This window comes from Acinetobacter sp. SwsAc2 (genome assembly GCF_013391465.1).
GTDB classification, from domain to species: domain Bacteria; phylum Pseudomonadota; class Gammaproteobacteria; order Pseudomonadales; family Moraxellaceae; genus Acinetobacter; species Acinetobacter johnsonii.
The window spans coordinates 1-57,671 of the sequence record NZ_JACBEZ010000016.1; the positions used below are offsets into that span (position 1 = coordinate 1).

At 41.3% G+C, this 57,671-nt stretch carries 50 protein-coding genes, 10 tRNA genes and 1 pseudogene (1 of these 61 running past the window's edge); 22 read left to right on the top strand and 39 right to left on the bottom strand.

What is annotated here, in order from left to right; genetic code table 11:
- Positions 1-150 precede the first annotated feature (150 nt).
- Positions 151-1,962: an ATP-dependent endonuclease gene (locus tag HYI04_RS08715; RefSeq protein ID WP_058952106.1), complete on the top strand. Its 1,812-nt coding sequence runs from the start codon at positions 151-153 to the stop codon at positions 1,960-1,962.
- 92 nt (positions 1,963-2,054) lie between these two features.
- Here HYI04_RS08715 and HYI04_RS08720 read toward each other — a convergent pair whose 3' ends face one another.
- On the bottom strand, positions 2,055-2,438 hold the full coding sequence (locus HYI04_RS08720) for an endonuclease domain-containing protein (RefSeq protein ID WP_058952528.1): 384 nt from the start codon (positions 2,436-2,438) through the stop codon (positions 2,055-2,057).
- 82 nt (positions 2,439-2,520) lie between these two features.
- Between HYI04_RS08720 and HYI04_RS16925 the strand changes: the two are divergent.
- Positions 2,521-2,723 (top strand): annotated as a pseudogene (locus HYI04_RS16925) (amino acid transport protein).
- On the opposite strand, the gene HYI04_RS08725 reads toward HYI04_RS16925, so the two are convergent.
- Positions 2,720-3,190, bottom strand: a complete 471-nt coding sequence (locus tag HYI04_RS08725) for a hypothetical protein (protein WP_058952107.1) — start codon at positions 3,188-3,190, stop codon at positions 2,720-2,722. The pseudogene HYI04_RS16925 and the gene HYI04_RS08725 overlap by 4 nt on opposite strands.
- A gap of 136 nt (positions 3,191-3,326) precedes the next feature.
- Positions 3,327-4,547, bottom strand: a complete 1,221-nt coding sequence (locus HYI04_RS08730) for an MFS transporter (RefSeq protein WP_058952108.1) — start codon at positions 4,545-4,547, stop codon at positions 3,327-3,329.
- A gap of 104 nt (positions 4,548-4,651) precedes the next feature.
- Between HYI04_RS08730 and HYI04_RS08735 the strand changes: the two genes are divergently transcribed.
- Positions 4,652-5,434 carry a helix-turn-helix domain-containing protein gene (locus HYI04_RS08735; RefSeq protein WP_058952109.1) on the top strand — a complete coding sequence of 261 codons (783 nt, stop codon included), beginning with the start codon at positions 4,652-4,654 and terminating at the stop codon, positions 5,432-5,434.
- Positions 5,435-5,448: 14 nt separating this feature from the next.
- Here HYI04_RS08735 and def read toward each other — a convergent pair whose 3' ends face one another.
- Entirely contained in the window at positions 5,449-5,934 is a 486-nt protein-coding gene (def, locus tag HYI04_RS08740) for a peptide deformylase (RefSeq protein ID WP_004694417.1), read from the bottom strand.
- A 214-nt stretch (positions 5,935-6,148) separates the two neighbouring features.
- On the opposite strand from def, the gene HYI04_RS08745 reads away from it, so the two are divergent.
- Positions 6,149-7,426: an MFS transporter gene (locus tag HYI04_RS08745; RefSeq protein ID WP_094148896.1), complete on the top strand. Its 1,278-nt coding sequence runs from the start codon at positions 6,149-6,151 to the stop codon at positions 7,424-7,426.
- 67 nt (positions 7,427-7,493) lie between these two features.
- Here the strand turns inward: HYI04_RS08745 and HYI04_RS08750 are convergent, their stop codons facing one another.
- From HYI04_RS08750 to pnuC, 3 genes are all read right to left on the bottom strand, one after another.
- Positions 7,494-8,003, bottom strand: coding sequence for a DUF2505 family protein (locus HYI04_RS08750; protein ID WP_058869189.1), 510 nt, complete (start codon positions 8,001-8,003; stop codon positions 7,494-7,496).
- Between the two features lie 133 nt (positions 8,004-8,136).
- A complete protein-coding gene (locus tag HYI04_RS08755) occupies positions 8,137-8,406 on the bottom strand; it encodes a hypothetical protein (protein WP_058952111.1) in 270 nt (89 codons plus the stop codon).
- 7 nt (positions 8,407-8,413) lie between these two features.
- Positions 8,414-8,989, bottom strand: a complete 576-nt coding sequence (gene pnuC / locus HYI04_RS08760) for a nicotinamide riboside transporter PnuC (protein WP_058952112.1) — start codon at positions 8,987-8,989, stop codon at positions 8,414-8,416.
- Between the two features lie 199 nt (positions 8,990-9,188).
- Between pnuC and HYI04_RS08765 the strand changes: the two genes are divergently transcribed.
- The 3 genes from HYI04_RS08765 to HYI04_RS08775 all read left to right on the top strand — a co-directional run bounded on the left by HYI04_RS08765 (position 9,189) and on the right by HYI04_RS08775 (position 11,552).
- On the top strand, positions 9,189-9,986 hold the full coding sequence (locus tag HYI04_RS08765; RefSeq protein ID WP_058952113.1) for a crotonase/enoyl-CoA hydratase family protein: 798 nt from the start codon (positions 9,189-9,191) through the stop codon (positions 9,984-9,986).
- Between the two features lie 66 nt (positions 9,987-10,052).
- Positions 10,053-10,961 carry an alpha/beta fold hydrolase gene (locus HYI04_RS08770; RefSeq protein ID WP_159153542.1) on the top strand — a complete coding sequence of 303 codons (909 nt, stop codon included), beginning with the start codon at positions 10,053-10,055 and terminating at the stop codon, positions 10,959-10,961.
- Between the two features lie 6 nt (positions 10,962-10,967).
- Positions 10,968-11,552 (top strand): TetR/AcrR family transcriptional regulator, encoded by a 585-nt coding sequence (locus tag HYI04_RS08775; protein WP_159153514.1) that lies wholly within the window; start codon positions 10,968-10,970, stop codon positions 11,550-11,552.
- Positions 11,553-11,560: 8 nt separating this feature from the next.
- Here HYI04_RS08775 and HYI04_RS08780 read toward each other — a convergent pair whose 3' ends face one another.
- Positions 11,561-12,037: a hypothetical protein gene (locus HYI04_RS08780; protein ID WP_228276916.1), complete on the bottom strand. Its 477-nt coding sequence runs from the start codon at positions 12,035-12,037 to the stop codon at positions 11,561-11,563.
- 337 nt (positions 12,038-12,374) lie between these two features.
- Between HYI04_RS08780 and HYI04_RS08785 the strand changes: the two genes are divergently transcribed.
- Positions 12,375-12,821: a GNAT family N-acetyltransferase gene (locus tag HYI04_RS08785; protein WP_078388431.1), complete on the top strand. Its 447-nt coding sequence runs from the start codon at positions 12,375-12,377 to the stop codon at positions 12,819-12,821.
- Positions 12,822-12,853: 32 nt separating this feature from the next.
- Here the strand turns inward: HYI04_RS08785 and HYI04_RS08790 are convergent, their stop codons facing one another.
- The 4 genes from HYI04_RS08790 to HYI04_RS08805 all read right to left on the bottom strand — a co-directional run bounded on the left by HYI04_RS08790 (position 12,854) and on the right by HYI04_RS08805 (position 16,850).
- Complete coding sequence (locus HYI04_RS08790; protein WP_372239165.1) at positions 12,854-14,701, bottom strand: diguanylate cyclase domain-containing protein; 1,848 nt, start codon at positions 14,699-14,701, stop codon at positions 12,854-12,856.
- Between the two features lie 158 nt (positions 14,702-14,859).
- The gene (locus tag HYI04_RS08795) at positions 14,860-15,198 is read right to left on the bottom strand and encodes an FKBP-type peptidyl-prolyl cis-trans isomerase (RefSeq protein WP_004981094.1); all 339 of its coding nucleotides are present in this window, start codon (positions 15,196-15,198) and stop codon (positions 14,860-14,862) included.
- A gap of 48 nt (positions 15,199-15,246) precedes the next feature.
- A complete protein-coding gene (locus HYI04_RS08800; RefSeq protein ID WP_087010480.1) occupies positions 15,247-15,777 on the bottom strand; it encodes a YaeQ family protein in 531 nt (176 codons plus the stop codon).
- Between the two features lie 68 nt (positions 15,778-15,845).
- Positions 15,846-16,850 carry a GTP-binding protein gene (locus HYI04_RS08805; RefSeq protein ID WP_216070665.1) on the bottom strand — a complete coding sequence of 335 codons (1,005 nt, stop codon included), beginning with the start codon at positions 16,848-16,850 and terminating at the stop codon, positions 15,846-15,848.
- A gap of 475 nt (positions 16,851-17,325) precedes the next feature.
- On the opposite strand from HYI04_RS08805, the gene HYI04_RS08810 reads away from it, so the two are divergent.
- Complete coding sequence (locus HYI04_RS08810; RefSeq protein WP_004694446.1) at positions 17,326-17,529, top strand: hypothetical protein; 204 nt, start codon at positions 17,326-17,328, stop codon at positions 17,527-17,529.
- 246 nt (positions 17,530-17,775) lie between these two features.
- On the opposite strand, the gene HYI04_RS08815 is transcribed toward HYI04_RS08810, so the two are convergent.
- The gene (locus tag HYI04_RS08815) at positions 17,776-18,297 is read right to left on the bottom strand and encodes an acyl-CoA thioesterase (RefSeq protein ID WP_058869179.1); all 522 of its coding nucleotides are present in this window, start codon (positions 18,295-18,297) and stop codon (positions 17,776-17,778) included.
- Between the two features lie 302 nt (positions 18,298-18,599).
- Positions 18,600-19,598, bottom strand: a complete 999-nt coding sequence (locus HYI04_RS08820; RefSeq protein WP_159153517.1) for a patatin-like phospholipase family protein — start codon at positions 19,596-19,598, stop codon at positions 18,600-18,602.
- Positions 19,599-19,736: 138 nt separating this feature from the next.
- On the opposite strand from HYI04_RS08820, the gene chrA reads away from it, so the two are divergent.
- Positions 19,737-20,924 (top strand): chromate efflux transporter, encoded by a 1,188-nt coding sequence (gene chrA, locus HYI04_RS08825; protein ID WP_062034325.1) that lies wholly within the window; start codon positions 19,737-19,739, stop codon positions 20,922-20,924.
- A gap of 54 nt (positions 20,925-20,978) precedes the next feature.
- On the opposite strand, the gene HYI04_RS08830 is transcribed toward chrA, so the two are convergent.
- The 3 genes from HYI04_RS08830 to HYI04_RS08840 all read right to left on the bottom strand — a co-directional run bounded on the left by HYI04_RS08830 (position 20,979) and on the right by HYI04_RS08840 (position 25,556).
- Positions 20,979-22,454: a sodium:alanine symporter family protein gene (locus HYI04_RS08830; protein WP_078388425.1), complete on the bottom strand. Its 1,476-nt coding sequence runs from the start codon at positions 22,452-22,454 to the stop codon at positions 20,979-20,981.
- 74 nt (positions 22,455-22,528) lie between these two features.
- Positions 22,529-23,770, bottom strand: a complete 1,242-nt coding sequence (gene gltS / locus HYI04_RS08835) for a sodium/glutamate symporter (RefSeq protein ID WP_078388424.1) — start codon at positions 23,768-23,770, stop codon at positions 22,529-22,531.
- A 514-nt stretch (positions 23,771-24,284) separates the two neighbouring features.
- Positions 24,285-25,556 (bottom strand): DcaP family trimeric outer membrane transporter, encoded by a 1,272-nt coding sequence (locus tag HYI04_RS08840; RefSeq protein ID WP_178896071.1) that lies wholly within the window; start codon positions 25,554-25,556, stop codon positions 24,285-24,287.
- A gap of 667 nt (positions 25,557-26,223) precedes the next feature.
- Between HYI04_RS08840 and HYI04_RS08845 the strand changes: the two genes are divergently transcribed.
- Positions 26,224-26,406, top strand: coding sequence for a hypothetical protein (locus HYI04_RS08845; RefSeq protein WP_372239166.1), 183 nt, complete (start codon positions 26,224-26,226; stop codon positions 26,404-26,406).
- A 45-nt stretch (positions 26,407-26,451) separates the two neighbouring features.
- On the opposite strand, the gene HYI04_RS08850 is transcribed toward HYI04_RS08845, so the two are convergent.
- The gene (locus HYI04_RS08850; RefSeq protein ID WP_178896072.1) at positions 26,452-27,651 is read right to left on the bottom strand and encodes a multidrug effflux MFS transporter; all 1,200 of its coding nucleotides are present in this window, start codon (positions 27,649-27,651) and stop codon (positions 26,452-26,454) included.
- 141 nt (positions 27,652-27,792) lie between these two features.
- Here HYI04_RS08850 and yccS point away from each other — a divergent pair, with 141 nt between their 5' ends.
- From yccS to HYI04_RS08870, 4 genes are all read left to right on the top strand, one after another.
- Complete coding sequence (yccS, locus tag HYI04_RS08855; RefSeq protein WP_178896073.1) at positions 27,793-29,967, top strand: YccS family putative transporter; 2,175 nt, start codon at positions 27,793-27,795, stop codon at positions 29,965-29,967.
- Positions 29,968-30,052: 85 nt separating this feature from the next.
- Positions 30,053-30,613, top strand: coding sequence for a YcxB family protein (locus HYI04_RS08860; RefSeq protein WP_125280405.1), 561 nt, complete (start codon positions 30,053-30,055; stop codon positions 30,611-30,613).
- A 175-nt stretch (positions 30,614-30,788) separates the two neighbouring features.
- Positions 30,789-33,455 (top strand): sulfite reductase flavoprotein subunit alpha, encoded by a 2,667-nt coding sequence (locus HYI04_RS08865; RefSeq protein WP_178896074.1) that lies wholly within the window; start codon positions 30,789-30,791, stop codon positions 33,453-33,455.
- Between the two features lie 94 nt (positions 33,456-33,549).
- Complete coding sequence (locus HYI04_RS08870; RefSeq protein ID WP_178896075.1) at positions 33,550-34,329, top strand: YdcF family protein; 780 nt, start codon at positions 33,550-33,552, stop codon at positions 34,327-34,329.
- 17 nt (positions 34,330-34,346) lie between these two features.
- On the opposite strand, the gene HYI04_RS08875 is transcribed toward HYI04_RS08870, so the two are convergent.
- From HYI04_RS08875 to HYI04_RS08935, 13 genes are all read right to left on the bottom strand, one after another.
- A complete protein-coding gene (locus tag HYI04_RS08875) occupies positions 34,347-34,808 on the bottom strand; it encodes a DUF2750 domain-containing protein (RefSeq protein ID WP_004694470.1) in 462 nt (153 codons plus the stop codon).
- Positions 34,809-34,893: 85 nt separating this feature from the next.
- A tRNA-Val gene (locus HYI04_RS08880) sits at positions 34,894-34,969 on the bottom strand.
- An 88-nt stretch (positions 34,970-35,057) separates the two neighbouring features.
- Positions 35,058-35,134, bottom strand: a tRNA-Asp gene (locus tag HYI04_RS08885).
- A gap of 50 nt (positions 35,135-35,184) precedes the next feature.
- Positions 35,185-35,260: transfer RNA gene (locus HYI04_RS08890), tRNA-Val, on the bottom strand.
- Between the two features lie 64 nt (positions 35,261-35,324).
- A tRNA-Asp gene (locus tag HYI04_RS08895) sits at positions 35,325-35,401 on the bottom strand.
- A gap of 11 nt (positions 35,402-35,412) precedes the next feature.
- Positions 35,413-35,488: transfer RNA gene (locus HYI04_RS08900), tRNA-Val, on the bottom strand.
- A 68-nt stretch (positions 35,489-35,556) separates the two neighbouring features.
- Positions 35,557-35,633, bottom strand: a tRNA-Asp gene (locus HYI04_RS08905).
- 13 nt (positions 35,634-35,646) lie between these two features.
- Positions 35,647-35,722, bottom strand: a tRNA-Val gene (locus HYI04_RS08910).
- Between the two features lie 21 nt (positions 35,723-35,743).
- A tRNA-Asp gene (locus tag HYI04_RS08915) sits at positions 35,744-35,820 on the bottom strand.
- 49 nt (positions 35,821-35,869) lie between these two features.
- A tRNA-Asp gene (locus HYI04_RS08920) sits at positions 35,870-35,946 on the bottom strand.
- 25 nt (positions 35,947-35,971) lie between these two features.
- A tRNA-Val gene (locus HYI04_RS08925) sits at positions 35,972-36,047 on the bottom strand.
- A 306-nt stretch (positions 36,048-36,353) separates the two neighbouring features.
- Complete coding sequence (gene elsL, locus HYI04_RS08930) at positions 36,354-36,857, bottom strand: cell wall-recycling L,D-carboxypeptidase ElsL (RefSeq protein ID WP_178896076.1); 504 nt, start codon at positions 36,855-36,857, stop codon at positions 36,354-36,356.
- Positions 36,857-37,249 (bottom strand): YbaN family protein, encoded by a 393-nt coding sequence (locus HYI04_RS08935; protein WP_062034333.1) that lies wholly within the window; start codon positions 37,247-37,249, stop codon positions 36,857-36,859. Before HYI04_RS08935 ends, elsL begins: the two co-directional genes overlap by 1 nt.
- Before the next feature lie 97 nt (positions 37,250-37,346).
- Here HYI04_RS08935 and HYI04_RS08940 point away from each other — a divergent pair, with 97 nt between their 5' ends.
- From HYI04_RS08940 to dapE, 3 genes are all read left to right on the top strand, one after another.
- Positions 37,347-38,225 carry a DUF1853 family protein gene (locus tag HYI04_RS08940; protein WP_178896077.1) on the top strand — a complete coding sequence of 293 codons (879 nt, stop codon included), beginning with the start codon at positions 37,347-37,349 and terminating at the stop codon, positions 38,223-38,225.
- A 157-nt stretch (positions 38,226-38,382) separates the two neighbouring features.
- Positions 38,383-38,529: an entericidin A/B family lipoprotein gene (locus tag HYI04_RS08945; protein ID WP_058952131.1), complete on the top strand. Its 147-nt coding sequence runs from the start codon at positions 38,383-38,385 to the stop codon at positions 38,527-38,529.
- Positions 38,530-38,647: 118 nt separating this feature from the next.
- Positions 38,648-39,781 carry a succinyl-diaminopimelate desuccinylase gene (dapE, locus tag HYI04_RS08950; protein WP_178896078.1) on the top strand — a complete coding sequence of 378 codons (1,134 nt, stop codon included), beginning with the start codon at positions 38,648-38,650 and terminating at the stop codon, positions 39,779-39,781.
- Positions 39,782-39,840: 59 nt separating this feature from the next.
- Here the strand turns inward: dapE and HYI04_RS08955 are convergent, their stop codons facing one another.
- The 6 genes from HYI04_RS08955 to pilG all read right to left on the bottom strand — a co-directional run bounded on the left by HYI04_RS08955 (position 39,841) and on the right by pilG (position 48,394).
- Positions 39,841-40,302, bottom strand: a complete 462-nt coding sequence (locus HYI04_RS08955; protein WP_178896079.1) for a hypothetical protein — start codon at positions 40,300-40,302, stop codon at positions 39,841-39,843.
- Positions 40,303-40,306: 4 nt separating this feature from the next.
- Positions 40,307-44,785, bottom strand: a complete 4,479-nt coding sequence (locus tag HYI04_RS08960) for an Hpt domain-containing protein (protein WP_178896080.1) — start codon at positions 44,783-44,785, stop codon at positions 40,307-40,309.
- A 164-nt stretch (positions 44,786-44,949) separates the two neighbouring features.
- Positions 44,950-47,022 carry a methyl-accepting chemotaxis protein gene (locus HYI04_RS08965; RefSeq protein WP_178896081.1) on the bottom strand — a complete coding sequence of 691 codons (2,073 nt, stop codon included), beginning with the start codon at positions 47,020-47,022 and terminating at the stop codon, positions 44,950-44,952.
- A 50-nt stretch (positions 47,023-47,072) separates the two neighbouring features.
- Positions 47,073-47,609 (bottom strand): chemotaxis protein CheW, encoded by a 537-nt coding sequence (locus HYI04_RS08970; protein ID WP_004694490.1) that lies wholly within the window; start codon positions 47,607-47,609, stop codon positions 47,073-47,075.
- Between the two features lie 5 nt (positions 47,610-47,614).
- The gene (locus HYI04_RS08975) at positions 47,615-47,983 is read right to left on the bottom strand and encodes a response regulator (protein WP_004694491.1); all 369 of its coding nucleotides are present in this window, start codon (positions 47,981-47,983) and stop codon (positions 47,615-47,617) included.
- A gap of 27 nt (positions 47,984-48,010) precedes the next feature.
- On the bottom strand, positions 48,011-48,394 hold the full coding sequence (gene pilG / locus HYI04_RS08980; RefSeq protein ID WP_004694493.1) for a twitching motility response regulator PilG: 384 nt from the start codon (positions 48,392-48,394) through the stop codon (positions 48,011-48,013).
- Between the two features lie 280 nt (positions 48,395-48,674).
- On the opposite strand from pilG, the gene HYI04_RS08985 reads away from it, so the two are divergent.
- The 4 genes from HYI04_RS08985 (at position 48,675) to HYI04_RS09000 (ending at position 55,437) form a co-directional block, all read left to right on the top strand.
- Complete coding sequence (locus tag HYI04_RS08985; protein ID WP_087010454.1) at positions 48,675-49,313, top strand: hypothetical protein; 639 nt, start codon at positions 48,675-48,677, stop codon at positions 49,311-49,313.
- Positions 49,314-49,370: 57 nt separating this feature from the next.
- A complete protein-coding gene (locus tag HYI04_RS08990) occupies positions 49,371-50,498 on the top strand; it encodes an efflux RND transporter periplasmic adaptor subunit (protein ID WP_178896082.1) in 1,128 nt (375 codons plus the stop codon).
- A gap of 20 nt (positions 50,499-50,518) precedes the next feature.
- Positions 50,519-53,623, top strand: a complete 3,105-nt coding sequence (locus HYI04_RS08995; protein ID WP_178896083.1) for an efflux RND transporter permease subunit — start codon at positions 50,519-50,521, stop codon at positions 53,621-53,623.
- Between the two features lie 95 nt (positions 53,624-53,718).
- Positions 53,719-55,437: a proline--tRNA ligase gene (locus HYI04_RS09000; protein WP_178896084.1), complete on the top strand. Its 1,719-nt coding sequence runs from the start codon at positions 53,719-53,721 to the stop codon at positions 55,435-55,437.
- Between the two features lie 58 nt (positions 55,438-55,495).
- Here HYI04_RS09000 and HYI04_RS09005 read toward each other — a convergent pair whose 3' ends face one another.
- Positions 55,496-56,848 carry a hypothetical protein gene (locus tag HYI04_RS09005; protein WP_078425394.1) on the bottom strand — a complete coding sequence of 451 codons (1,353 nt, stop codon included), beginning with the start codon at positions 56,846-56,848 and terminating at the stop codon, positions 55,496-55,498.
- 24 nt (positions 56,849-56,872) lie between these two features.
- A protein-coding gene (locus tag HYI04_RS09010) for a DUF6160 family protein (RefSeq protein WP_178896085.1) crosses the window boundary here: on the bottom strand, positions 56,873-57,671 show its final stretch. It continues 1,487 nt past the right edge of the window; 799 of the gene's 2,286 nt are visible here — the last part of the coding sequence; the start codon falls outside the window, past its right edge; the stop codon is at positions 56,873-56,875.

Sequence of the window (57,671 nt, forward strand, 5' to 3'; positions counted from 1 at the left end):
ACTTTCAACTTTTGCCAGTGTTGATCTGTCAGCATGGTACGAGGCATAGCGAATAGTAAAATTGGGTTTGGCGATTTGATTTTACTACTTCGCTATTTTTTTAAGCTAAAAGTGTCAACACCCCCTAAATTGCTTTGAGCATGGGGAAATATGTCTATTCCAAAGATTAAAAAATTAATCATTAAAAACTTTGGTTGTATTGGGTCAAATTCCATTGAATTAGAAATTGATAAAATTGTAATTTTAGTTGGAGCAAATAATGCTGGTAAGAGTACAATTTTAAGAGCCTTTGAGGTTGTTACAGACAATTTACAATTAGAAGAGTCTGACTTTCATAATAATCAAGTTTCTCCAGATTGTTTACCTGAAATCGAAGTACACTCAATTACGACAAATGATACAAAACCTGGTAATGAATGGTGTTTACCATTAGATGATGGAACTTTTCTAGTTAAAGAAAAATGGACATGGGCGGGTACAAAGAAAGAACCTATACGAGTTGGATTCAATATACATGAACAAAGATTTGCTATACAAACTGATGCTGAAAAAATGCCTTGGGGAGTCAATAGTGTAGCAAAAGCTAGAAGACCCAAACCACACCGAGTTAGTACTTTTGATGAACCTGAAATTCAAGCAAGAGCTATTAAATCTCTACTAAAAAATTTATTAGATGAGGCAATTAAAACGCATAAAAGCTCAGATGAAGATGATAAAACAATCTATGAGACCATTATTGAGTCATTAGATACCCTAAGAAAAACTACAAAAAGTCAACAAATACAAAATATTGAAGAACTTGAAACCTCTGCAAATGAAATAATTGGAAAAATTTTTCCAAATCATGAGCTTAAAATCTCTTCACCTGAAATAAATACTCCAATAGAAATAACTTTACTTGGTGATGAATTTGATGTTCATATGGGGACGATAAATGGAGAAAAATTCCCTTTGGAAAAACAAGGAAGTGGTAGTCGACGAACCGCCTTATGGACCATTTTAAAACTTCTAGCTGATAAAGGCATCAAAGCTAAAAATACAACTGCAAAAAATGCAAAATCTCAGCATGAAAATTTAGGCTCCAATACTTCACACATCTTACTTCTTGATGAACCTGAAGTAAGTTTACATCCTTTGGCTATCGCTAACGCCCGTGATGTTTTATATTCATTACCAGAAAATAATAATTGGCAAATAATGATTGCCACACATTCACCGAATTTTATTGATTTAAGTAAAGATCACACAACTGTTATTAGGGTAGAAAAAAGTCTTAATAATGACATTGAAGCTTCAACACTTTATAGACCTGAAAACGTACAGCTAGATGCTGACGATAAAGAAAATTTAAAATTAATGAATTTATTCGACTCACATATTTCACAAGCATTTTTTGGTGGAAAAATTCTCATTGTAGAGGGTGACACTGAATACTCGGCATTTAATTATATCCGTGAAAAAGAATCATTAAGCAATGAACACTACCATGATTTAAATATAATTAGAGCAAGAGGAAAAGTTACTGTTGCATCAATGATGAAAGTATTAAATCACTTTAAAAACAAATATTACGTACTTCACGACACTGATACACAACAATGTCTAAGTAAGAGAATAAATAAAGACTTAAGTTCAGATAAACATAAAGTTTATGACACAATTACTATCACAAATCCTGCATGGACTAACAACAATAAAATAAAAGCTCAAATGACAAATAAATCACGCGTAATAGCATCACTCATAAACTTTGAATCAGCATATTTTGCAGAGACAGTAGAATCAGATAAACCTGAAAACTGTATAAACAATATTAAAGAATGTGAAATTAAATACGCTACGATTAAACAACTTTTGGATGGAATTTTAGAAATTAACAATACGACTTTACCAAATGGCGCTATTTGCTGGAATGAATTAGCAGATCTTGAAGATTCAATCCCAACAATAACCTTAAAATAATCCCTCCTAACCTCCCTTTAAAAAAGGGAGGAACTCCGCGAAAAAATACCACCATCAAATTTGCGAGAAGTCCCCCTTTCTCAAAGGGGGATTTAGGGGGATTCTAATTTAATAAGTTCTAACCTTTGCTCAACAACACAATAAATCTGCTCCACCACCCCATCAATCTCAGTCAAAATCTGCCTGTTACTATACCTCACCACCACAAGCCCTAATTCACTTAAAGCTTGATCCCGAATTTGGTCAGCCGAACGACCATCTTCGGTGTAATGCTGCCCACCATCACATTCGATAATTAAATTCGCTGCAGGACAATAAAAATCGACGATAAAATTTAGAATCGGCTTCTGTCTATAAAACTGCAGCCCTAAAATCTGTTTACGTCTTAATCTCTGCCATAACAGTTGTTCAGCATCAGTCATACTATTACGTAAATCACGAGATGGAAGTTTTAAGTATTTGTTATAAGGTTGCATCACGGCACTCTTAATTTTCATATCTTCTTATAATAACCTTGGCATAATACTGCCAGAGAATAACAATGCACGAAACATCATCATGAACGCAAACCAACTTTTCCTCGGTGTGATCTTTAGCTCAATTGGTTTAGGCTATTTTTTCTATGGAAAAAGCAAAAAATGACCGTGCCCTTTGTTGCAGGTCTGGTTTTAATGGTTTTTCCTTATTTTATTGAAAGCAATGTTTTGCTTAGTAGCATTGGTATTTTACTGTCTGTCATTCCGTATTGTTTACGTTTTTAAAGCGACTTAGCCGTTTCAAGCGACTCGACGAACTTTATGTCGACCACATTCCAGTGATGCATCATCTCGCGTAGAAATATAAAGTAAACCAGACTGAATAGCCCTTGTTTGGTCACCTTCGCCAAATAATATTCCCGACACTCAAGAAATGCATTAAAGCCACTTTCAAGCTGTACACGACTTATACTGTGCTGATTTGGGAAAAATAAAGTCAAAACTTGCTGAAATAAAGCATCCGTACTGATTGCACTTTTGGATTGGGCATACTGGACGGGAACCGATTCTAATATTTCTTCAATCACATAAATCATCGACTCAATCGCAAGCTCATCCAACAACCCATGGCGCATACTGTTTGACTGTATAAAGCTTAAACCTTGATCTAGCTGGATATGCTGTCCATCCATTTCAAATGCCAGCTGATCTAGGCCGAATGAAAACTTGAGTACACCATTCAGATCCGTCATCGCTTCAATACTCCAAAGTCAAAGTACATACATTCAATGCCGTTATTACCGATCATAATCATCAAGCCGAAATGCAATCGCGCCATCTTCGTTTGATAAGATAGCGCGATTAAGACTGAAGGTCAGCCGTATTCCGTTAGTTTGCTTGAGTCTTCGGTAAAAAGAAGGTCGCCAAACCGAGTAAAGGCAATAACGAACACACACCAAACACCCATTCAATGCCTTTGACATCGGCTAAATATCCTAAACCTGCTGCGGCGATGCCACTCACACCGAACATTAAACCGAACATCAAACCTGCAATCATGCCCACTCGTCCCGGAACGGCTTCTTGTGCATAAACCACCATGGCTGCAAAGGCAGAGGACAGTACTAAACCTGTGATAATCGACAGTACAGTCGTCCAAAATAGATTGGCATGCGGCATCATCAACGCAAACGGTGCCATGCCAACAAAAGACACCCAAATCACCGCTTTACGCCCAATTCTGTCTCCAATCGGCCCACCTGCAAATGTACCCAGAGCCACAGCAGCCAAAAAGGCAAAGAGATGTAACTGCGCACTTTGCAAACTGAGGTGAAACTTGTGCATTAAATAAAAAGTGAAATAGTTACTGATGCTGGCGATGTAAGTAAATTTGGCAAACATCAACACGCAAATGGTCGACAGCGCGATGACGAGTTGACGCCCATGCAGTTTGCTTTGCACTTGATGCGCTTTGGCAGCCAATTGTTTTTTACTGTGACTGATGCTCCAACGGCTGACACCGAACAACACCCAAATCGCAAGTAAAGCAAATACAATCAACCATGCCACGGCGTGCTGTCCGAAAGGCACAATAATCAGCGCGGCCAATAAAGGCCCAATGGCTGTACCTGTATTGCCACCGACCTGAAAGGTCGATTGTGCTGTACCAAAGCGCCCACCCGAAGCCATACGTGCTACACGTGAGGCTTCAGGGTGAAAGGTCGAAGACCCTACACCAATTAATGCCGAGGCCATGAGCAGTACAATAAAATTCGGTGAAAAGGCCAACAGTAAAATGCCACTAAAAGTCACCACCATACCGAGTGGGAGCAGATAAGGTTTCGGATGTTTATCGGTATAGAGTCCAATCCAAGGTTGCAGTAGCGATGCCGTAATTTGATACACCAATGAAATCAGTCCGACTTGTGCAAAGCTGAGCGAGAAATTGGTTTTCAGCATCGGGTAAATGGCTGGCAAAACAGCTTGAATCAAGTCATTGAGCAGATGTGCAATAGCCACAGCCCCCACCACTTTTATGATCATGCCTTGCGGCTGCTCATTGATCGTAGCTTCGCCCATACCCTCTTTTATTTGAATTGAAGACGACATACCTCGCAAACTCCATGTATTTTTCATCAGGCATTGATTGTAAAATGTCATTCATAAGACTATCTTCCAATAATCATTGTATAACTGACAATTTTAAACTACACATGCCAAACTCTCTGATTCAAACCGAAATGTCCGAATTGGTGATTGGGCTTTCTTCTGAGCATACCTATCGAGAGATTACCCCTGCGCATACCCATTCGCGGGCACAGTTTCTGTATGCTTCGACAGGGATGATTCAAGTGTTCACCCCAAACCACGTTTGGATCGTGCCGCCGATGTGCGCACTATGGATTCCGACCCATGTTGAACACAGTGTGATTTCATTAAGTCGAGTTAAGCTCAATACCGCATTGGTTCAAGCCGATGCAGCTGCACTGCTGGGGCAACATTGTTTTATTATTCGGGTCAGTAAGTTATTGCATGAACTGCTCATTCGGCTCAATGCGATTGAACACATTCCACCCTCCGAACTGATCAGCTCTGATGAACTGTCACGATCTTTACAAATTTTAATTTTTGATGAAATTCATAAAGCCAATCTGTTGCCGATTCAGATTCCATGGCCGCAAGATCGACGCTTAATGAATATTTGCCAAGCGCTGTTAAGTACGCCCGATCAGTTAAAAGATTTAAGCACATGGGCAGATGAAATTGGCACCAGTTCCAGAACCTTGATGCGCATGTTCCAAAAGGAAACGGGGCTGTCTTATCGCGCATGGGTTCAGCAAATGCATATTGCCCATGCCTTAAGTAAAATTGCCAATGGTGAATCTGTCGCGCAGATTGCAAGATCTCTTGGTTATAGCAATCCGAGTGCATTTAGTACCATGTTTAAACGTCATTTAGGACAGACCCCGCAACAGTTTAAATATAAAGATGAATAGAACGATACTCGCACCTAAGCACTCAGACGATCGACAAATAAAATACCATTGAGATGATCGATTTCATGCTGCACTATTCGTGCAGGAAAACCTTCAAAAGTGCTTTCCATTACCTCACCTGTCAAAGTGTGATACAGCACCTTAATACTTTGCGCACGCTGTACCTGACCGCGTTCATTCGGCACACTTAAACAGCCTTCTTCACCTAAGGTCGTTGCTTGCGAAAACTCTAAAATTTCAGGATTGACCATCACCACGGCGTCCATTTCAGGTGCATCGGGATAGCGTAAATTTGGCCGTGAAGCCACAATAATGACCCGCTTTGAAATATAGACTTGTGGTGCAGCAATGCCTACACCGCTCCGCTCTAACATGGTCGCAATCATGGCAGAAGCCAACTGCATGAGCCAGTCACTATTAAATTCTGCATCTGCGACGCGAGCAGCTTTGAGTCTTAAAATATCTTCACCACGTTGTGCAACAGGTAAAATCACACTCATACACAAATCCTCATTTTTATACCTATTTATTCTTTTTTATATCATAAGCTTTTTATCTCGCCTGCGTTATATATTTACGTTGACTGTCAAATCAACGATATTGATTCATGTATAATTTTTAGTTCAGCCCCAGTAAAGAAAGATTGATTATTCATTCAAAAAAGACTTCTTTAAAATCAAATATAAACCTTTATTCAGCTTTGGAAATATACGCATGGATGCAACACCACGTTTGACCAGAGAAGACAAACGTACCCTTGGGCTGTCATCACTCGGTGGTGCACTTGAGTTCTATGACTTTGTTATTTATGTTTTTTACGCCAAAATTATTTCTGAGTTGTTCTTTCCCGCAGGGCTCAGTCCGTTTTGGGCCATGCTGAATACTTATGGTATTTTTGCCGCAGGTTACTTCTTCCGTCCACTTGGCGGTGTAGTCATGGCGCACTTTGGCGACCTCATTGGTCGTAAGCGACTCTTTAGTTTGTCTATTTTGCTCATGGCTTTACCTACCCTCATGATCGGGGTTATGCCGACCTTTGAAACGATCGGTTATGCTGCGCCGCTGCTTTTGCTCCTTATGCGGGTAATACAAGGCATTGCAATTGGTGGAGAAATTCCAGCGGCTTGGACCTTTGTTTCTGAGCATGTCCCCTCTGAAAAAATTGGTTTTGCCAATGGCTTACTTACGGCTGGTTTGTCACTCGGCATCTTGCTCGGTGCTTTAATGTCACTATTCATTTCTCTTCAGTTTAGTGAAGCAGCTATACATGATTGGGCATGGCGCATTCCCTTTATTGTGGGCGGTATTTTTGGCTTAGTGGCCTTGTATTTACGCAGTTATTTGAAAGAAACCCCAGTATTCAAAGCCATGCAAGCACGTAAAGAGCTTTCTAAAGAAATGCCGGTGAAACAAGTCTTAGCCCGTCATAAAACCGCCGTGGTGATTGGTATGCTCTTGACTTGGTTCTTAACTGCTTGTGTGGTGGTACTGATTTTAGCCATGCCAAACTTACTGACAGGTGCCTTTGGATTTGAACGTAGCGATGCTTTTCAAATGCAAAGTGCTGCGATCATCATGCAAATGCTGGGATGCATACTCGCTGGAATATTGGCTGATCGTTTTGGTGCAGCCAAGGTCTTGATTTTTGGCTCGCTCGGTGTCGCCGCTATCGCAACCATTTTCTATCACAGTTTAGGTGCGGTCAGTCCAACTACTGTGTTTGCACTGTATATGCTTTTGGGATTCTTTTCAGGCACGGTAGGGCTTGTGTCCTATAGCATGGTCAAAATGTTCCCTGCTCCGATCCGCTTTTCGGGCATTTCGTTTTCCTACAATGTCGCCTATGCCATTGCAGGAGGCATCACACTGCCTTTGGTTCAATGGCTCAGTCTCTATAGCAACATTGGCGCGATGTATTATATTTGGCTGGTCTGTTTGGTTTGCTTCTTCACAGCTTTGGTTTATCGAACTCAGTTTGAAACCAAGCCATAAAAAGAAACCCTTCAATCGAAGGGTTTCTTTTTATGCAAGCTACTTTGAAAACATGAGGTCAAAGCCTTTAGCTTAAAGTTTCTGCATGCAGATTTTGACGCAGTTCATCTTCCACAATATCCAGCTCGATTTGGCTAAACTTACGGATTTCACCTTCAGCATGTTTTTCTAACATACCGCCAATTAATGGCACTTTCACTTTTACCGTCCATTCCAGTTGAAAGTGAATCTGCTCATCATTACCCGATACACTACGTTGGCACACGGCTTCTAAAGGTAAGTTGGGGTCTAAACGGACTTCCGAGCTCAATACAACTAAATTGCTGACGTCGGTACGTTGTAAGCGAAAGGCATCTTTTAGAAATTTCTTCGCAATATCAGGAATATTGACATCCAAATTATACGCGCGCTTGAGGGTATAAATATCGCCGACTTTATTCGACTCCAAAATTTCCAACTTCTCACCGGGAATACGACGACAAACATTTTCATGTAAGCTAATATCGGCTGCGAGTCGACGGAAGTCATCCAATGAAACACCTTTGATGGTGGCATTGACTACAAACTGATGTGCCATAATATTAAATCCTTTATTTTTTGTTTTTGTAAACATCCATGCCCTGATCAGGACTGAAAACTGGATCTCGTCATCCTGTAGAAAGGTCAAATATAGACGATGTTCCAGCACCGACTATACCGTGATCTAGATTTCAATGTGCGCCATTCTGTATGACAATATCATCTGCAATATGAATAAAAACCACGCGCTCAAAACAGGCCAAGCGAATATCAAAATGCTCGGCCCCATCATCCAGTCCTGTAACCGCCCAACTTGCACTGCTGGGTAAGTCATCCAGCCAAGTGGCCTGATAAAAATCCGCAACCGAAGCAAAGTCCAAATATTGCTGTGGACTTCCCTTTAACCGCTCAATGACCGACTCAAATTGAGCCAATTGTGCGTGTTTAAAATCAATCAACATACCCAGCCTATACACTTTTTAGCTGTTGTTTATGTCGTACCTGAGTCCATTGCCACCAGCCAAAAGCCGCCAAGCCAACAAAGCCTGCATATAAAGCCGCGGTTAGGAACAAATCTTTATAGATAAACATACCGACATAAACAATATCGACAAATACCCACAGCACCCATGTCGCAATATGTTTACGACTGGTCCAATAAGTCGCCAACAGACTAAACGCTGCGAGCTGCGCATCCAATAGCGGTACAGCTGCATCGGTCAAATACTTTAAGCTCAAACCAAATACTGCACCAGCCGCAGCGGCAAGCAGTATTTGCAAAATCACTTGCCGAGCTGTAATCGGTTCAATCCGAATATCATGATCTTGTTGTTTACCTTTGAGCCAGTGATAAAAACCGTAAAAGTTCACCACTACAAAGAAAAACTGCAAAATGGTTTCGCCATATAGCTTATAGGTATAAAACAAATAGCCATATAAGAAGAAAGCAGCGAAGTTAAACCACCAACACCACATATTGCGCTTAATGGTCAACGTCACCCCGATTAAGCTAATGATGACTGCAAATATTTCAAGGCTAGACATGGTTCAACTGGTATTCAAAGAAGTGCTGCTATTATGAAAAAAAACTCAATAAAGGCAAGACAATTCGGCTCAATCTAAACGCCGCTCTTTTTTCGGGGAATCTGAGCAAACTGTCGAGTCACAGAATGCATACGCATAAGTTTTGACAGTTTTCTAACAATCGTTTAAAAACTTATAAAACGATGCAGGAATAATCAAAATGTCAGAACAACAAGGTCGTGTCAGTCGCGAAGTTCGCGGTTCGTTATTTTTAATTGGTTTAGACCGCGCAGCCAAGCGTAATGCTTTTGATAGTCATATGATTCATGACTTATCACTGGCCCTTACCGAATATGAGGATGATCCTTCACTGCGCTGTGCTGTAATTTTTGCGCACGGAGAACACTTTACTGCTGGGCTTGATTTGGTTGAGTTGCAACCCAAACTCACTGCAGGCGTTTTCGACTTTCCCGTGTCACAAATTAACCCTTGGGGCACCAACTCCAGACCCCGCACCAAACCCGTGGTTGTGGCAGTCCAAGGCTTTTGCTTCACCGCTGGAATTGAACTGATGCTCAATGCCGATGTGGTGATTGCGGATGCCAATACACAATTTGCCCAAATGGAAGTGCAACGCGGCATTTTACCTTTTGGCGGTGCAACGGTTCGCTTTGTACAAGCCGCAGGTTGGAACAAAGCCATGCGCTATCTACTCACAGGTGACAGCTTCAATGCGCAAGTAGCTCTCGATCTTAATTTAATTACCGAGGTCGTAGAAACGTCCTCGCCAAACACTACATTAGAGCGAGCATTGGCCCTTGCAGAATCGATTGCACAAGCAGCACCACTCGCCGTTCAAGCTACACTGGCTTCTGCACAACAAGCCGTACAGCACGGCGCAGACTATGCCTTTGCACATTTACAAGAGCACCTCAGCCCACTACTCAAAACCCAAGATGTCCAAGAAGGTGTCATGGCAATGCTACAACGCCGCCCTGCTCAGTTTAAGGGACAGTAAAGCAAGGGCAATAAAACTTAAAAGTCTGGAACCGACTTTAGTATTTAACAAAAAGAAGAAACGATGATGCAAGCCACCGCCCATTTAGATTCGACCCAAATTGAGAAACAAACTGTAAAATTTTCAGCAACCGATGGTTATGTACTCGTTGGTACACGTTATCGTTCATCTGAGCCGATCAAAGCCAACATTATTGTTGCCAGTGCAACAGGTGTACCACAGCAGTTTTATCGCCGCTTTGCCGAGTATGCAGTAGCTCTAGGTTATCAAGTCCTAACTTTTGATTATCGTGGTGTGGGGCTTTCTGCACCGAAGCAACTCAAAGGTTTCGGCATGTCCTATTTGGACTGGGGACAGCTAGACTTGTCGGCTGCTATTGACTCTATCCGCAAAGATGGCAAACCTATTTTTGTGGTTGGACACTCTTATGGAGGCCAAGCACTCGGTTTAACCCACAACCATGACCAAGTCACTGCGATGTATTGCTTTGGCACGGGTGCAGGCTGGCATGGCTATATGCCGTTTCGGGAGAAAATGAAAGTGCATGTGATGTGGAATATTATTTTCCCGCCGATGGTTGCACTAAAGGGCTATCTGCCTTGGAGCCTGCTGAAAATGGGTACCGATTTACCTGTGGATGTCTACACACAGTGGCGAAAATGGTGTAAAAATCCGACCTACTTTTTTGCAGATCCAGAGCAGCAACACTTACTGGAACAGTATGCACAGGTCAAAACTCCAATCTATGCTGTTTCAGCACTGGATGATGACTGGGCTTTACCGAACTCAAGGCATGCATTTATGCAGCATTATCGGCATGCGAACATGCATTATCTCAATATTGAAGCCAATGACTATGGCTTAAAAGAAATTGGACACATGGGATATTTCCGCCAAGGGGCCGAAGCCATCTGGGACGATATGCTGAACACTTTCGATGGCTATTTATCATCACCAACCACTACGGAACGTTAAAGCTCTATGCGCCCACAAAAACTGAGTAAAGAACAAATCCAGTTGCACTGCATGCAAACATTTAAAACCCATGGTTATGCAGGCACCAGTATGGATTTACTGGCAAAGTCTTGTGGGCTCAGTAAAGCAGCATTTTATTATTATTATCCCAATAAAGAAGCTTTGGTTTTAGATATTTTGCAAGTCAGCCAGCAATACTTAAACCATAAACTGTTCAGCATTTTGTGTGATACGCACTTAGAGTATTGCGTTCGCTTTGAACACTTGCACCAGCAAGCGGTCAACTTTTTTAGTGCGGGTGTTCAAGGCTGTTTAGTCGGGATGCTGTCTTTGGAAGTCCCACATTTATCCGAACAAATTCATCTCAAAATTCAATCGATTTTCCAAGATTGGGAGTTGGCGTTGTTACACTACTTTCAGCAAGTCATGCCTATTGCTCAAGCTGAGGTACTGGCCAAAATCAGTGTTGCCGATTATGAGGGGGCAATCTTAATGACACGCTTAAAACAGGATGACTTCTATCTAACTCATGTTGCAGAAAGAATTCTTAAGCAGTTATCCATAGCTGTGATGGACGCTGTGGAGGCTTAAGCAATAGATCAATCCCGAGTACGATAGCTTTTTTTATGCTCGCATCCACTGCGGTCAATATGCGTATAAAACATGCCATAACGACTTACATAATATTCAAGCGACTGATCATAAAAGCTCCAAAAAATAGACCATTCATTTAAATCCATTTTGCGGATTTGTGTCTGGGTTTTCGCAGGCATTTTGACCAATAATGTGCTTTGCATTAACGTTGCATCTTCTTCGACCGTGAGCAATATCGCTTGATCTAGAAATAAAGTCGCCACGTCATCGAACAGCTCTTGTTCATAAGCCTCAACTTCAATAACACGCTCAACCTGAGGTGCTATATTGGTATGCGTTGCCATTTGCACAGATGCTGCTTCCGATTCAACCGCTTTTTTTTGTCGCTTCAGAAAGCGGTGCTTTTTTTGAATTTTGATTACAATAATAGATGCCGCAACCAAAGCAATGAGTATGCAAATCATCAGTAAAAATGTCGCCATGCTCTGCTCTCGTAACAAATATTCCCTTTTAAAATACAGCATTATCGCTCAAATAAACACCAAATTAATTAAAACAGACTACGTATAAACTCAAATGCTCAATTCGATGACTTGTAATTGGGTGTTGATTCTCAGACCAATTCAAGTGATTCAACACATATTCGCACAAACGTGAAAGGCATCACAAAATGTGATTTTTCACTCACAAAATCACTATAAAAAATAATTAACTTAGTGCGATTGAACAACAAAGTTACATCCGTACTAACAGTAATTCAATTTAATAAATACAGTCCCTAGCATGAAATAGCTCTTTCTATAGCTCTAAGAAGAAAAGATGATACGGGCAGCCCAACTTCAGGACATTCCTGAAATTTTAAATGTCGTGCACGACAGTATTCGATCATGTATCAAAGACCACCATCGCCATGAAAGTACGATTCAAATTTGGCTAGAAAATAAAACCCAATCCAACCTGATTATGTGGATGCACTATAACGACAGCTGGGTTTATGTACTCAATCAGCACGTAGTAGGTTTTATTATGGTCAGTGATCAAGGTCGTATTTTACTCAATTATATTTCATCCGCTGAACAACAGCGCGGTATTGGGAAAGCCTTATTAGAAACCGTTATTGAACATCTTAAACGTAAAAAAATTCACCAAATTAGTTTAGAAAGCACCCAAACAGCATGCTCTTTTTATCAAAAACATGGCTTTCAAATCCATGTCCAAGACATTCCAAATCCCAAAATGGTGACCATGGTTAAACTCTTATCCTAAGGTTTATTAACAGAGGTATGACTCAACTAAATTCACTCATTTTCATAGGATTCATTGGGCATTTTCATCTGATCACGGCCCGCTTCTTTGGCTTGATAGAGTTTTAAATCAGCCGCTTTCATAAGGTCGTGAATATTGGCATAACTCGTTTCATGATCCATCCACGACACTCCCATACTCAAAGTCACATAATCTTTGCCATCTAGTCGGTTATGATGCTCAAAGCGCGCACTACGCACCGCATCTAAAACGGTTTGCATAATCTGGCTAATAATCACAATTGGGACATTATATAAAACAATAGCAAACTCTTCCCCACCATAGCGTGCTAAGTAGGCATTATGTGGCAGTACCGCACCAATCACTTTGACCAGATTTTGCAGGACTTCGTCGCCCTTTAAGTGCCCATAGTAATCATTATAATTTTTGAAATAATCGACATCCATCATGGCAAAAACCAAAGTTGCATGACTATCTTGTTGTGTTTCAATAAAGCGCTGCTGAATTTCTTGATTCAATGCACGCCGATTATAGGCGCCTGTTAAGGCATCAATTTGAATTTGATATTCGAGTTTTTCATTTAAGTCATGTAATTGAGAGGTGCGCTGTTGCACTTTTTGCTCTAAAGAATCATTCAATTCAATTAAATTATTATTTAAACGTTCGGTATGGTAAGTCTGATAAGCATAGTTACGTGATTGTCGGAACATCACCAAAAGTGCATACAGACTGGTAGAGATAAAAGATAGATGAATCGAATCAATCACATGTAGCGTTAGTAAAAAGTCATGAATGACCGATATACACAGCAATACCACGGCGTATAAATTGATTTTCGAATATTTTTGTTTGGTCTTTAAAGTAAGGTAAAAACCATAGGCAAAATTAAGCAAAATAACAATACTGAAAAATGCGCTATAAAAAGCCAGCTGCTCAAAAACAACTTGCTCGGATAACAAGGTAATGACGATATTCAAGGTCAAAACCAACATGGAAACGGTATAAATCCAACGCTGTAAATAGTACTGATTGAGCAAATACATATAGCTCAAAAAAAACATGACCGCTAAATAGATAAATAAATATTCTAAACGTATGCCCCACAACCAGTTGATATCTAGGAAGGTCGTATAAGCATATGGCGCAGTAAAAAGATTATGTAAGGCAAGAAATAAAATAAAAATACCAAAAACAAAAATACTTTTACTATTCCGTTCATCTGAACCACGGAACATCGAGAACATGGTGGTGAACATTCCTACACCAAACACCACGCCACAGATCATGGCGATACTCATCATCAGTTGCTGATAATGTCGATTAATCGTTTTAGCAATGCCAATATGCATGGGGCTTTCAAGGCCGCCGCGTAAATTGTTAAAGTTTGAGGCTTGTATACTTAAAGTAAAATAGGGGCTGTCAGGGACAAAATAAGCAATCCGCGGTGCATTTTCTGTTTGCTGTGCTCCCGCATTATCCGCGACATCCCCTAAACGAACTAAAAAATCGCCATTGAGATAAACCCGATAAGCACAATTTTGATTGGGGATATGAATGGCTAGCCTTCGGCCAATAAATTCATCCGGAATTTTGAAATGACCGACAAAAGTCCCATAACCCGTATTACTGCCTGTAAGTTCTTGAAATGAAATTGGAAATTCGGTAGTTTTAGAAGGGAGTTTACGATTAGGCTGAGAAATCAGCTCTTGGTCATAATAAGACCATGTACCTTTTAAATAACTGGTGGTTTGTTCGGTGAATTGAATGTCATTGACATTTTTTTGATGCAAATAATACTGCGTGGGCTCAGCTTCATATTGTGCCCACGTCGAAGGTATCAAACTTAAAACCAGCAAACAGCTTAAAACAAACCCAAACAAAGACCGTTTGCTCAATGAGCTATACAAAAGCGACTCTTCCCTTAAATACGCTCTGCCTAATAATTAATCTACAAATGTTTTTCTTAAAAACCAAGTGTTTTTACAAATGAATCAAATACATCCTTGTAATTGACTCTTTTAATTATCACTATTTTTGATTAATCACGTGTTTTTACATCATACAATTCAATTTCAAAAATCAAATTTGAATTGGCAGGAATAATATTGCCCATTTTACGCTCACCATAAGCCAAATGTGATGGCACGATGAGTTTACGTTTACCACCCACTTTCATGCCCATAATCCCTTGGTCCCAACCTTTAATGACACGGCCTGTCCCAATCACAGTTTCAAAGTAGTTCCCGCGGTCTAAAGATGAGTCAAATTTGGTTCCATCTTCTAACCAGCCCGTATAATGCGTAGTGATTAAAGCACCTTTGACTGCTTCTTTGCCTTCACCGACAACCAAATCAATAATTTCTAATTCTGCGCTCATGTTCTCGCTCCAACCTGTTCAATCAATAAATCTAGTTAAACTGCTTGTTTATTGCAATTGCGTCCACTCAATAATGGCTTGAGCATTGTCACCAATTAAGGTCCACTCACCATCCATTACATTTAACTGAAGTTGCATGGTCCGCTCACACAGGGCTTGAACCGCTTCAGTACTTGCAGTCGACAACTGCCAAATTTCAACATTGTTCAATGTCTTCAACTTACTGTTGCGCTTATACCATTCATCGACCGCTGTGCCATAAGTAACAATAGCCACTTGCTTACAACGTGCACTGGCTTTTTTCACTTTATCTTCGTCTGGGCTGCCCACTTCAATCCATTTCACCAACTGACCCGTTAGGTCTTTTTCCCACAGCGCAGGCTCATTGGTTTCAAATAAATCTTTGGTAAACTCTAAAGCTTCATCCGCAAAACGTGCAAATGCCAACAAACGCACCATCAAACGCTCAATGGTTTCTGAAGGATGCAATGCCAAAGTCAGTTGATAGTCCCCATATTGGTGGACATCCATATTGGCAATATTCAAATCTGCCTTATAAATTGTAGCTTTAAGCGCCATACATACCATCCTCAAATTTGCCGACTAGCATATAAGATTTCGGCTTTTTTTGCTTAAAACAATTTAAGTCATTGCTCTATGCGACATTCAAAAAGTGCGCTTTCAAAGTCCATCCAATCTCTTTCGTTTTGAACAATCAATTCAACTCGATTATCAATCCCTTCTTCGACATCTTGATAGTTAAATTGTTCAGGATTGAAATTAAATGCCTTCCACCCCTGATTGGTATGGAAAATTCCTTTAATCCGTCGCCAATCTTGCTGTTCACAAAGTAAATCGAGTAAATCGTAAAAGTTAAAAACCCAACGCTTCGGCATTTTCCAACCTGCAACACTATAACCTTGCGCTGTTTCTACATAGTGATACGGCAACTGTTTAATCTCGGGAAAATCTTGTTGAGTCGCTTTCAACTGTTGCTGAACGTTCAGTAAAGGCTGCTTGAATCGTTTTGTTCCGATGTACTCAAAATCGATTTGCGTAAGCTCAATCTTGCCCTGCTCTGCCATCAGCCACTGCTGAGCATAAGGCTGATATTCGGTTTGCAGTTTTTCAAGAGCATCTTGATCTGTTTTTTGCATTTGAGCTTGATGCGAAACCACCACAATCTGCGCCGCTTTTAATTGATCCTGATAGAGATTTTGTGCTGTCCATGCATGATCATGTAAACGCGAACCATCCAGCACCGTGATCGGCGCACGCATGTGCAGTGTCGAGTGCCAATGAGGCTCGGTCAGTTGCTCTAGTAACTGTGCTGGATGTCCCAAGCCTGTGGGTTCAATAAACAGCCGATCAGGCTTTTGTTCTGAGAGCAAACGAGACAGTGCTATTTGCATCGGTAGTTGGCTGCTACAACATAAACAACCACCGAGTAATTCTTTCACCGCATAGCCTTCCGTTTGTGGCATGAGCTGTTGATCTACGCCAATTTGCCCAAACTCATTCATCAGTACCGCCCAAACTTCATGTTCCGGTTTCTGACCTAACAAATGCATGAGCAAAGTGGTTTTACCTGCACCAAGAAAGCCCGAAATAATATGCGTATGAACCGCCTGCGGCATCGATATCAGTTTCAAAATTTTATACCTAGCATGGAATATGATAAAAACAGCACAATAAAATAAGCCATCATCTTAATTTAAATCACCAATTTTCTCATCTCAAATCCATGGCGTCGAACACTCAGCATTCAATTGGCTAACATTTCATTCTTTTATACCCCTATTGGACAAACTTCCTTACATTTTACTCAGTACTGAAATTAGGGTTTCGCACTTAATTCGCATGCTTTGTAGAGTTTATGTGAATTTTCAAACATCCATATTGATCATTAATTCTTCATTTCATCTCAATCTATTCACAAAAAACTTCTACTTGTTACTTAAAGCTTACTATTTTTTCATCATCTGTAGTTTTAGGTAATGTGCGCTTTTCACATTGTTGCATCGATTGAATCGCAGATATTCAGGCTATAGGATGAAGCTCAGTTCAAATTGATGTGATGATCAGTCTGAACTATTTTTATCTATAAAATATAAGGATGCCAAAACCATGAAACTTTCTCACTTAATTATTGCAACATCTTTAACAGCTGCGAGCTTTGCAACTTTTGCTGCACCTCAACAAGCGCCAGCTCAAGAAGACAAAGTTGTGGTATCAACCCAAGAAACAGCTGAAACTACAGACTTAAGTGCAAATGCACCAGCTTCGGAAGCATCAGCAGAGCAACCGAATCAAGAAAAAGCCGCTAAATAATTCAAATGTTGAGAGATCCAGTGGCTTTACTCTCCTGCTGGATCGCAACAACTTTTTAGCGTCACTTGAAACCAAGATATATCCTATCTTGGTTTCTTTTTATTTATGCACATGGACTATAGCAGTTCGAGATCAACAGGTGCAGAAAGCCAAATTTGCGTAGTTTGCCCATATGAGCTTCTATTCAAAACATCGACGTCAGACATAAAAAAAGATCCCCTATACAGGAGATCCTTTTTTAACAACTTAACTATGTGATGTTTTTTTATAAATACTGCACGAAGGATGATGGTTCTCTTGTAAGCGCGCGACCTTACGTTGTTCTGCCGCTTCAAAACGGCAACGCTTCCAGTCATTGTCCAAATTCAACGCAGGAATTTGTTTTGGCTTACCATTTTCATCTACTGCAACCATAGTGAAGTAACAACTATTAGTATGGCGCACGGTACGCTTTTGAATATTTTGTGCTTCAACACGAATACCTATTTCCATCGAAGTACGACCGACATGGTTCACGCTTGCCAAGAAAGTCACTAACTCGCCCACATGAATCGGCTCTTTAAAATTAACTTTATCAACCGATAAGGTCACCACATAACTTCCTGAAAAACGACTTGCACACGCATATGCCACTTGGTCTAACAGTTTCAAAATGGTGCCACCATGCACATTTCCTGAAAAATTCGCCATATCAGGTGTCATTAAGACCGACATAGTGAGTTCAGACTGGTCATCCGCAGCCGCAGCAATTTGATCTAATGGGGACATCGCGTTCTCTAATTGGTAAGATAATAGGATATGTGACATTTATTATATCGGTTTTGAACGCTAAATTTGGTAACAAAACCATCATTATTATTTATAGTGATTTGACTATCATTCAAAAAAATATATATAAAGAACACTAAGTTTTTGAATCTATAGGCCTTCTTTAAATTTTAATTTATTCAAAAACATTGTCGCTGTGATATTTTCACAGCATATAAATGGCTTTTGCCTGATTGACTGTTTTTCGAGTTATAGTGATGTATAAAAGCCCATTCAAGCATTTATTTCTACATAGCGCCAGATCAATGCGTTCGCGCTTGGATATTTTGAATATTCAATTTTTGCTTATAATTTTTCTGCGCAAAAACTTTTTGAATCTGTCCTAACTGTGCAACGGTTGCATCGACCCCAGCTTGCATGGTCAACTCACGTCCACTGACATCAAAAATATGTAGTTTCTCACGCAAGTCTGGCTGAATCACAATATCTGCATTTTTCAGCTCAATTTGCGCAAGGTTCTTTTGCATAATATTGATATTTTGGTTAAACAGCCCCCAAACATTTGAGGTTTCGGTATACATCGGCTGTGCCAAGATATCGACCGCGATAATAATATCTGCCCCTAACTTGCGTGCCACATCAACAGGTACGGGGCTGACTAAACCACCATCTACATATTCATCAGTACCAATCTTAGTTGGAATAAACATACTCGGGATCGATACCGATGCTCGAACTGCTTGACCAGTATTGCCATAGTTAAAGACGACTTTTTTACCTTCTTTTAACTGCGTCGCCACCACATACATCGGGATAGGTAAGCGCTGTAGTGGAACATCGCTTACTTGATCATTGACATAGTCTTCAACTTTTTGACCATCAAAGAAACCTTTCATGTCCAAACGAATATCGCGCACATCACTGGCTTTCATATTCAGCGCAATATCACGAATTTGGTTGGCATTTTTACCACTTGCATACAGCGATCCGACGATACTGCCAGCACTGGTTCCCACGATAAAGTCGGGACGAATCCCCGACTGCTCTAAAACTTGAATTGCGCCAATATGCGCATAACCACGTGCACCACCACTCCCCAACACCAAGGCAATAATTGGACGGTTCTGTTCTTTTTTGAGCTGTTTAAAATTGATCTGGTTGAGTCGCTCTTGAGCTTCCCCTGACTCAGTTTCGGCTAAAAACGCCTGATTTGGCGTTTCTTGAGCCACTTTGGGCATGCTTTGACAGCCTGCTAAAGCGAGCAATGTAAACGACATAAGGCTAAGTTTAATGTTTAACATGATTCACCGAGGTTGAGATAGAGCGAAGTTTTCCAGCAGCATAGTGTATGAAAATCAGCAGTCCAAGTACTGTTGTTTTTCGTAAAAGCGTCATATTTCTCTATTATAATCTGTTTCAATTTTTCAGCATAATTCAACATGCACACTCAGCAGCTCATTCGCATCTTTCTGCATTTTTTAAAATTGGGCTGCTTGTCTTTTGGTGGCCCTGCTGCTCATTTGGTGTTTTTTCACCGACATTTTGTACAACAACTTCGGTGGTTGAGTGATGCTGAATATGCCCAGTTGGTTGCTCTCGCACAATTGCTCCCAGGACCGACCAGCAGCCAAGTGGGTATTGCCATTGGTTATCAACTCCAAGGCTACCGCGGTGCGTGCGCGGCTTGGCTCGGTTTTACTTTGCCGTCTATGCTCCTCATGGCATGTTTCGCGGTACTGGGTCAGCAGTATTTCAATCAACTCAGTGCGATGACACTACATAGCATTCAGTTGATCGTTTTTGCTGTGGTGGTCTGGGCCTTTTGGCAAATGTTGACAAGTTTCTGCAAAACTATCTGGCAATATGTGCTGATGCTACTTAGCACCTTGTTTCTTTACTTTGTGCCATGGTCATTCAGCCAAGTTATCGTCATCTTTGTTGCTGCTCTCGTCGGTATTTATTTCGCATCAGATTCGACATCAAAGCTCCAAGACAGCAGCTTAAAATCAAAAGTCCAAGCAAAGCAGACTTATCTTTGGCTAATTGCCTTTGTTTTGCCTTTTGTAGTTTTTATGGTGTTGCATTCATCTTCTTCACTCTTCTCACAGAGCCTGTTCAGTTTTTACCAAGCAGCATCTTTGGTTTTTGGTGGTGGGCATATTATTTTGCCACTTTTACATCAGGACTTCGTCTCCAGCCATATTTTATCTGCCGAACAATTTGACTTGGGTTATGCGCTGGCTCAACTCATGCCCGGCCCCTTATTTAGTTTCGCAAGTTACTTAGGTGCTTTACTGCCTTTAACTCCGTTTGTTTGGCTGAATGTGGTTCTAGCCACTTTAGCAATCTTTCTGCCCTCATTCTTTTTAATCTTTGCAGCCTTGCCCTATTGGTCTTGGCTTATGCAGCAAGCTGCAATACGAAAAGCCGTGATTGGGATTAATGCGGCAGTGGTAAGTTTACTGCTGTGTTTAGTGATACAAATGGGACAAAGTTATTTCAAGCATTGGACTGACTTAGTTTTTGTAATCGCTGTAATTTTAATGCTTCGAACCAAACTCCCGATTTGGCTAAGCCTGATTTTAAGTTTTGCACTCTATCAGCTGTTCTTTTACTTTAGCGGTTAAATAGCCATAAAAAAGCCCCTATCAATGTAGAGGCTTTTTTAATGTGCTAAAAGATTACCAAATGTCTGATTTCACTTTGTCTTTAAATTTAGGATGGTTATCCAATTTAAACACTGGCTCTTTCACACCTTGTTTCAGCTGTGCCAAATAGTCTTTTAACAGCATCAATAAGAATGGTGTTAATAACAAAATGGCAAACAAGTTAATGGTGGCCATGATACCCATGAACAAATCCGCAGTGTTCCAAATGAGAGGCACGCTCATCACTGAACCGAGATATACCATAATCAAAACAAAGATACGGAAGACGAACATCACCTTGGCATTGTTATTGATAAATTGCACATTCCCTTCAGCATAGGCATAGTTACCAATGACCGATGAAAAGGCAAACATGAACAAAATCGTTGCAAGGAAGTCATCACCCCAAGAACCAATTTGGCTCTCTAAAGCCATTTGGGTGAGCGCTACGCCTTCAAAGCCCGCATCATGATAAAGTCCTGAGGCCAAAATAATAATCGCTGTACATGAACACACCACGAAGGTATCCACAAATACACCGAGCATTTGTACCAAACCTTGGTTTACAGGGTGCTTTACATCCGATGCAGCTGCCGCATTCGGTGCTGAACCCATACCTGCTTCATTAGAGAATAAACCACGTTTAATCCCCATCATCATTGCCATAGAAACCATCGCACCGAAGAAACCACCAGCAGCAGCTTCAAACTCAAAAGCTTTAGAGAAAATGAGCTGGAAGATATCAGGTAAAATAGCGTAATTAATTACGGCGATATATAAAGCAACAGCCAAATACAACAAAGCCATCAATGGCACAAAACTTTCTGCCACTTTGGCAATACGTTTGATCCCACCAAAGATAATCATTGCGGTAAGCAAGACTAGACCTAGTCCAACCCAAGACACCACAATATGAATGCCACCGAGTTCAAATGCTAGATTGGCTTTATCCCATCCCCATGCATGTGCTGTTGCACCTGTAATTGCATTGGCTTGTACTGCGTTAAACACAAAACCATAGGTTGAAATAAGCGCAACAGCAAAGACTACACCCAACCATTTTTGTTTCAGGCCTTGGGTAATATAGTAGGCAGGTCCACCACGGAACTGTTTATTTTCTTGGTCGCGCACCTTAAATAACTGCGCGAGAGATGACTCAACAAAAGCCGAACTCATACCCAAAAATGCAGTGACCCACATCCAAAATACTGCACCCGGTCCACCAATCGCAATTGCGATCGCAACACCCGCAACATTACCTACACCTACACGGCTTGCAAGCCCAGTGACAAAAGCCTGAAAAGGTGTAATGCCATGATCATCATCACATTCCTTACGGCTTGATTTCATGACCTTGATGCTGTGCAAAAATAAGCGAACCTGTACTGCACCCGTAATTAGGGTGTAAAACAAACCGACCGCAACAAGGAAAATCACCAAAAAGTCCCACAGAGGTCCATTCAGTGTATTCACCCACCCGAGTAATGTTTCATTTAATTGATCATTCATCTCGATATCCTAATTATTGTGAGAGACCTGAAAGCAAAAAAGCCCTAGTCTCCTAGGGCAAATTGCATTTCCAATTAGTTAAAATATTGCAAAATAGACTGAATGACAGCCACGTTAATCAAATCTACAAAGAATGCGCCACATAAAGGCACAATTAAGAATGCCTTATGTGAAGGACCATACATGTTGGTAATCGCCTGCATGTTTGCAACCGCAGTCGGTGTTGCACCCATACCAAATCCACAGTGACCCGCAGATAGCACCGCAGCATCGTAGTTTTTACCCATCACACGGAATGTCACAAATGCAGCATATAAGCCCATCGTAATTGTTTGTGCACCTAAAATTACCACAAGCGGACCAGCAAGGTCAGCCAATTGCCATAATTTCAACGAAAGCAAAGCCATCGCAAGGTACAACGACAATGATGCATTACCAAATACATCAATCGCACGGTCAAAGATTTGAACTTTGAAAATACCTTCCAACACATTACGTAAAATCACACCACCTGCAAGCGCCCAAACAAATGTCGGTAACTCAAGCATTGTACCTTTCATATGGCCGGTCATAAAGTCAGCAAAAGCCAAACAGCCTGCAAACAAACCTAATGTGGTAATCGCATTATCCGCAGTGATTAAACGCACACGATGTGGATATTCAAACGGTACATATTCTGTTGAATTAATATCAGTCAGTGGCGTGTTATCACTCTTTTCAATTTGTTCATTGGTACGTGGTGTCGCCAATTGATAGCGGTTAATAAGTAACTTCGCTAGAGGACCACCAATCAAACCACCAATAATCAAACCAAATGTCGCACTCGCCATACCCAAAGCTAATGCACCTTGGATACCATGCTTAACTTCTAAAATTTCACCCCAAGCACCCGCAGTACCATGACCACCAGTTAAGGTAATTGAACCTGCAATCAAACCAATAAGTGGGTCAATACCCAATAAAGTTGCAAGGCTAATGCCGACAAAGTTTTGCACCACAATAAATGAAGCGACAGCCATCAAGAAAATAACCAGACCGATCCCGCCCTCACGCAATTTGGCAAAGTTTGCACTTAAACCAATTGAGGAAAAGAAGATCAGCATAAAACTTGTTTGCAATTCGCTACTGGTCGTGATGCTATAGCCCCAAAGACTATGCACAACCAAGGAGATAATCGCTGCAACTAAACCACCTGCGACAGGCTCAGGAATGTTGTAGCGTTTCAAGAAACCAATTTTATTTACCAAGAAGCGGCCAAGTAACAAAACAATGACAGCAGCAATCAAGGTATAAAAAGCGTTAAAAGTAAATTCCATGACAATTGTCCATAAAGCGGATGCTTAGATTTTGTTATCTGGCTAATAAGCCACCGAATCCATTGATACTTCAAGAGATATTTCGTAAATCTGAGACAAACTCAGTCTTGCGTATGGAAATTCAGGCAATGGGTAAATTGGTAACAAACTAAGCGATCTGATGCATAACATGTTCAGTTCTACACGATGAGTAAACTGAAATAACGTAATGCCCAATAATGTTTGGACACAGATACGGTTTTTGAAAAAAATCACAAAACCGCCCCATATTGCTTTAAAAACAAGCAATAAATGCACAATATGGGCGAAAGACGGACATTATGCAGATTTTTTATAGATAATCTTTATTTTTTTACAATAATTTCCAACTATTTCACTTATTCTTTTTCTACTCTAATACTTAAGTCTATATTTAGGTTGTATTTAGTACAGTTAAAAATGACTTGATAAAGAATGAAAAAAACAGGAGCGCAAAGCTCCTGTTTTTTAATCTTACATCTATATCATTTGACGATTAGAAGCTGTATTTCGCCATCAAGCCAACACGGTTGTCTTTTTTGCTTTCACCAGCAAATGTATCACGTTTACCATTGATATATTCAACACCTAAGTCCAATGGCTTAACTGGTGAATAGATGAAGTTAATCCATGCTTGGTAAACTTCTTCGTTTGCTGTTGGGTTTAAAGTTGCATAATCTGTGCCGTCATCTGCAAAGAGTGCGCCATAGGCTAAAGTCGAACGCAATTTCTCGTTGAACTTGTACGTACCACCGACTTGTACACCAAACGCTTCATTTTGTGCAATCTTGTCATTTGCAGCATTAACCACATATGCAGAATTACTGCCATATAAGTAGTTGCTGTTGCCGTCAACATAAGACACATCAGCACTGAGTTTTAGCGGGTCCATTACTTGATAATTTACACCTGCTGCTACACCCCAACCAGTATCAGAATCGTTAGCAGATTTGTAGTTTTCGACCAAAGCACGCGCAGATACAGAACCTTTACCATCAGCAAAACCTTGCGTCAATTTCGCAGTTAAGTTGGGTACGCTATATTTAATTGCAGCATCTGAACTACCACTATTGCTATTCCCTTCTTCCGCAGCAATAAATAATTTCGTTGCAGGTGCTAAATTAAAGCCATAACGTACTTGTGGAATACGTGCTGTACCACCACCAACGTTAGTCCCAAAGTCAATCATTTCTGGCGCATGATTAGACAAGAAGTTAGATGTGGTTTGACCAAACAACCAGCTGTTATAAGTCAAATATGCATGACGAATACGCAGTGCTTCATTTGTTCCAGCAAAGTCTACTTCTACTTTACCGCCAAGTTTGTTATCGCCACCAACATTGGTATTGAAATCTAAACCTAAACGCGTAGTTTTTGCTGTTGCACGAAGTTTGTCTTTAGTTTTACCATCTGAACTTGCAACTTTGTTGAAGTCGTCATCCGCACCTTCAATAATGTAGTTTGCATCACCACGCACATAACCATACAGGTTAATGTCTGCACCAGACTTAGATTTGAACGAAGACAGTGGAGATTCAGCTTTTACTGGAGCAGGCTGTGCTTTCACTTGTTGAATCTGAACGGCTTGCTGTTGTTGAACTTGTTGCTGTTGTTGCATCAATGCTTTTAGCTCTGCAACTTCAGCGCGTAATTGCGCGAGTTCTTGTTGTTCTTTGGTTGCAGCATGAGTTGTTGTCATCATCAGAGCAGCCACACTTAGTGCTAGGCTTTGAGCGATAAATGGCTTTTTATTGAGGGCTAAACGCATACACGAACTTCCTATATTACATTGTTAATGGTGAATCAAGAATTCCATTTCAGTAAAATTTTTTGCACAAAAGACCATTCCGTTTTGGTCTTTTCATATGCAAAATAATCTTATAAAGATGAAAAATCGCACATTTCGATGTTTTAAGATATGACCTTTTATTACTCTTGCCACTAAAGTCTAATTCCAGCAATTTTGAACGATAATTGATGTTATTCACGATTGGCTTTGAAGCATCAAATTACAATTTAGACAGACTTTTGCAATAATTAAGTAACAATTCTTCATATTTTCTTAAATATAGACTGAGTTTTATTTGATATCTATACTTTTTTCTTATAACTAAAGTCTTAGCCTAATAGATAGCCACCTATGCCGAATGATGGGTAAAAATCACACCTTTGCACCAAAAAAGCTTAACCATTCAGACTATTATTGAGCATAGTGAATGAAATATTATCCGATACGAATACACAGTTATGGCAAATCGATGTGCTCACAAGAAAACTCCTAACAAGATGTTTGAGCAAACCTGTCATACTCAATTTAGACCGTCTGCACATCCTGAAAAGACAACGAATAACAAGCAAATTTTACACATCATCCTGAAAAATGGATTTCGCCTTTTATTGAGCGCCGCCGTGAAAATGGTTGGGGCTTATATGGTTTGCTTAATATTCAAAAAGGTGAAAAAGCAAAAATCCCACAGCAGCAACCACGTAATGACGAATTTTTTGATGCGCCTGTCGGACTATTCTTCATAGTCAATCAAGTTATGGTCATCAACGAGAAAATCGATATTGCCATGATAATGCAAAATGCGATTATTGCAGCCAAAGCACGAGACTAAACACCTAAAATGAGTCTCTTTTTTATATAGTCACGACTTCAATTTTTAGGCTTTTTCGTGCTCAAGCTTAAACACATAATACAAAGCCAAAGCTACAAAAATAGCCATGACAATGGCCATATTCAAGAGTGCCGACCAGAGTAGAAAATTAAGAATCACACCACAAAGTAGACCACAACCAAATTGCATGCTGCCCATAATCGCACTGGCCGTTCCTGCTCGTGCACCCTGCTCAGACATTGCAATCGCCATGGCATTTGGCCCTGTAAACCCGATTGCTGCGACAGCGAGAAACATCCCTGCACATACGATATATAAGGGCGCATGCGTCATGCTACCAGCTACCAACAACATCCCCACACCAGCCAACTGAAAAAAACTGCCTAATTTTAAACGCTGAAAAACACTTAACTTTTGTGCCAGACGTTTATTGAAGGTCGAGAACAGCATAATCCCAACTGCATTAGCACCAAAGGCATAGGCAAAAACTTGCTGACTTAAGCCGTAACCATCCATCAGAATGGCAGCAGAAGCACTGATATAGCAAAAGAGTACAGCCCCAGCAAAACATCCAACAAACATCGGACGTCTAAAGCTCGAATCTTGCAGAATCGCCCCGTAGAGGTTTAAAACTTGATTAAAGTTAAGCTTTAAACGACGCTTCGAATCTAAAGTTTCTTCAAAGAAAAAGTGTACGCAGCACAGGCTTCCCAAACCAACGACCATCAAAAAGGCGAAAATGCTATGCCAACTACTAAAACTAAGTACCAGCGCGCCTAAACTCGGCGCAATAATTGGCGCGATGGTGGTCACGATCATCATACTGGCAAATGCTTGGGCTGAGGCTTGCATATCTAAACGATCACGAATCGCAGCTCGAGCAATCACCACACCCACACAACCGCCTAAGGCTTGCAAAACCCGGGCGGCAATGAGGCTCCACTCACTGTTTGCAAACACACACAGTAAACTGGCAATAATGTAGAGACTTAGGCCAAAATACAGCGGTTTTTTCCGCCCAATTCGGTCACTTACCGGCCCATAAATCAGTTGTCCAATAGCCAAGCCTAAGAAGTACGCAGGTAAGCTGTTGGCCACCATTTGTGTGCTTACCCCAAAGTCATTCGCCATTTGTGGCAAAGCGGGTAAATACATATCAATCGACAGTGGACCGAGTGCAGTCAGTGAAGCAAGTAAGAGAATCCAAGCGTTGGAATAGACCGCTTTTTCCTGTGTAGTCGGCATAGGATTAATTTATGTTTTGGAAGGAGAGTTTGCAGACAAGTTTACACGCTCCATAGTATGATTTATAGCAGAGCAGGTGAAATTTCACATATTCTCATATTTGAAAATTGTCCAACCCTAAGCGACAAACCAAGGTGCCCTTTGAAAGCATGGCTGACCAGTCTAAAACAGGCTACTTATAATACAACCTTCATGTATAACCTCCGCATGGTCATTACTTTTGCAGGGACTGCTTTTGTTCCATATTTTATGGGTTTTCAACTGGCAACTATTCCGCTGACACTCGGCGCAGTTGCTGCGGGTTTAAGTGATATTGATGACCGCTTTTCCGTGCGGATCATGAATTTAATTTTTACCTATATTGGCTTTTTCATTACCGCAACGTCGATTTACTTTTTATTTCCGCACCCAATTTTATTCGCACTGGGACTGATAGTTTCGTGTATTGGCCTGATTTTACTGGGCTCACTGGGACGTCGTTATGCCACGATTTCCTATGGTTGCTTAGTGGTTTCGGTTTACTCCATGCTCGGTGTCGGACTTTTTGACAACTGGTATACACAACCGTCTCTGCTGGTGATTGGGGCAATTTGGTATAGTATTATTTCAACCATCAGTTTTCTGCTCTTTCCTGTTCGTCAAGTACAAGACAATCTATCGAAGTGTTATTCCTCACTCGCCGATTTTCTATTTGCCAAATCCAACCTGTTTGATGTTGATATGACAGCAAACAGCTATCAACAGAGCATGATTGAACTGTCGTTGGAAAATGGTAAATTAATTGCAATTTTCAACGACATGAAAACCGCCCTACTCACCCGTTTAAAAGGTGACCGTGGACAACGAGATACCCGTCGCAGTCTGCAATATTATTTTGTGGCACAAGATATTCACGAGCGTGCAGATTCAGCACATATTGATTATCAAAAACTGGCGAAAATTTTTCAACACAGCGATATCTTATTCCGCTTTCAACGAATTTTATCTATTCAAGCCAAAGCCTGTAAGGACTTAAGCAGCAGCATTTTAAACCGGCAAACCTACACCCATAATAAGCGCTTTAAACATGCATTTGAAAACCTCCGTTTATCATTAGAAAAGCTCAGAGACGAACAACAATACGATCAAATTTGGGTCAATGCTCTGTTTTCGTTGTATCAAAACTTAAAGTCTATTGATGCGCAGCTACGTAATTTAGAAACTGAACGCAATATTAAGCTCGATAAAACCAAACATATCGAAAGCCAGCTCAAAGATGATGACCTGAAAGGCTGGGATGACATTAAGGTTCGGATTAAACAACATCTCACCCCAGAGTCGGTGTTATTTCGACACGCGATTCGTTTATCTATCGTGCTGTTAGTTGGATATATCTTTGTTCAAGTCACTAACATTGAATATGGGTACTGGATTCTACTTACAGCACTCTTTGTCAGTCAGCCCAATTTCAACGCAACCAAACGTCGTTTACGTTTACGTATCGTAGGGACGTTGGTCGGAATCATTTTAGGGTATGCCGTATTGTACTTTGTACCTTCGATTGAAGGACAACTTCTCGTATTGGTCATCAGCGGGGTACTTTTCTTTGAGCTTCGCAGTAAACAATACGCTCAAGCCACCGCTTTCATCACCATTTTGGCACTGATTAATTTCAACTTAGATGGTATGGGATATGAAGCTGCCCTTCCGCGCATGATGGATACCTTAATTGGCTGTGGACTGGCATGGTTAGGTGTAAGTTTCATTTTCCCAGACTGGAAGTTCCGTCGCCTACCCCGCACAATTTACCGTTCGCTTTCCGCTCAATGTGATTATCTGGCTGAGGTGATTGAACAGTATAAGTCTGGACGCAACAATGGTCTGAATTATCGTGTGGTCCGTCGTGCTGCACACAATACCGATGCCGAAGTTGCTTCACTCATTTCAACTTTAGCCACCGAGCCCGATTTTGACCCAACGCAAAAGAGTTTGGCGTTTGAATTCTTGTGCCTCAATCATACCTTTATTAGCTATATTGCAGCTTTGGGGGCTCATCGCGAAAAAATTGACGACCCAGAAATTTTAGAATTGATGGATCGCGCTTTTGACAATATCCAAGGTGCGCTCCTGCGGGATGAAATGCCTGATTTAACTGCGCAAAATATGCTACAGACCATTCGTCAGCGTTTAAGCCAAAATAATGAGGAAGATCAGAAAGCATTGATCATTTTACAACAGCTTTCGTTGATGTTTAGCATCTTGAATCAGTTTAGTCGTTTGAAGCAAAGTTTAAGCCACGAACGGGATCATGAGGCCACAGAACTGGCTTCATTATAATTTGGGTGATTTTGGAACAATATACTCACTGAAATGCTCTAAATGATGCTAAACTTTTTGCAGTTTTAAATCTGTTACTTTCACTATGACCGCGAAAAATTTATACGCTTATACTTTACAGCCTGTGACCTATGAAATCACTGAAGCTGAACAACGCGATGCTCAATTAAAAATTTGGCGTAGCACAAACAAAATTAGCATTAAAGCTTGGATCATCATGGCTGTCGTTACAGCCCTTTCGATTCTTGGCCTAATTTTACTCAAAAATTATTCAACCATCTTTTGTTGGGTCGCAATCGCCTGCGTCGTGGTTTACCTTTTAGTCCGTAAATTCGGTTTAGAATGGTATGTGAAGCGCAAAATGAATGAGTTTCCAGTTCAGGAAATTAAAGGCATTCGTTTAGGTGTACAACCTCACGGTCTGATTATGCGCCAGCAAATGGGCATGCAAGAAGGTGTCGGTGCAATCGGTTGGAAAGACATCTACGAATGGTACAACACACCTGAGTTTTTGTTGATTAAATTCAAAGTGAAAGGCCAAGAAGGTGCATACATTCTGCCAAAACGCATGGATAGCAAAAACTTCTCGTTTAATACGATTCGTAAACATTTAAAAGAAACAGTTGGTGAAGCGCAGCCACTTTAAGTCCTGCCTTTCTTTTCTGTAAAAAAAAACCTCCAACTTTTGGAGGTTTTTTTATATCCTAAACTCTCGAATACAAATGATAATGAGAATAAATATTAATTTCTAAATCCATATTATCTTCTCAATCTTCAGGTATAATTTGCGCACAACAAATCGCTCACCATTAAGTATCGTCATGTTTAAAAAAACATTTTTCCAAGTGCATTGGTTTTTGGGAATCACTGCGGGTCTTATCCTGTCGCTTATGGGCGTCACAGGGGCTATCTATTCTTATGAACAACAAATCTTAAAATGGATGAACCCAGATAGCTATACCGTTCAAGCAACACAAAACAATAAATTAACCCCTGCTGAGCTGTATCTACATTTCCAAAAACAAGATCCTGCCATCAAAATCAATAGTATTACGATTGCTCAAGAGCCAAGCACTTCAAGTACGGTTAATATCGAGAAAGAAGGCGCACGTCGTGGTTATAACATGATGGTGAACCCGTATACTGCTGAAGTCTTACCCGAAGTTAAAGGCCGTGAGTTTTTTAACTTTATTCAACAGTTGCACCGTAATTTAACTGTCGGTCCTGTCGGTAAACAAATTACTGGCGCTTGTACCCTCATGCTTATTTTCTTTGTATTGAGTGGCTTGTACTTACGTTGGCCCAAACGTCATTCCATCAAACAATGGTTTTTTATTAAACCTAAATTGAAAGGACGTAACTTCATTTGGGATTTGCATGCTGTTGTTGGCACTTGGGTGGTGATCTTTTATCTGATCTTGGCCTGTACAGGACTGTACTGGTCTTATGATTGGTGGCGCGATGGCATGTTTAAAGTCCTCGGCGTTGAACGCCCACAAGCCCAAATGCAAGAAGGACCCCGTCCAAATGCTGGTGCAACTCAAGGCCCACGTGGCGAACAGGCTGGTGCTCGTGGTGGCGAATCACGTGAGCAAGGTCGTGGCGGCCCACAAGGTGAGCACACTGCACGTGGCGAACGTGGCCAAGACGAACAACATGGTGAGCGTAAAGGCTTATCTCCAGAACAAGTACAAATTGCTTTAACCCAAACATGGACAGGATTTAACGCACAAGTTGGTCGAGACTATTCAACCCTGACCCTAAATATTCCGAAAAAGCCTGATGGTACACTTGAGCTTTCATTTGTAGATGCAATTCCACAACATGAGCGGGCGCGAAACTCAGCGGTCTTCAACTATCAAACTGCAAAAATTGAAAAAATGGAGTTGTATGAACAGAAGAAGCTGAATGAAAAAATCATGAGCAGTATGCTTCCTGTACACCGTGGTAGCTTCTTTGGCCCAATTTATCAATTCTTTGCCATGTTTGCATCACTGATGATGCCACTGTTCTTTGTAACGGGTTGGATGCTGTATCTCAAACGCTGTAAGCAAAAGAAACTCACCCAGCAAGCCCGTGGTGGAGCGTTGAATGTTCCAGTTGATCCACATGCGAAACCATGGCTCATTGCCTATGCAACTCAAACGGGTGTTTCTGAACAAATTGCTTGGCGTACTGCAACCAGCTTACAAGAAGCAAGACAACCTGTAAGCGTTAAAGCTGTGCAACACTTAACACAGGATGACTTAAAAGCTGCTGAGCAAGTGCTTTTTGTTGCAAGTACTTATGGCACGGGTGAAGCACCTGACTTAGCCAGTAGTTTTGAAAAGAAATTTTTAAATACAACTTTGGATTTGTCACACCTTCACTATGCCGTTTTGGCTTTAGGCTCTCAAGAATATCCTGATTCCTATTGTAGTTTTGGACATCGCATTGATAGTTGGTTAAAAGCCAATGGCGCACATGCTTTGTTTGCAACCATTGAAGTCAACAACGCAGATAACAATGATATTCAACGTTGGAACAGTGCTCTTGCCTCTGCAACCAAACTTGAGCTTCAAGCCATGAACATTGACAAAACCTTTGATCAATGGAATTTGGCACAACGTGAAGTACTCAATCCAAATAGTGTCGGAGCACATGCTTATAATATTGAGCTAAAAACCAACTTCGATGCAACATGGCAAGCGGGTGATATTGCTGAAGTTCAACCAGGTAACAGCACAGCACGTATCCAAGCCTTTATGCAAAAGCATCACATTGCAGCACAGAGCATCGTTGAGTCTTTAGCCATTTCCATTGAGCAAGCGCTTTGGGATAAAAACCTCAACACAGAGATTGAGCCTTTTGCCAATTTGGAACATTTACTGGAACAGTTGAGCCCTTTACCTACACGTGAATACTCAATTGCAAGTGTACCGACTCAACAAGTGTTACGTTTAGTCGTGCGCCAACAGCAAGATTCAGCAGGTGAACTGGGCTTAGGTTCTGGTTGGTTAACCCAACATGCCGAGCTTCAGCAACCTATCGCACTACGTATTCGTACTAATGAATCATTCCATTTGATCAATGACAACCGTCCTATCATTTGTATTGGGAACGGTACAGGTATCGCTGGTTTAATGAGTCTACTCCATGCACGTACCCGCCTAGACTATACGCAAAACTGGTTGATCTTTGGTGAGCGTCAACGTGAACATGATTTCTTCTATCAAAGTACGATTGAAGCGTGGCAAACCACAGGCATGCTACAACGCTTAGATTTAGCGTTCTCACGAGATCAAGCAGAGAAAGTTTATGTACACCATAAACTGCGTGAACAAGCTACAGAGCTTAAAACATGGGTTGAAAATGGTGCCGTAATTTATGTCTGCGGAAGCATTAATGGTATGGCGAGCGATGTCGATGCTGCCCTAATTGAAATCCTAGGCGAAGAAAAATTAGATCAATTACGTCAAGAAGGTCGTTACCGTCGTGATGTTTACTAAACACTAAGCCCAAGTAAAAAAACCGAGCCACAGTGCTCGGTTTTTTCATGCTTAAATTTGCTAGAATCATGCAAACGATAACCCACAAGCCTATATGCAAAAATCAAAAAGAGTCATTAGTTTTATTATCGGGTCATTACTGTTCGCAGACGGCTTGTATTTTGTTTTACAACTACGCTTTAATTTTGGCGCCCTCTTACCCTTATTGATTGGACTAGGCCTGATCATTTATGCACTGGCTTATCCTAAGCTTATCGCCTATATTCAAACCAATACAATCAGACAATCAATATGGCGTTGGGCTTGGGCGATTTTCTTTGTTTGGATTTTTAGCTTAGTCATTTTCTTCGTCTTTTTAGGGTTTTCAAATCAACAAAATACCCCTCATGTCGCTGCACCCGCTATTGTAGTTCTTGGGAGTGGTCTGAAGCATGGCAAACCGAGTCCAACATTGGCCAGCCGTTTAGATCAAGCGGCAAGCTATGCCAAGCTACATCCCAACAGCATTATGGTCGTCAGTGGCGGCCTATCATTTCAGCAAAAAAATAGTGAAGCTGAAGCAATGCGACAATATCTGATTGATGTACACCATATCCCAGCACAGCGTATTTATACCGAAGATCAAAGCACCAGTACTGAGTTAAATCTGATCAATAGTAAAAAGATTTTAGCCAAGCAACATATTTCTCTCCAACAACCGATTGCTATTGTGACCAGCGATTTTCATATCCCCCGTAGCCGTGCTATAGCCATACGTCAGGGTTATCAAACGCCCATCATGATCAGCGCTCAGACACCTCTTGCCACTCGCTATAATGCATGGTTACGTGAATATTTTGCGTATTGGAGTGGTTGGTTGCTCAACGAATACTAAAATGAAGTCATCATGTATTAATGAAGACGGATTGTCCGTGGCGACGGTAATTGTAATTGTTTAAATAATTCAGGTTTCTGCATTGAAAATTGATATAAATAGTTTTTGATATCTAATAATAATTTTTCTGGAGCAACCAAAACATTTTGCCCTTCTGGGCTTAAATTCATCGAGACCGTGGTTTTTTCCGAACGTAAGAATGGAATCACTTTTTCGACTAAATCGCTAAGACCAATACTTTGGATTTCGTAACCCGCCCAATTATCTTTCACTAAAAGTTGTGCTAAACCTTTACTCTGCCACATTGCAAAAGAACGTTGTCCAGTCGGCGTAGCACATAAAGCCCAACCATCTTGATATAAGGCAATAACATGACCTTGATGCACGATAGTTTCGATAAAAAGACGATAGATTTCAAGAGGATCGTAAGCAGTATTTTGGTTTTTAGACGCAGCTTTGCGTTGATATGGGTTTCTCATAAATCTGTCATATTTTAAAATTATTATTGCACAGAAGTGTATGAAAACAGCTTGAGATAAGCAAGGTTTTTACGATAAGGGAATATGGTGGGCGCTGACGGGATCGAACCGCCGACATTCTGCTTGTAAGGCAGACGCTCTACCAACTGAGCTAAGCGCCCTTGAGAAATAAAAATAGCGTCGCTATTTTTATGATGCAAGAGAGAAATCTTGCTTGATTCCATTTACTAGCACAAGGGATCTAGAAAATGGCGCAGCGGACGGGGCTCGAACCCGCGACCCCCGGCGTGACAGGCCGGTATTCTAACCAACTGAACTACCGCTGCAACGGTAATTGCGAATGCAATTAGGGTCATTAAGCTTTACAGCTTGAATATGGTGGGCGCTGACGGGATCGAACCGCCGACATTCTGCTTGTAAGGCAGACGCTCTACCAACTGAGCTAAGCGCCCTGATTTAAGATTGTCAGTCTTAGTGTTTAAATTTAAGCTCAGGGACTTAAATTTATATTTTAAATGGCGCAGCGGACGGGGCTCGAACCCGCGACCCCCGGCGTGACAGGCCGGTATTCTAACCAACTGAACTACCGCTGCGTCGTAAAATATGGTGGGCGCTGACGGGATCGAACCGCCGACATTCTGCTTGTAAGGCAGACGCTCTACCAACTGAGCTAAGCGCCCTGATTAAGATTGTCAGTCTTAGTTTTTAAACTTAAGCTCAGGAACTTAAATTTAATCGATTCTTTGAATGGCGCAGCGGACGGGGCTCGAACCCGCGACCCCCGGCGTGACAGGCCGGTATTCTAACCAACTGAACTACCGCTGCATCGCAAAAAATCTGGTGGGCGCTGACGGGATCGAACCGCCGACATTCTGCTTGTAAGGCAGACGCTCTACCAACTGAGCTAAGCGCCCTCATTAAGGATTCTGTATAAATGGCGCAGCGGACGGGGCTCGAACCCGCGACCCCCGGCGTGACAGGCCGGTATTCTAACCAACTGAACTACCGCTGCACTTACACAAAGTCACTAATGTGGTACAAACAATATTAAAAATCTTAAGTGGCGCAGCGGACGGGGCTCGAACCCGCGACCCCCGGCGTGACAGGCCGGTATTCTAACCAACTGAACTACCGCTGCACGTAAGATCTTTAACGTAAAGGCTTGGTGGGCGCTGACGGGATCGAACCGCCGACATTCTGCTTGTAAGGCAGACGCTCTACCAACTGAGCTAAGCGCCCTTAACGTCTTTATCGTTTGTGAGGTGCATTATAGAGAATCTTTACAGGCTGTCAAACGCTTTTCGGCTTGTTTTCGCTTTTTTGCAATCGAGTGATTAAAAAATAGGTCAAATGGTATAAAAACAAGTATTTTCTGTATGTTATTTAACATATTTGCGAAAATTAAAATGATCATTCGCTAAATTTCTTTTCCTCAAAATACACATTTTCTATGATTAATCCCCTTCTTCTATTAAATACTCATATTTTAAATTACAGCGTTGAATACTCAATAAAATAACTTTGCACATTTTTTAACAGCTATTTTTAGAGTTCAAGTTTATGTTCGGAAATATAAACCAGTGCATTGCAATCAATTAGTTCAAATAACTCCATGACATCCGTATTACGCATACGAATACAGCCATGCGACATCGGCATCCCCATTGGTTCGCTATCTGGTGTTCCATGAATATAGATATAACGTTGATAGGTATCGCAGCCTTCCCCGCGATTAAAGCCCTCTTCTAAACCACTCAGCCATAAAATCCGAGACAAAATCCAGTCCCGTTCAGGAAACTGCTTGGCTAAATCGGTGTCGTAAACTTCACCTGTAGGCTTTCGAGCAATAAAAACGGCATTTTGCGGTTGCTCAGCGCCATGCTTCTCAGCAACCAGATGCCAACCCCGTGGCGTTTTACCACTATTTTCAGTTTCGCCAATGCCATTTTTCCCCGACGAAATCAGATAAAATTTATTCTTTTTAGGCAGCGTTAAAGTCTGTTCAGCCAGATCAATCAAGACGTCTGCATCTGCAATTACATAAGACATCAGTTGTCCTCTATTTGTTTTTTATCTATTCCAGTATTTGGTTCTGGGCGTAACCATAACCATATTGCGACAAGTAGCATGGTGGTATTGGTAAATAATTTCACTAAAAATGGTGCATTGGTCAGTAGCATGATCAGCCCACTGATCAACATCATGATACTGGCAAACCATTTCGCTTTACGTGGTACAGTGCCATTGGCACGCCATGCTCTTAACGTTGCGCCATATTTAGGATGGTTGAGTAACCAAGCATCCATTTGTGGCCACCCTTTAGACGCAGCCCAAGCGGCCAAGATCAGAAAAACAGTGGTTGGCATACCCGGCAACAGTGCACCGATAAAGCCTAGGATGACAAAGATCACCACTAAACAACGCCAAAACAACGTTTTCATACCACTTTCCTGAGCACCGAATTGCGGTAGTATAAAGTGTTTTTTAATTTTATCCGTTGTCCTTCTGCATATTTAGCTTCTTTTTTAAGGCACTCACATGCATCTCATTTCACAGCATCAGTTGTTCGAACCTTGGCTCCAATTCAAACACCCATTGGTTCGCCAGTTGGCTTTTGCTGTAGCAAGTCCAAACATTTTGTCTGCGTTGCCGTTAGAACTCGATATACAGTATGCTTTTCATTTTCATCCCTCACAGATTTGGCAACAGCACTTTAAAACCTATTTACCTCGTCTTAAACAGCTCGATCAAGACCCGAAAGAACTTGAAGACTTTATGGCTCAACTGAAAAGTACCCGTCTGGGTCTGCGCTTTGAAATGTTCATGTGGTTTTGGTTACTGGATCATCGCTATCATGCCTATGAATTATTGGGTCATAGTATCCAAATCATTGATGGTGCACGTACTACGGGCGAGTTGGACTTTTTAATTAAAAATACCGAAACCAATCAAGTCGAGCATTGGGAAGTCGCCTTGAAATATTATTTAGGTGAAACAGATCTAAGCTTAACCACATGGTATGGGTTGAATCGTACTGATACTTTAAACCGAAAACTAAAACACTTTACCCATAAACAGTTTCAATTCCAGCAAGCTTTAGACACAGACATTCAAACGCGCTTTGCCGTTTTAAAGGGGCAACTTTTTCTCCCTCTAAGAAATGGTTTCACGGCAGTTGATGCTTTAAATCAATACTCCCTTCCCGATTGGCTCAACCCAGACCGTCGACTAGGCACTTGGGGTAACATCATTCCAAAGGCCGACTTGAATTACTATCGTCTACAACGTCAAGAGTGGATTTGCCCAAATGCAGAAATCAGCAGCCAAAATGCACATTGGTGGACAAATGGCCTGTACTTACAAAATCAAAACAATCAGTTTTATATGTATCGAAATCCAAATTTGATTTTAACTTGATTTTGCAGAAGTTCCTTTATACAAAAATACATAATACAACATACGCTTACTTATCTCCTGTAAAACCATGCTATTTTTTATAGTGTTTATTTTTTAATCTTAAACAACATCAGAACAAAATCATTTGATGAATACACTAAAAATTTTGGAGATAGAGATGAAAAAAATTGTTTTAAGTTCACTAGTGATGCTTTTTGTTTTAACAGGCTGTAATACCGTCAAAGGTATGGGTAAAGATGTCTCTTCAGCAGGTAATGCTGTATCAAATACCGCTGAAAAAACCCAAGATGAAATCCGCAAGTAATTAATATCTGCACTTCAAAACCTTATCAATTGATAAGGTTTTTTTATTGCTAAGTTTCGCATTCCAGAGATTAATCGCCTATTATAGTGCCGACTGTTTTATTGACTTTGAAATGCGCATGACCTCTTCTGCTACTCTCGATTTAAGCCTCCAACTTTTACGTCAGCCATCGGTTACACCTGTGGACCACAACTGTCAAAATATTATGGCTGAACGCTTAAAAAAAATTGGTTTCAACATTGAGTCTATGCGCTTTGATGATGTTGATAACCTATGGGCACGAAAAGGCACTGAAGCACCTGTATTCTGCTTTGCGGGTCACACCGATGTCGTTCCTACAGGTAATTTAGATGCTTGGAACTCAGACCCATTTGCCCCTGAAATTCGTGATGGCAAGCTTTATGGTCGTGGCAGTGCAGACATGAAAACTGCCTTGGCTGCAATGGTGGTTGCTTCTGAGCGCTTTGTTGCAAAACACCCAAATCATAAAGGCTCAATCGCGTTCCTCATCACATCAGATGAAGAAGGCCCATCGATTAATGGCACGGTCAAAGTGATCGAAACACTCGAAGCCCGTAATGAAAAAATGAAGTGGTGTTTGGTGGGTGAACCTTCAAGTACCCATCAATTGGGTGATATTGTTAAAAATGGTCGTCGTGGTTCACTCAATGCAGTACTGACTGTCAAAGGAAAACAAGGTCACGTGGCTTATCCACATTTGGCCATTAACCCAATTCACATGGCCTCTAAAGCTGTTGCTGAACTTTGTGATACGGTTTGGGATCAGGGCAACGAATACTTCCCTGCAACCTCGTTCCAAGTGTCCAATATTCAAGCTGGTACAGGGGCAACCAATGTCGTTCCAGGTACCATGAACGTGACTTTCAATTTCCGTTATTCTACTGAATTGACCGCTGAAGAATTAAAAGCACGTGTTTTAGAAATTTTGGATCGTCATGGTTTAGTCTACGATATTAAATGGACACATTCAGGCTTACCATTCCTGACGCCAGTGGGTGAGTTGGTGAATGCGGCTAAAAATGCTATTCGTAATGTGACTGGTGTAGAAACTGAGCTTTCAACCTCAGGCGGAACATCTGATGGTCGCTTTATTGCTCCTACAGGTGCTCAAGTACTTGAACTTGGTGTTCTCAATGCCAGCATCCATCAAATTGATGAGCATGTGAATGTTGCTGATCTTGAACCACTTGCTGAAATTTACGAACAAATTTTAGAAGGCCTTTTGGCATAAGCATGCAAACCCATATAAAAAAGGAACTCAGTTGAGTTCCTTTTTTATTGCATTCAAACTTAAGTAGAAAGACCTAAACTCGCCTGAATTTTATTTAAATTCGGTACGTGGTAAGTCTCATCGCCCATACGCACCAGCTGGAAAATGGTGGGATCATTCACAGGGCTTTCATCATCAACAATTTCAGAAATACGCAAACGAATTGACTTCGGCATTTCATTACACATCAAAGCAAAGCGCTGAGAAGCATCATCCCCTTCAATCACCAGAGCCACCCCTTCCATTTGGTCAGGACGGTTGATGGGATAAACAGGCAGATGAAGATCATGCCATTCCACCGTTTTCACTTGCGTATCACTATCGAGCGCTGAAAGTACAATATTTTGCGGCAAGAGCATGGGTTTTTTACCATGACATTGAATGATGTAAGCATCAATAAAACCTGTTGATACCGTAATTAGGTATTGCAATTCTTGCTGACTGATTTGCTCACTCATGTTCTTTGAAACATTTGCATTCATTTATTTACCCCTGCTTTTCAGCCAATAACTGCTGAATATTGACAAGTAATTCTGCCTCTTGGAATGGTTTGCCCATGTAGTGGGTCACGCCCAAGCTGAAAGCACGTTCACGGTGTTTTTCACCCGTACGCGATGTAATCATAATAATCGGCAAATTCTGGTGAATTTCGTGGTGACGAACCAAGTTCGTTACTTCGAAACCATCCATACGTGGCATTTCAATATCCAGCAACATCAAGTCCGGTTTAACACTCTCAAGCTGCTCCATCGCATCAACACCGTCTTTTGCAGTCACAATATCAAAACCTTGACGCTCTAATAAGCGCGATGTGACCTTACGAACCGTGACCGAATCATCCACAATCATCACTAAACGACGCGTATCCTGATGACGACCAAAGTCACGATGATCAGCTGCATGCGTTACACGCTTGGTACTTAAAATCTGACGTGCAATGTTCTGACCATCTAAAATCAAGCACACATGGCCATCACCCAAAATCGTTGCGCCCGCAATTGCACCAATGCTGGCGAACTGTTGTCCAACTGGCTTCACTACAATTTGCGCACGTGAACCAATCAGCTGATCGACCAATAATGCAATGGTTTGTCCACTGTTGCCTTTAATTAACAACACTGGCAATGAATGTCCAATATTACTCAAACGTGGAATCGGCTGATTGGATAAAAACTCAGATAAATAGCGCAGTTTATAACTCACACCATCAATTTTGAATTGGTCATCTTTGCTGTGGAAATAGTGATCCAGTGCTGTTGGAGCAATACGCACAATACGATCAATCTGCGCCAATGGAATCGCATATTGTTGATCGCCTGCTTTCACCATCAAGGCATCACTCACCGCTACCGTAGTCGGTACGCGAATAATGAAGGTCGTACCGAATCCAATTTCCGATTCAACCGTGACATGTCCACCCAGTGCTTTAATTTCACTTTGTACCACATCAAGACCAACACCACGTCCAGAAATTTGCGTCACTTCTTTGGCCGTACTAAAACCCGGATGGAAAATAAACTGTAAGATTTCTTGTTTGTCTGGCACTTGATCGGCTTTAATTAAACCTAAGTTTAGCGCTTTCGCTTTAATCGTGCTTTCATCAATACCCTTACCATCATCTTTAAAGCTGACGATAACATCTGTACCTTGACGACTAATGTTCAGTTCAATTTGGCCTGTCGCTGATTTTTTCGCAGCACGACGTTGTTCCGTATCTTCAATACCGTGGTCGATTGCGTTACGTAGCATATGCTCAAACGGTGTAACCAACCGTTCAAGAATTGTACGGTCTAATTCACCTTCGGTGTTATGGACGACCAATTCCGTTGGACGGTTCAAGGTTGATGCAGTCTGACGCACAATACGCTGCAAACGCGGCAACATACGTGAGAACGGCACTAAACGTGTCCGCATTAAGCTTTCTTGAATTTCCGCTTGAATACGGGATTGTTGTAATAACAAGCCTTCCGCATCACGAATTTTCTCAGCCAAAGTGCTCTTGAAGTCGACCAAATCCGAAGCCGATTCTGCTAAGGATTTAGACAATTGGTTGAGCGATGAATATTGGTCCATTTCCAAGGGATCAAAGTCTGCGTAGCGCGAGTTTTCAGAACCGTGCTTCGCAATAATTTGACTCTCAAGCTCGCCTTCCATTCGACGCAACTGATCCGCCAAACGCTTAATTGCAAGCTCCATCTCGTTCAAAGTATTGCCGAGTTGACCTAAATCCATCTCAATACGTGAACGGTTAATTGCATTTTCACCTGATAGGTCGATCATTTTTTCAACCAAATCAGCTGAGATACGGATCATCTCATTACCACCATCCAAGTGAGTCGTTTCTTTCCACTCACCCAGCATTGCTGGTGGCTCAGTACCATCACCCTGCACAAACTCAAAACTTGGTACAGCATTGAGTAAATCAATTTGAGTTACACGCGTAGGTAATTGCGCAATCACATCCACATAATCAATAGATGCTAAGCTATTTTTCAGACCATCATAATTACTAAAATCACGTTTGAAGATGGCTTGTTTTAACCATTCAAATGCGGTTTGCAATAATGGGTCATACACGTTTGAACTGAAATTATGTACAGCAAATTGCTCAAATGTGGTTTCTAATTCATAAGCAATCGCACCAACGGGTTCATTCTCCGCCATACGTGCGCCGCCTTTTAAACTGTGCGCGGCACGTTGCAATTGCAGTAACACACTACGGTCACTACGTTGTTCAGTCCACTGTTTCAGTAAGCCATCCGTAGTCGCTAAAATTTCTTCAGCTTCTTCCAAGAAGGTTTCTTCAACAATTGATAAAAGACTAGCTGCTTCTTCAACAGCGCTGACTGCTTCTTCTTGGACAAGTGACGGAGTATCCAGCTGTTCAACGACAGTAACGTCCGTGTTTTCAACTATACTCGGCTCTTCAATCGCAGTTGCTGACTCAACCGCAGCTGCCTCAGCTTCAATCGTTCTATCTACATTAGATAAAGGTTCTTCAACTGCCGCAACAAACGCTTCAACTAAAGGCTCGGATACTGTAGTTGTAACAGTCGTACCCTCAACTAAGCTCTGAATGTTATGCAGTACATTGATCGTCGCTGTTGCTGGATAATCAACCTTATCGGTACGAATGACCTGAATTCGGTCTGCGACGTCATCCTGTACTAAGCGAATGATGCTGATCAACTGTGGCGTTGTGGCTATTTGCTGACGAATCACACGCTCATAAATAGACTCTAATTCGTGTGCAATCGAACCAATAAAAGGTGCAGAAATCATATTGGCACCACCTTTTAAGGTGTGCAAATAACGCATTAAATTATTGAGTGCCGCGGTATCATTGCCATTTTTAGACCAAGTATTAAGATCCTGATCCATCCCCATCAATAATTCTTCGGCTTCTTCCAAGAAGATATCGAGCAAATCATCATCAAAATCGGTATTGGCCGTATTCGATTGCTTGTACTGATGATCCGATGCAATTTGCTGCGAAATCTGCGCAAGATCAAGGCTTGGTTGTAAAGTATTTCCAGAAACAATAGCCTCAGCAACAGGTTCAATTACCGTCGTCGAAGTCGATTCAACATCTTGCTGTACGAAGGCCATTAATTCATTCAGAACTTTATGCACTTCTTCAGTCAGAATGACACGCTGACCCGCAGCTAAAGTGTCAAATAAATGGATAAATTCTTGATGTGCCTGACCAAATAACTCATATGCATAGTCTACATTGAGTAATTCTGGCTTTTCCAGTAAGGCTTGATAACCCGCATATAGCTCAGAAGTAAAGTCATGAATTCCTTGAGCAGCACGGTTATTGGTGAATTCTAGCAATTGTTTTGCTTGTTCACCTAAGTGCTGAATATAGTCTGGATATTCAACTTTAGCCCGCTGATCAAACTCAAACTCAGCATCAAGCAGCAGATCAATGTTTAACTCGATCAGCTTCGAGACCATACCTTGTGGGTTCAGTTCATCGTCTACGTCTTCTATACTGAAACCATAGTTATCCCAAGCTGTAGTAAACGTGGCATAAATTATATCAAGCTGTTCGTTCGTACCACGCCCAAGCACATGTAAATAGTCACGTACAAATTCAGCATATTGGGTGAGTAAAGAGATTTCCTTCGAGGTAGAAACGATCTCTTCTTGAACCAAGGTTTTAAATAAATTTTCAACTTTTGAGCTGGCATTAAAGACATGCTCAATTTGCGCCATAGACGAACTACCGCGCAATGTATGTAAAGCACGGATTAAACCATTGTAATCTTGTACTTTGGTTTCATCTGCATTTAAGAACTGATCGATAGTCGCTAAATGGTCTTCCGCTTCTTCAATGAAAATCGCTAAAGTTTCTTCAAGGACATCATGCACTTGATCATCCTGCTCAGAAACGTCTGCAACTTGTGGCTCAGAGTCAACCACTTCAATATCGCTCAGCTCTAATCCCGTCACGACATCATTACTATTTAGATGATTAGACAGTTGTAGCAACTCTTCTAGAGCAGGTTCTAAACTTTGATTTTGTTGTAATTGTTGTCCAATTAAAACCAATGGACGAAGATCAAGATCAATTTCCTGTACCGCTTTGAATATAGGATACAGTTTAAATTGAAACAGTTTGAATACTGTTTTAGCAAATTTTTGAACCGTTGCTGTAAGCGGTACAGCCCCTGAAATCACACGGTTTAAGGTGTCTTCAACTGCCCACGCCGTTTCACCTGCTGACTTTGCCCCCACCATACGACCAGAACCTTTTAAGGTATGGAAGTGACGACGTATGCTCAACAAGGTTTCTTGATGTGTCGGTTCAGCGTACCACTTTTCAAATAATGGATCTAACTCAACGAAGATTTCTTCAATTTCTTCAACAAAAATTTCAAGAATTTCTGCATCTTGATCTAGATAACTATCTTCCGGAAGCGTTGTCGTTTCAACTAAATGTTTTAATATTTCTTTCATAGCTAAGGCTTCTTGCGTTGTCAGCTACCCAAAAAGGTGCATAAACTTCATTATAACCATCATCCCAAACCAGTCTTTTTGCTCAAGCTAATTGGGTTGATGTGTATCCTGATTCTGGTATGCCACTCAAGCGATGAGCAGCATACCCTCCCCAAAGCAAGTGCTTAATCAGGCAGTTTAAAGTCTGTTACAGACTCACGTAACGCTTCCGCCATGTTCGCAAGTTCAGAGACTGAACGGGCTGTATCGAAAGTCGCAGTGGTGGTTTGTGAGGTAATTTCTTGTACGACATTCATCGTAGTTGCAATATGACCTGCAGATGCGGATTGTAGCTTTGCTGCATCCGAAATGTTTGCAATCAATTTCGCCAAATTACCCGATACGTTTTGAATCTCATCCAGTGCAACACCCGCATCCTTAGATAAGTTCGCACCACGTACAACCTCAGACGTGGTTTGTTCCATCGAAATTACAGCTTCGTTGGTGTCGGTCTGAATGGTTTTTACCAGTGTTTCAATCTGCTTGGTTGCTGAAGCTGAACGCTCTGCAAGGCGCTGTACCTCATCCGCGACCACGGCGAAACCACGACCTGCTTCACCTGCCATCGATGCTTGGATCGCTGCGTTTAAAGCCAAGATGTTCGTTTGGTCGGCAATATCGTTAATCAAGGCAACGATGTTACCAATCTCTTGCGAAGATTCACCCAAACGTTTAATACGTTTAGAGGTTTCTTGAATCTGCTCACGAATGATATCCATACCTTCAATTGAACGGTTTACAACGTTCGCGCCATTTGCAGCAATTTTTACTGAACGTTCTGCTACTACCGCTGATTCTTCAGCGTTTGAAGATACTTGGTCAATTGACATTGCCATTTCGTTAATCGCGGCAGATGCACCCGCAATTTCTTGCGCCTGATGTTCAGATGCTTCGGCTAACTGGTTGGTGATCCCCTGCGTACTTGCCGTATATTGTGCAACCTCTTGAGAAGTTTCGGTAATACGCGAAACAAGGTCTCGTAATTGGTCAATTGCGAAGTTAATCGAGTCGGCAATTGCACCCGTGAAGTCTTCAGATACCGTTGCATATGAACGTAAATCACCATCTGCAAGATCGGCAATCTCATCCAGTAAACGTAAAATCGCGTTTTGGTTACGGTCATATTCATCTTGTAGACGAGATACACGTTTTTTATCTGATTCACCACGAAGTACGAGTAATTTAAATACACAGAATAAGAAGGCAATCAGGGCTAGAATTAGACCTAAGGCAGGAATTGCAATCGCTAAACCTGTACCACCTGACAATTTGTTCAAATTACTTAACAAAGCATCCGACTGTTCAAAAATCGATGATGACGCTTGGCGTACTTTAACAATTTGTGATGAGTTCTTTAAGACTGTTGCTGCTGCTGACTTCAGTACATCATCATATTCTGATTGAATACTGGTCAAAGAGTCACGCATTTCAGGGTCATTAATACGCTCTACACCTAAGTCCGCACTACCATTTAACTGTGCGTTTAGGTATGACGCGAAGGTTTCTGTATCTGAGCTAAAGTCATCCGCAGATTCACGCGAGTTGTCTGAACCGGTTAATACCGAACCAATTGAACGTAAAATACGTTCTGCGATGAATACTTGGTTTTTTGCAATTACGACTTGGTTGGCTGGCACATTTTGACGTGCCATTTGGTCAACCATTAAGTTGTATTCGGCCTGAATCCCCGGAATACTTTCACTAATCGCAATGTTGGTATCGTAGAGTTGGTTAATGATTTTTTGTTGCGATGCAATTAAATCAATATTTTCAGAAACTTTTTTCCACTGCGCATCTACTTCACTCAGTGCATCTGTACTTGCATGAATATCTTTTACTGTTTCTAAGTTTTCAGCAAAAGACTTTTGTGATTCTGTCAGTTTTTTAATGGCTTCAGGGGTACCTGATGCTGTTGCTTCAGTTGCCTGACGCGAAATCGTTTGTGATAAAAGACGTAAATCACCCAAGCTACGGGTGAATTCGTTATTTCGAGGTACGCTATAGAATAGGTACAACAGTAAGAAAATAGCCAGTACGATACAAAATGCCGCACCCAAAATTAATGGCTTGGACTTTTCACTATCACCAAATACACGTGAAAACTGTTCCGTCTGTGATTGAAGTTTTGCTACTAAAGCATTTCCACCTGAGCGGTTACTGCTTCCATCCGTATTTTTCTTTTTAAGTTTAAAGCCCATGCAGCTTCTCCCCGATTTACGCCCTTATAATTTCGCGCGCGACAATGATATTAATTTATAAATTTTATAGATGCGTTCATATACTTTGGATTGTCTAATAAGCGACTGAATAAGAAAACATGCCATTGTTGGTTATGTTGGTGAAAATACCCTTGGCAATATTCTTTTAAATTCCGATCTAAATCTTCATGTTTAGAAAAGAAACTTTTCTTATTAAAGTGCTGAATCCCCAGAACCTGATCTACAACTAAACCGACATAGTGGTCATTATGACTAATACAGAGTACTTTTTGAGTTGGTGAATACGCACTGCGATGCCCTGATACATAGTGCGCTAAATCAGCAACAGAAAGTAAACGTCCTCGAATATTGGCCAAACCCACAACCCAAGGTTGAGTATTTGGCACTAAGGTATATTTCGGAGGATAAATCACCTCTGCAACTTCACCTAATGGCGCAACGAAATATTGCCCCATCATCTCAAAAGCAATGCCCGACCAGCGGTTTACCTCATTTTCGTTTGAAACGTAGTTTTTATTACCACGTTTAGCAAGTCGAAGTAATTCGATAAATCCATTTGCTGCCATAGAGCTTATCCTGCGTTCAGGTGTTGCTTAATCACATCAATCAGTTGGTTTTCATCAACAGGCTTGGTTAAATAATCACACGCACCTTGACGCTTACCCCATACCCGGTCTGTAGCCTGATCTTTAGTACTGACGATCACTACGGGAATGTGTTTTGTTGTTGCGCCACGCGCAATTTGACGAGTTGCTTGGAAGCCATTAACGCCTGGCATCACCACATCCATCAACACAAGATCAGGAAGTTCAGCTTGAGCCATGGTTACACCATCGGCACCATTCGACGCTTCAATCACTTCAAAACCGTGTTTCCCCAAAATTTCTTTAAAGCGGAATGTCTCTGTAGGTGAGTCATCCACAATTAAAATACGCGCCATAATTTTCCCCAATTACACTTATATTATTTATGCTGAAACGTGATTACGAATCGCATTTAATAATTCATCTTTACTAAACGGCTTTGTTAAATATTCATCTGAACCAACAACACGCCCTTTGGCTTGGTCAAATAGACCATCTTTGCTAGAGAGCATCACGACAGGAATATTTTGATAATTTTGTGAATTTTTGATTAATGCACACGTTTGATAGCCATCTAGTCGTGGCATCATAATGTCGACAAATACGATATCAGGATTGGCTTGAGCAATTTTTGACAATGCGTCAAAACCATCGACTGCAGTCACCACTTCACAACCTTCGCGTTGCAATAATGTTTCAGCTGTGCGACGAATGGTTTTTGAATCATCAATGACCATTACTTTTAGATTCTGGAATTTATCGTCCATTTAATATGACCCTTCCCATTTTTAGAATGTTTGTAGAAACAGATTCGTAGACGCTTTACAAGTTACGTACACTTTTAACATATATTTACTTATATTTTCAACGAACAGTTTCCGCATAAAACCACACTTCATCTTCTTTTTAAGAACGGCTTCACACTTTCCTATACCCGTCGATTTTTTTTTGACTGATTATATTTTTTATTCCTAAATTTAGGACTAATATAGCACTATTTATTGCTTGTAAATAAGTAATTTAGTCAACTTTAAACTGGGGGTATCGATGCTTAGGGAGTTTAATCACAAACTTGCTTTGATCGTGAAAAAAAGGATGACTGCGAAAGTCATTTTGCTGGCTTTGCTAAGTTTGCAGACCATCTCAATTATGGCCGATCCACCTAAAGCGGTCTGGTATCGATATTACGACAGTAAAGGCATCGCAAACGTCAGTAGCAGTGTCACCCCCAACCATATTCGTTATGGTTATGAAGCACTCGATAGCAACATGCAAGTGATTCAACGAGCACGTCCATACAACGCAGAAAAAGATGCGCAATATGCGCCACAACGGGCAGCAGCAGCCAAGCAACGCGAGTCAGATCTTAAATTAAAACGCGCTTATACCAACAGCCAAGTCGCTACTCAAAAACGCAATACTGCCCTATCTTATATCTTAAAACAGATTAAGTTTCAGCAAGATGAATTAAAACAATTACAGAATGACCGTATTGGATTCTTACGCCAAGAAAAAGAGAACATGCGTAAAGGCAAAAGCAATCCGAAACCGCTCCAAGATATGATTGATTATAATTCCAAAAATATTGTGATGAAAAAAGAGCAAATACAATCGTTACAAAGTCACTATCGTAATACCAAGGCTGAATACGACAGAATTATTGCTCGTTTAAAAACACTTGAATAATCTGCGTCTTATTTACAGTGTGCTGACTTTCGCCGCTAGACCAAAGGATTTGACTCAATGCAGGCTGCACCATGTATAAAAACTAAATTAAGCCGCCAAGTGCTCCCTATTTTTAAACTCAGTCCGCTGTGTTTGTGCTTACTCCTCTCTGCCTGCCAAAAACAAGACGAGGCCACATCTCCGACTTCATCTACAGCTAAAATCGAGCTGATCGCAGAAGACTTGGTTCAGTTTCAAGAAGGGCCTTCTATCCAACGTACCGCCTTTACTGGTACCATTCGAGCCGTCAATCAAAGTTCCATTCAGGCTCAAGTGACAGCGACAGCCACCGCTGTCTCCGTTCAAGTTGGACAAGCCGTTCAGAAAGGGCAAGTGCTGGTTCGATTGAACAATCAAGATAATGCTGCGCGCCTTGCCCAAGCTCAAGCCAATCTTGCATCAACCCAAGCCCAAGCCAATCTTGCAAAAAGCATGGTTCAAAGAAAAAAGCGTTTACTCGACCAGGGCTTTATTTCTAAAGTGGAATATGAACAAAGCCTTGTAGACTATCAAGCTCAATTAGAAAATGTTCATGCGCAACAAGCCAATGTCGATATAGCCAAAAAGGCGGATCGCGATGGCACTATTTTAAGCCCGATTTCAGGGTTTATTACTCGACGTCAGGTGGAACCTGGACAAACAGTATCCGCAGGACAAACCCTATTTGAAATCATTGACCCGAGTCATTTAGAAATACAGGCCAAAATTCCAAGTGATCTACAAGCCGCTTTAAGTTTGGGAGAAAAAATTGAATATCGGCTGCAAGGCAATCCCCAAAAACTGACAGCCAAGCTTACTCGTATTTCCCCGATTGCAGACCCCTTAAGCCGTCAAATTGAGTTCTTTGCTCAGCCAATTGAAAGTATTAATTCATTGAGTATTGGGACCTTTGTAGAGGGAGATATACTTGGTTCACAGTCCATCTCAGGGCAAATTATCCCACTGGATACCATTCAAAATATACAAAATTCGCCTTATGTTTGGGTGATTCGCCACAATAAAATTGAACGTATTCACATAAAAGTATTGGAACAACGCTATAGCAACAACAGTGCTGTGGTTCAGGGACTACAAACTGGCGACCGCATCAGTCGTATAAAGTTTAATGAAAAAGATTTGCATCAAATGGTGACAATCAATCCATAAAATAAGAAAAGGTTGTTGCTATGTGGTTAACCCGTATTAGTGTGAAATATCCTGTTTTTACCATCATGATGATGTTTTGTCTGATGGTTTTAGGCTTAGCCTCTTGGCAAAGAATGGGAGTTGAGGAGTTTCCTGATGTCGATTTCCCCTTCGTCGTGGTTTATACCACCTATCCAGGAGCATCCCCTGAAACAGTTGAATCTGAAATTAGCAAGAAAATGGAAGACCAAATCAATACCATATCAGGTTTAAAACAGGTCATTTCTCAGTCTAGCGAAGGCTTATCGACCATTATTGCTGAGTTTGATCTCGATGTTTCTTCTGCTATAGCCGCGCAAGATGTCCGCGATAAAATTGCACCAGTCACCGCTGAGTTTCGAGACGAAATTCAAGACCCGATTGTTGAACGTTACGACCCTTCTGCCAATGCCGTGATGTCAATTGTATTTGAATCACAAAACATGTCTCTGAAAGAGCTCAGTTCTTATTTGGATCAGCTCATCGTTCCGCAGTTTAGAACCGTTTCTGGTGTTGGGACCGTCAACTTATTGGGTGATGCCAAGCGACAAATTCGCATACAGATTGAACCCCACAAACTACAAAGTTTTGGGATTGGTATTGATCAGATCATCAACACGCTAAAAGCTGAAAATGTCGAGGTTCCGGGTGGAACGTTGAAACATGGTAACAGTGAACTCGTGGTCGAGATAAAGTCTAAAGTGATTCATCCTTTAGCCTTCGGCGATTTGGTGATTGCCAATAAAAATGGTGTACCGATTTATTTGCGCCAAGTTGCAAGCATTTCAGACAGTCAAGCCGAACTTGAGTCAAGTGCTTATTTAGACGGTAAAACCGCAGTTGCGATTGATATTTTACGCAGTTCCGATTCAAATGTGATTGACGTGGTCGATGGTGCTTATGAGACCTTAGCAGATATTCAAAAACAGTTACCTGAAGGCACCACAGCAAAAGTCGTGGTAGATTCATCCAAAGGCATTCGTAACAGCATCACCGATGTTGCACGTACGATTATTGAAGGTGCAGCTCTTGCCGTTTTGATTGTCCTGCTGTTTTTAGGTTCATTCCGTTCCACCGCCATTACAGGCATGACCCTGCCGATTGCCCTCCTTGGCACTCTGACGTTTATTTGGATCTTTGGCTTTAGCATCAATATGATGACCTTACTGGCACTATCACTCAGTATTGGTCTACTGATTGATGATGCGATTGTGGTACGTGAAAATATTGTGCGACATGCAGACATGGGCAAAGACCCTGTCACAGCAGCCCTTGATGGGACTAAAGAAATTGGACTCGCTGTTTTAGCCACCACCTTAACCATTGTTGCGGTGTTCTTACCTGTGGCATTTATGGGCGGTATTATCGGTCGCTTTTTCTATCAGTTTGGCGTAACCGTCAGTACTGCTGTGCTGATCTCCATGTTTGTCAGCTTTACTTTAGATCCAATGCTATCTGCACATTGGGCTGAACAGCAAAATCCACATAAGCCACCCAATCGAGTCAAACGTTTCTTTAATTGGATTTCTGGCAAACTAGATAATCTCAGCCATGGCTATGAGAAATTACTCAAGCTTGCTCTACGCTTCCGACTCATCACCCTCATGGTTGCTGTGGCTTCGCTATTCGGTGCATTAGGCTTATCTAAAATGATTGGAACAGAGTTTGTCCCTGTTCCAGATAAAGGTGAGATCCGGATTAAGTTTGAAACACCTGTCGATGCATCTTTGGAATATTCACAAGCCAAACTGCTGCAAGTCGATAAAATTATTCAGCAGCACCCTGACGTTCGAGCAACCTATGCCGTGATTAATGGTGTTACGGATCGTGGTAAAAACCATGTCAGTATTCGCGTAACCGTTACACCACGCACAGAACGCAAGAAAAGCTTAACCGACTTAAACAATGAGTTCCGTCAACGCCTACAACAAGTGGGTGGCATTACCGTGACCTCAATTGCCTCCGCAGATGAAACGGTATCGGGCGGACAAAAGCCAGTGATGATTTCCATCAAAGGTCCAGACTTAGCCGAATTGCAAAAAATTTCAGACCGCTTTATGGCAGAAATTGCGCAAGTCAAAGGCATTGTCGACTTAGAAACCTCACTTAAAGCCCCTAAACCGACTTTAGGCGTGCATATTAATCGGGTCTTAGCCAGCGATTTGGGCCTATCGGTCAACCAAATTGCCAATGTCATTCGCCCACTGATTGCAGGGGATGATGTCACCACATGGCAAGATGACAAAGGCGAAACCTATGACGTTAACCTGCGCTTAACTGAAAATGCGCGTAGCTTACCTAGTGATGTACAAAACCTTTACCTCACATCGCAAAAAACGGATGCCAATGGTCAAGCTTTATTGATTCCCCTTTCTAGCGTTGCGCATTTAGAGCAAAGTCTGGGGGCATCACAGATTAATCGTCGCGATCTAGCACGGGAGGTCTTAGTCGAGGCCAACACCGCAGGTCGTCCTGCAGGTGATATTGGTGCAGATATTAAAAAAATTGAAGACAACTTTGACCTTCCTGTAGGTTATAGCTTTGACACACAAGGTTCAAACAAAGACATGGCTGAATCCGCAGGCTATGCCATGACCGCTATCACCTTATCGATTGTGTTTATTTATATTGTGCTAGGTTCTCAGTTTAATAGTTTTATTCACCCTGCGGCGATTATGGTTTCCCTTCCGTTATCGCTGATAGGGGTATTTTTAGCGCTCTTCTTATTTAACTCCACTATGAACTTGTTTTCTATTATCGGTATTATCATGTTGATGGGGCTGGTGACCAAGAATGCAATTCTATTGATCGATTTCATTAAAAAAGCCATGGATCACGGCGTTGATCGTTATCAAGCGATTATTGATGCAGGTAAAACACGTCTACGCCCTATTTTGATGACTACTAGTGCTATGGTGATGGGCATGGTGCCTCTGGCTTTAGGACTAGGTGAAGGGGGAGAACAAAGCGCACCGATGGCATATGCAGTGATCGGCGGTGTCATTACATCGACACTACTAACCTTGGTAGTGGTTCCTGTGATCTTCACCTATTTAGATGACTTTAAGAACTTTATGCTGCGTCAAGTACGTAAAATCATGTCATAATAATCAACATTTTTCTGAGGTGGTGTCGACATGCCTCCTCATTTTTTATCGTATAATCTTTGACTTTCAAAGTTTAAAATTTTAGGACAGTTTCCATGCGCGCGAGTCGCTTTTTATTTGCAACGTTAAGAGAAACCCCAAATGACGCAGAAGTGATTTCACATCAACTAATGCTACGTGCTGGGATGATTCGTAAATTGGCTTCAGGTTTATATACTTGGCTGCCGATGGGCGTTCGCGTATTAAATAAAGTTGCAGCGATCGTTCATGAGGAAATGAACAATGCGGGTTCACTAGAAGTCCTGATGCCCGTAACTCAGCCAGCGTCTTTATGGGAAGAATCTGGTCGATATGTCCAATACGGCCCTGAATTGCTTCGTTTTAAAGACCGCCATGGCAACCCTTTCGTGCTTGGTCCTACCCACGAAGAAGTCATTACCGATCTTGCGCGCAATGAACTCAAAAGCTATAAACAATTGCCTGCAAACTTCTATCAAGTACAAACCAAATTCCGTGACGAAATTCGTCCACGTTTTGGTGTAATGCGTTCACGTGAATTTATCATGAAAGATGCTTATTCTTTCCACGCAAACCAAGAATCACTGCAAGAAACCTATGACATCATGTACGACGCGTACTGCAAAATCTTTACCCGTTTAGGTTTAGATTTCCGTCCAGTACAAGCCGATACAGGTTCAATTGGTGGTTCAGGCTCACATGAATTCCACGTGTTAGCATCAAGTGGTGAAGATGATATCGCCTTCTCGACTGAATCTGACTATGCGGCAAACGTTGAAATGGCTGAAGCCGTTTTAGTCGGTGAACGTGCGGCTCCAACCAAAGCTTTAGAAGTTGTCGATACACCAAATCAAAAAACCATTGCAGACGTCTCTAACTTCTTAAAATCTGATCCTGCACACTCTGTCAAAGCCTTGTTAGTACAAGGTATTGCAGCCGAAGAAGGCCAAGCAACACCAGTAGTGGCATTGTTCTTACGTGGCGATCATGAGCTGAATGAAATTAAAGCGGAGAAGCATCCACACATTGCATCACCATTGACTTTCGCAACAGAAGAACAACTTGCTGCACTTGGTTTAACCGCTGGTTTCTGCGGACCACAAGGCTTAGTTGAAAAAGGCTTAACAGTCATTGTTGACCGTTCAGCCTCTATCCTATCTGACTTTGTTGCGGGTGCAAATGAGGTTGATAAACACGTGACTGGTCTCAACTGGGAACGTGATGCACAGTTCACCGAAGTTTATGACTTACGTAATGTGGTTGAGGGTGATCCGTCTCCAGACGGTAAAGGTACGCTGCAAATTAAACGTGGTATCGAAGTGGGGCATATTTTCCAACTCGGTCAAAAGTACTCAGAAGCTTTGGGTTGTAAAGTACTTGGTGAAGATGGCAAACCATTTACGGTAACCATGGGTTGTTACGGTATTGGTGTAACACGTGTAGTTGCCTCTGCAATTGAGCAAAACTTTGACGAAAAAGGGATTATTTGGCCTATGGCAATTGCACCGTTTGAAGTTGCCATTGTGCCGATGAATGCACATAAGTCTCCACTTACTTTGGAAGCAGCTGAAGCACTGTACGCTGAACTCACGGAAGCAGGTTATGATGTATTACTGGATGATCGTAACGAACGTCCAGGCGTGAAATTCTCAGACCTTGAGCTTACAGGGATTCCTCACCGTATTGTGATTGGTGAGAAAGGCTTAGATGCTGGTACTTTTGAATATAAAGGCCGTCGTGATGCTGAATCTGTAAATATTTCTAAAGACGAGTTGTTGGCGAAAATTGCAAAATAATTCATTTTAGAATGAAAAATCCCGTGTATATCGCGGGATTTTTTATTAGATCATATATCTAACAGAACTTTAAACCACCGTAGCAGTTTGATCTAAAGTTTTGCCCTTGTAAGCTTAAATTGGTCAGTGGAAAATCCAAAGTCGTCGTATTCATTGGAACATTCCCAACAACTAAGGCAGAACCACCGACACATCCTGTTAAAAGATTACCGCAATTTCGAGGATTGTCCGTTAGATCTTTATTAATACCCGCAATGGTTTGTTTTAATACTTCATTGGTAATTGCCACTTTGGTCGTTGGGCTTAAGCTACCCAGTTCGACTTCATCTTCCATTGCCAGCCACCAACCTTTATTCGCACCAACCGCAGCACCCGTCCATAAAATATCTTGGGACTGCAAGGATAATGATGCAGGGTTGTTTAAATACAGTGCATGAATTAAGCCTAAACTTTGATTGACTGTAATATCTGTTTTAAGCCCAGTAATATTGCCGGACACTTGTTTATCTAAGTTTAAGAAACCGAGTACTTTAGCTGTTAATTGTCCACTAAAATCAATTTGCCCAACAGTACCCGTCCCTTTTAAAGTTACATCCTTCATTCGAGTCCCCGACACAACTGTCGAATTAATCGTAAAAGGAGCAGAAGTAGAAGATAAACTTAAATTATAAGTATCAGATGAGTAGGAAATATCGTGACAAGGGTCTAAGAAACCACCTACGCAAGTTGTACCAGAACTACTTCCGAATAAACGACCTGAAACTGCCCCATTAATAGTTAAGCCTGTATCCGCATAAGTCATGTTACGAGCTGCTGTTACTGCTGTGCCAGATGCCGTCTTGGTTTTCATATAACCACTAAAGGTATTAATTCCATTGGGTATCGCATTATTATTTGCATCAACATCATTATTAGTGCCCAAAGTCATCAAACCTTTAATCTTTTCAGCACTCACACGAAAGCCTAACACCTCACGTGTTGCAGCTGAAGTCGGATTTTTAATCGCAAACTGAATAAATGGATTTGTGATTAATGCCGAAGTTGCTGCACGTTGATCAGAAGTGTAGTTTGGATCATCAGGTAGTCCACTTAGACCAATATGATCGATATCAATATCACAACTGTTCGCTCGAATTGAATTATTGTCGCCACCACATCCCAATTGAAGCTTCTTAATATTGGCATTCAGCTCCAATTCTGCACTTAGGGCCAACTTATAAAAACCAATGTTTGATTGATTATATGTTTTCCCTTGTGCATCGGTTGTATTCGTCCCCTGCTGAAACTCTAGATTCATCAAAGATTGACCTTCAACTTCTGACAACTCCTCATCATTTAAAGCGGTCATCGCATAACTTTGACTCAAGCCTAATGTTGCTGTGATTAGAATTGAAATTAAAGACTTATTCATTTTATTTATTCCTTGTCATTCTTTTTAACGCGGTGTAATCCCTAATGTGCTACGCATAGCCCCACCCGTAATAGCAATATCGGCAACCTTCTGCATGGTACCTGTTGGAGACAATGCGACCTCCGTCCTAAAGGCTGCTCCTTGTCCACCTGCTAATGCCTTAAAGTTAAATTGCACTTGATTATCTATGACCACTGAGTCCTTTTGCATATGAATTTTGCCATTCAAACCTAAGTGACCTTGCATTTTGTTCAAGTTAAAACTTGAGGTTTTTGTTGTTGTTCCATTGCTATCGGTATTACTGAGGCTAATAAAACTGCCTTTTTTACTTTCATTACTCAGGTCTGTACTACTCAACGTATTAAACTCAAAATTGGATTTAAATGACAGATAATTGCTTTGCGGTGTTCCGCCTACAGCCTCAAGTCCTGGAATAATAAAGAGTTCACCTTTACCATCCAACATAAAAGCAATCGATGCGAGAACATCATCTTTTTTGGCAAAGTTATTAATCGGTACGACTTCTTTGGCACAACTATTTACCCCTGCTGGACAGTTATACAGTGCACCCGGAAGCTGCCCGATTGCGATTTCCGCATTGGCAGCAAACAATAAGCTATCGGCTTTGATATAGATTTCATTTTCATTAAAACCAATCACACCATTGGCTTTAAAATATGAATCAATATTACGTAAGCCTGTATAGTAGTTAACTTCTTCGCCATGCTTACTCATCGCACCATCAATGACGATAATAGACGTTGTTTTCGGGTTGCCTTGACTATCTTCACCGTAACCATCAGTTGATACTGCGATGTCATAA

Excerpts from the sequence above, each read along its gene's own strand:
- HYI04_RS08715 (WP_058952106.1), top strand. The coding sequence starts at position 151 with ATGTCTATTCCAAAGATTAAAAAATTAATCATTAAAAACTTTGGTTGT.
- HYI04_RS08720 (WP_058952528.1), bottom strand. The coding sequence starts at position 2,438 with ATGCAACCTTATAACAAATACTTAAAACTTCCATCTCGTGATTTACGT.
- HYI04_RS08725 (WP_058952107.1), bottom strand. The coding sequence starts at position 3,190 with ATGACGGATCTGAATGGTGTACTCAAGTTTTCATTCGGCCTAGATCAG.
- HYI04_RS08730 (WP_058952108.1), bottom strand. The coding sequence starts at position 4,547 with ATGTCGTCTTCAATTCAAATAAAAGAGGGTATGGGCGAAGCTACGATC.
- HYI04_RS08735 (WP_058952109.1), top strand. The coding sequence starts at position 4,652 with ATGCCAAACTCTCTGATTCAAACCGAAATGTCCGAATTGGTGATTGGG.
- def (WP_004694417.1), bottom strand. The coding sequence starts at position 5,934 with ATGAGTGTGATTTTACCTGTTGCACAACGTGGTGAAGATATTTTAAGA.
- HYI04_RS08745 (WP_094148896.1), top strand. The coding sequence starts at position 6,149 with ATGGATGCAACACCACGTTTGACCAGAGAAGACAAACGTACCCTTGGG.
- HYI04_RS08750 (WP_058869189.1), bottom strand. The coding sequence starts at position 8,003 with ATGGCACATCAGTTTGTAGTCAATGCCACCATCAAAGGTGTTTCATTG.
- HYI04_RS08755 (WP_058952111.1), bottom strand. The coding sequence starts at position 8,406 with ATGTTGATTGATTTTAAACACGCACAATTGGCTCAATTTGAGTCGGTC.
- pnuC (WP_058952112.1), bottom strand. The coding sequence starts at position 8,989 with ATGTCTAGCCTTGAAATATTTGCAGTCATCATTAGCTTAATCGGGGTG.
- HYI04_RS08765 (WP_058952113.1), top strand. The coding sequence starts at position 9,189 with ATGTCAGAACAACAAGGTCGTGTCAGTCGCGAAGTTCGCGGTTCGTTA.
- HYI04_RS08770 (WP_159153542.1), top strand. The coding sequence starts at position 10,053 with ATGCAAGCCACCGCCCATTTAGATTCGACCCAAATTGAGAAACAAACT.
- HYI04_RS08775 (WP_159153514.1), top strand. The coding sequence starts at position 10,968 with ATGCGCCCACAAAAACTGAGTAAAGAACAAATCCAGTTGCACTGCATG.
- HYI04_RS08780 (WP_228276916.1), bottom strand. The coding sequence starts at position 12,037 with ATGGCGACATTTTTACTGATGATTTGCATACTCATTGCTTTGGTTGCG.
- HYI04_RS08785 (WP_078388431.1), top strand. The coding sequence starts at position 12,375 with ATGATACGGGCAGCCCAACTTCAGGACATTCCTGAAATTTTAAATGTC.
- HYI04_RS08795 (WP_004981094.1), bottom strand. The coding sequence starts at position 15,198 with ATGAGCGCAGAATTAGAAATTATTGATTTGGTTGTCGGTGAAGGCAAA.
- HYI04_RS08800 (WP_087010480.1), bottom strand. The coding sequence starts at position 15,777 with ATGGCGCTTAAAGCTACAATTTATAAGGCAGATTTGAATATTGCCAAT.
- HYI04_RS08810 (WP_004694446.1), top strand. The coding sequence starts at position 17,326 with ATGAAACTTTCTCACTTAATTATTGCAACATCTTTAACAGCTGCGAGC.
- HYI04_RS08815 (WP_058869179.1), bottom strand. The coding sequence starts at position 18,297 with ATGTCCCCATTAGATCAAATTGCTGCGGCTGCGGATGACCAGTCTGAA.
- HYI04_RS08820 (WP_159153517.1), bottom strand. The coding sequence starts at position 19,598 with ATGTTAAACATTAAACTTAGCCTTATGTCGTTTACATTGCTCGCTTTA.
- chrA (WP_062034325.1), top strand. The coding sequence starts at position 19,737 with ATGCACACTCAGCAGCTCATTCGCATCTTTCTGCATTTTTTAAAATTG.
- HYI04_RS08830 (WP_078388425.1), bottom strand. The coding sequence starts at position 22,454 with ATGAATGATCAATTAAATGAAACATTACTCGGGTGGGTGAATACACTG.
- gltS (WP_078388424.1), bottom strand. The coding sequence starts at position 23,770 with ATGGAATTTACTTTTAACGCTTTTTATACCTTGATTGCTGCTGTCATT.
- HYI04_RS08840 (WP_178896071.1), bottom strand. The coding sequence starts at position 25,556 with ATGCGTTTAGCCCTCAATAAAAAGCCATTTATCGCTCAAAGCCTAGCA.
- HYI04_RS08850 (WP_178896072.1), bottom strand. The coding sequence starts at position 27,651 with ATGCCGACTACACAGGAAAAAGCGGTCTATTCCAACGCTTGGATTCTC.
- HYI04_RS08860 (WP_125280405.1), top strand. The coding sequence starts at position 30,053 with ATGACCGCGAAAAATTTATACGCTTATACTTTACAGCCTGTGACCTAT.
- HYI04_RS08865 (WP_178896074.1), top strand. The coding sequence starts at position 30,789 with ATGTTTAAAAAAACATTTTTCCAAGTGCATTGGTTTTTGGGAATCACT.
- HYI04_RS08870 (WP_178896075.1), top strand. The coding sequence starts at position 33,550 with ATGCAAAAATCAAAAAGAGTCATTAGTTTTATTATCGGGTCATTACTG.
- HYI04_RS08875 (WP_004694470.1), bottom strand. The coding sequence starts at position 34,808 with ATGAGAAACCCATATCAACGCAAAGCTGCGTCTAAAAACCAAAATACT.
- elsL (WP_178896076.1), bottom strand. The coding sequence starts at position 36,857 with ATGTCTTATGTAATTGCAGATGCAGACGTCTTGATTGATCTGGCTGAA.
- HYI04_RS08935 (WP_062034333.1), bottom strand. The coding sequence starts at position 37,249 with ATGAAAACGTTGTTTTGGCGTTGTTTAGTGGTGATCTTTGTCATCCTA.
- HYI04_RS08940 (WP_178896077.1), top strand. The coding sequence starts at position 37,347 with ATGCATCTCATTTCACAGCATCAGTTGTTCGAACCTTGGCTCCAATTC.
- HYI04_RS08945 (WP_058952131.1), top strand. The coding sequence starts at position 38,383 with ATGAAAAAAATTGTTTTAAGTTCACTAGTGATGCTTTTTGTTTTAACA.
- dapE (WP_178896078.1), top strand. The coding sequence starts at position 38,648 with ATGACCTCTTCTGCTACTCTCGATTTAAGCCTCCAACTTTTACGTCAG.
- HYI04_RS08955 (WP_178896079.1), bottom strand. The coding sequence starts at position 40,302 with ATGAATGCAAATGTTTCAAAGAACATGAGTGAGCAAATCAGTCAGCAA.
- HYI04_RS08960 (WP_178896080.1), bottom strand. The coding sequence starts at position 44,785 with ATGAAAGAAATATTAAAACATTTAGTTGAAACGACAACGCTTCCGGAA.
- HYI04_RS08965 (WP_178896081.1), bottom strand. The coding sequence starts at position 47,022 with ATGGGCTTTAAACTTAAAAAGAAAAATACGGATGGAAGCAGTAACCGC.
- HYI04_RS08970 (WP_004694490.1), bottom strand. The coding sequence starts at position 47,609 with ATGGCAGCAAATGGATTTATCGAATTACTTCGACTTGCTAAACGTGGT.
- HYI04_RS08975 (WP_004694491.1), bottom strand. The coding sequence starts at position 47,983 with ATGGCGCGTATTTTAATTGTGGATGACTCACCTACAGAGACATTCCGC.
- pilG (WP_004694493.1), bottom strand. The coding sequence starts at position 48,394 with ATGGACGATAAATTCCAGAATCTAAAAGTAATGGTCATTGATGATTCA.
- HYI04_RS08985 (WP_087010454.1), top strand. The coding sequence starts at position 48,675 with ATGCTTAGGGAGTTTAATCACAAACTTGCTTTGATCGTGAAAAAAAGG.
- HYI04_RS08990 (WP_178896082.1), top strand. The coding sequence starts at position 49,371 with ATGCAGGCTGCACCATGTATAAAAACTAAATTAAGCCGCCAAGTGCTC.
- HYI04_RS08995 (WP_178896083.1), top strand. The coding sequence starts at position 50,519 with ATGTGGTTAACCCGTATTAGTGTGAAATATCCTGTTTTTACCATCATG.
- HYI04_RS09000 (WP_178896084.1), top strand. The coding sequence starts at position 53,719 with ATGCGCGCGAGTCGCTTTTTATTTGCAACGTTAAGAGAAACCCCAAAT.
- HYI04_RS09005 (WP_078425394.1), bottom strand. The coding sequence starts at position 56,848 with ATGAATAAGTCTTTAATTTCAATTCTAATCACAGCAACATTAGGCTTG.